Source organism: Pseudomonas lurida, from assembly GCF_013522705.1.
Classification (GTDB): domain Bacteria; phylum Pseudomonadota; class Gammaproteobacteria; order Pseudomonadales; family Pseudomonadaceae; genus Aquipseudomonas; species Aquipseudomonas quebecensis.
On sequence record NZ_JAAMRE010000004.1, the window covers coordinates 54,488 to 112,158 of the forward strand.

Below are 57,671 nucleotides of genomic sequence, written 5' to 3' on the forward strand. Positions count from 1 at the left end.
AGCGCCTTGATGAATAGGATCTTGCCGAACAGGCAGTTGTCTTCAAGGCTGGCCTCGATAGAGCCGATGTAGCCTTTGTGTTTGAGTTGGTTGTTCACTGAATCAGTTCTCCTGATTTCAATTGTTCGATGATCTGGCGTCGAATGTACTGCTTCAGTTCGTTGCCAGGGTGAGGCTTGTGCAGCGTGATCATTGCAGTGGGGTCGCCACTGTCGAACTTGACGCGGCTTCCAGCCCCTTCGATCTGTGTGTAGCCCAGGCGACGCAGCAGCGTGACGAGTTCGGGCCATGTAAATGCCATTTGCTCATTGAGCAGTTTGGCCAGCAGCTTTTCATTTTTGGACACGGCGTTCCTTGCGTGTAACTAAATGTAGTTGCATAAGGTGGTTTCCGTCAATGCTAGCTCGGTTACGTGCATCTTTCCCGTCACAGGTGTAACCCTTGATGACGCTCGGTTTCGCGCCTGCATCCCCTCGCTAATTTTTCCTTTCGCGATTCGTTTTATAGGGACGACGTGCCTTTGTGCTTCCTGCCTATTGCTCCGGATCCCAAGAAATGAATGCTGAAGACTCCTTGAAACTTGCTCGCCGGTTTATCGGGTTGCCCCTGGAAAAACGCCAGAGGTTCCTGCAGGCCTTACAGACAGAAGGCGTGGAGTTTTCGCGGTTTCCGATTCCGGCCGGGGTGCAGGCGGAAGATCGCCAGGCGTTGTCCTACGCGCAGCAGCGCATGTGGTTTCTTTGGCAATTGGACCCGACCAGTGGCGCGTACAACCTGCCGGGCGCGGTGCGGCTCACGGGGGCCCTGAGCCTGCGGGCCATGGAACAGGCGTTCGCCAGTCTGGTCGAGCGCCACGAAACCCTGCGCACGGTGTTTCAGCGCCAGGCTGATGAACGCTTGTCGCAGGTGGGCATCGAGCCCTCGGTGGCGGTGGAGCAGCTCGACCTGAGCGACCTGCCGCTGGCCGAGCGGGAGCAGGCGGTGAGCGACGCGGCGGTGCGCCAGTCGCTGTTACCGTTCGATCTGGAACACGGTCCGCTGCTGCGCGTGCAACTGCTGAAGCTCGCCGAGCGGGAGCATGTGCTGCTGCTGACCCTGCACCATATCGTCTCCGACGGTTGGTCGATGAACGTGCTGATCGACGAATTCATCCGCAGCTACGACGCCTACGAACGCAACGAACCCCCCCGACTGCCGCCGCTGCCGATCCAATACAGCGACTACGCCCTGTGGCAGCGCCGCTGGCTGGAAGCGGGGGAGCAGGCGCGGCAACTGGATTACTGGCAGGCGCGCCTGGGGGATGAGCACCCGGTGCTGGAACTGCCCACCGACCGTCCGCGCCCGGCCATGCCCAGCTATCAGGGCACTCGCCATCACTTCGCGATTGATGCGGACCTTGCCGCGCAATTGCGTCGCTGCGCTCAACAGCACAACGTGACCCTGTTCATGCTGCTGCTCGGTGCGTTCAACGTGCTGTTGCATCGCTACAGCGGCCAGGGCGATATCCGCGTCGGCGTGCCGATCGCCAACCGCAACCGCACGGAAGTCGAAGGGCTGATCGGCTTCTTCGTCAACACCCAGGTACTGCGCACCGAATTGACCGGGCAAACCCGCGTCGCCGAACTGCTGCAAGCCATCAAGGAACATGCCCTCGGCGCCCAGGCCCACCAGGAATTGCCCTTCGAACGCCTGGTGGAAGCGCTGCACGTCGAACGCAGCCTGAGCCATACGCCGCTGTTCCAGGTGATGTACAACCACCAACCGGTGGTGGCCGACATCGCTTCGGTCAGCACTGCCTCGGGCCTGGAGCTGGCCCTGGTGGAATGGCAAGGCCGTACCACCCAGTTCGACCTGACCCTGGACACCTACGAAAAGTCCGGCACCCTGCACGCCGCGCTGACCTACGCCAACGACCTGTTCGACGCGCCGTCCATCGAGCGTATGGCCCGCCACTGGATCAGCCTGCTGCACGCCATGGTGGGCGATGGCGAGCAGCGTATCGGCGAGTTGCCGATGCTGGACGCCGACGAACTCCAACGCGTGACCCGCACCTGGAACCAGACCGCGCAAACCTATCCCACCGAGCGCGGCATCCACCACCTGATCGAAGATCAAGTACGCGCCACCCCTGATGCCCCGGCCTTGCAGTTCGGCGATACCACCCTGAGCTATGCCCAGCTCGATGGCCGCGCCAACCAGTTGGCCCACGCGCTGGTCGAGCAGGGCGTCGGTCCCGATGTGCTGGTGGGGATCTGCGTCGAGCGCTCGATGGAAATGGTCATCGGCCTGCTGGCGATTCTCAAGGCGGGCGGCGCCTACGTGCCGCTCGACCCCGAATACCCCCAGGAGCGCCTGGCCTACATGCTTGAAGACAGCGGCGTCCAACTGCTGCTTACCCAGCAGAGCCTGCTGCCGTCGTTGCCCACTGCGGGTATCCGAGCGATTGCCCTCGATCAGCCTACCGAGTGGCTGGAGGGCTACAGCAGCGCATCGCTCGAAGTGAGCGTGCACGCGCTGAACCTGGCCTACGTGATCTACACCTCCGGCTCCACCGGCAAACCCAAGGGGGCCGGTAACAGCCATCGCGCGCTGGTCAACCGTCTGTGCTGGATGCAGCAAGCCTACGGGCTGGATGGGAGTGACGCGGTCCTGCAGAAAACCCCGTTCAGCTTTGACGTGTCGGTGTGGGAGTTCTTCTGGCCGCTGATGACCGGCGCGCGCCTGGTGGTCGCGGCTCCTGGCGAGCACCGCGAACCGGCGCGCTTGATCGAAACCATCGGCCGTCACGCCATCACCACGGTGCACTTCGTGCCGTCGATGCTGCAGGCGTTTATCCACGAGCCGGGCGTGCAGGCCTGCGCGAGCCTCAAGCGCATCGTGTGCAGCGGCGAAGCCTTGCCGCTGGAGGCGCAGCAACAGGTGTTCGCCAAGCTGCCGGCGGCCAATCTGTACAACCTCTACGGCCCGACCGAAGCCGCCATCGACGTGACCCATTGGACCTGCGTCGATGAAGGCGCCGACTGCGTGCCCATCGGCCGTCCCATCGCCAATCTCGGCACCTATGTGCTCGACGCCCAACTCAACCCGGTGCCCGCCGGCGTGTCCGGCGAGCTGTACCTGGGCGGCACCGGCCTGGCCCGCAGTTACCATCGCCGTGCGGCGCTGACCGCCGAGCGCTTTGTGCCCAGCCCGTTCGGCGACGGCACGCGTCTTTACCGCACCGGCGACCGCGTGCGCCAGCGTGCCACCGGGGTGATCGAATACCTGGGGCGTCTCGACCATCAGGTCAAGCTGCGCGGCCTGCGGATCGAACTGGGGGAAATCGAAACGCGCCTGTTGCAGCACCCATCGGTGCGTGAAGCCGTGGTGCTGGTGCAGGGCGGCAAGCAATTGGTGGCCTATCTGGTTCTCCAAGGTGACGCGCCGGACGATCTTAAGGACTGGTTGCTCAACAGCCTGCCGGAGTACATGGTGCCGACCCACTGGGTACACCTGGACAAGCTGCCGGTGACCGCGAACGGCAAGCTCGACCGCAAAGCCTTGCCGCAGCCGGATGCTGCGCCGCAGCAGGTCTACAGCGCGCCGGAAAACCCTCTGCAACAGGCGCTGGCGGCAATCTGGAGCGACGTGCTCGGCGTGCCCCAGGTCGGCCTGGACGATAACTTTTTCGAACTGGGCGGCGATTCGATCATCTCCATTCAGGTGGTCAGCCGCGCCCGTCAGGCCGGCATCCGCCTCAGCCCGCGCGACCTGTTCCAATACCAGAGCGTGCGCAGTCTCGCGCGCGTGGCGGGCTTTGAGCAATTGGCGCTGATCGACCAAGGGCCTGTCAGCGGCGACGTGATCGTTACCCCAGTGCAGGCCGGCTTCTTCGAGCAGGCGATCCCGGCGCGTCATCACTGGAACCAATCGCTGCTGCTGACCCCACGGGAAGCCTTGGCACCGGCACGCCTGGAAGCGGCCCTGACCCAGTTGATCAATCACCACGATGCCTTGCGCCTGCGCTTCGTCGAGCGGGACGGCCAGTGGCTGCAATGGCATGCCGCGCCGGTCACTGATGCGGCGCTATGGCAAACCCAGGTCGCCGACGACAGCGAACTGGCCGCCGTGTGCGATGAAGCCCAGCGCAGCCTGGAGCTGGAACACGGCCCTTTGCTGCGCGCCACCTTGGCGACGCTGGCCGATGGTACGCAGCGGCTGTTGCTGGTGGTCCATCACCTGGTGGTCGATGGCGTGTCCTGGCGCGTGCTGCTGGAGGATCTGCAACAGGCTTATCGCCACGCCGCACTGCCGGCCAAGACCAGCGCCTACCAACGCTGGGCGCAGCAATTGCAGGCCCATGCACTGACCCTCGACGCGCAACTGCCGTACTGGCAGGCGCAGACCATGGCGGCGGATCTGCCCTGCGACAACCCTCATGGCGGCCTGCAGAACCGCCTGGGCCGCACCCTCGAAATCCGTCTCGACGCCGAGCACACCCGGCGACTCCTGCAGGATGCCCCGGCGGCCTATCGCACCCAGGTCAACGACCTGTTGCTGACCGCCCTGGCGCGGGTCATCAGCCGCTGGAGCCAGCAGCCTGCGGCGCTGATCCAATTGGAAGGTCATGGCCGCGAAGACCTGTTCGACGATCTCGACCTGAGCCGCACCGTCGGTTGGTTCACCAGTCTGTTCCCAATGCTCCTGCAGGCCGGCGGCGAGTTGTCGAGCGCCATCAAGGCAGTCAAGGAGCAACTGCGCGCCGTGCCGCACAAAGGCATCGGCTACGGCCTGCTGCGCTACCTCGGCACCCCGGCCGCGCGCCAAAGCCTGGCGAGCCAGGTCGCGCCGCGCATCACGTTCAACTACCTGGGCCAATTCGACCGCCAGTTCGATGCGTCGGCGCTGTTCGTCCCTTCGACGCAGGGCGGCGGTCAGGCCCAGGACCCCGAGGCCCCGCTGGCCAACTGGCTGACCGTGGAAGGGCAGGTGTACGGCGGTGAGTTGGCGTTGCGCTGGGGCTTCAGCAGCGACATGTACGACGTGGCGACCATCCAGCGTCTGGCGAACGAGTATGCCGTCGAACTCAAGGCCGTGATCGAACAATGCTGTGCCACGCCGGCCGGGCAGGTCACGCCGTCCGACTTCCCACTGGCGCGCCTGAGCCAGGCGCAACTGGAGGCGTTGCCCGTGGCGGGGCCGCAGATTGCCGATCTCTACCCGCTGTCGCCGATGCAGCAGGGCATGCTGTTCCATACCTTGTACGAGCCCCAGGCCCAGGCCTACATCAACCAATTGCGCCTGGATATCCAAGGCCTGGACCTGCTGGCCTTCGGGCGCGCCTGGCAGGCCGCTCTGGACCGCCATGACATCCTGCGCAGCAGCTTTCACTGGCTGGGCCTGGACAGTGCCCATCAACTGATCCAGCGTCAGGTCGACCTGCAGTTGCAGGTGATCGAAGACACGGGCGCCGACCTGGATGCATTGGCCGATGCTGAACGCGACAGGGGCTTTGCCCTCGACGCGGCGCCGCTGTTTCGCCTGATGCTGGTGCGCGGCGCCGGCAATGCATGGCACCTGATTTTCACCAGTCACCACATCCTGATGGATGGCTGGAGTAACGCCCAATTGCTCGCCGAAGTGATCGCTCACTATGCCGGCCACGCAGTGCCTGCGCCGACGGGGCAGTTCCGCGATTACCTCGGCTGGCTGCAGCAACAACCCAGCGGCGAAGCGTTCTGGAAAGCGGCCTTGGCACCTCTTGAGGCGCCGACTCTGCTGGCCGATGCGCTGCGTGTGCCCGTCAACGGCAGCGGCATGGCCGATTACCCCATCGTGCTGGACGCCGACTTCACCCGCGCCCTCGGCGAGTTCGCCCGCACTCATAAAATCACCCTCAATACCCTGCTGCAGGGGGCTTGGGCCTTGCTGTTGCAGCGCTATACCGGCCAGGCCTGCGTCGCCTTCGGCGCCACGGTCGCCGGGCGCTCGGCGCCGTTGCCGGGGATCGAGCAGCAGTTGGGCCTGTTTATCAATACGTTGCCGATGGTCAGCGCGGCGTCGCCGGCACAGTCGGCCGCCGATTGGCTCAGCGAGTTGCAAACCCTCAACTTGAGCCTGCGCGATCACGAACACGTACCGCTCTATGACATTCAAGGCTGGGCCGGCCAGCAGGGCGCGCTGTTCGACACGCTGCTGGTGTTCGAAAACTTCCCGGTAGCCGACGCCCTCAAGCAGGGTGCGCCCGCCGGGCTGACTTTCGGCCCGTTGCATAACCACGAGCGGACCCATTACCCGCTGACCCTTGGCATCGAGCTGGGCGCGAGCCTGCGTCTGGAGTTCAGCTACGACCGCGCGCGTTTCAGTGCCGAGCAAGTCAGCCGACTCGGCGCCAACCTGCGGCACCTGCTGGTGCAACTGCTCGCCGATGCCCGGGCACCGTTGGGCAGCCTGCACCTGCTGGCGCCCGACACCCGGCGCGAACTGCTCGCCTGCAGCCGATCGCCTGCCGCCGCGCAGTGCAGCGCGCGCGTGCACGAACGCATCGCCGTCCAGGCCGCCAGTACCCCTGACGCACTGGCCGTGCAGGCGGGCGATGTGCGGTTGAGCTACGCACAACTCAACGCGCGGGCCAACCGCCTGGCCCATCGTCTGCTGGCGCTTGGCGTCGGCCCTGGCCAGCGCGTGGGCCTGGCGTGCCGCCGGGGTCCGCAGCTGATCGTCAGCCTGCTGGCTGTGCTCAAGAGCGGCGCGGCCTACGTGCCGCTGGACCCCAAATACCCCGCCGAACGCCTGGCCTATATGCTGGCCGACAGTCGCTTGAACCTGCTGCTCAGCGAAACCGGGCTGCTGGCCGACCTGCCGCTGCCCCAGGGCCTGACCCGCCTGGACTTCAGCGCCGAAGGGGCGGAGCTGGCGGGTTACCCGGCGGTCAATCCGCCCAACCATGCCGCTGCCGCCGACCTGGCCTATGTGATCTACACCTCCGGTTCCACCGGCCAACCCAAGGGCGTGGCCATCGATCATGCCGCCCTCGGCCAGTTCTGCGACAGCGCCTCGGTCTACAGCCAGTTGCGTCGCGATGATCGTGTGCTGCAGTTCGCCACGTTCAGCTTCGACGGGTTTGTCGAGCAGTGCTACCCGCCGCTGTGCAGGGGCGCGGCGCTGATCATGCGTGGTGATGAGTTGTGGGATGCCGGACAACTGGCGCGGGAAATCGTCGAGCAGGACGTGACCCTGGCCGACCTGCCCGCAGCGTACTGGTACTTGTTGGCCAAGGAGTGCGCCATGGATGGCCGCACGCTGGGCAAGCTGCGCCAGGTGCATGTGGGCGGCGAGGCGATGTCGGTGGAAGGGCTGCGCGCCTGGCACGCCGCCGGGCTGGGGCAGGTGCGCCTGGTTAATACCTACGGGCCGACCGAGGCCACGGTGGTGTCCAGCGTGCACACCTGCCACCTTGCGGATGCCAACGAAGCGTACGGCGTGCCGATTGGCCGCGCCACCGAAGGGCGCGCACTGTATGTGCTCGACAGTGCCTTCGACCTGCTCGGCGGCGAAGGCGTCGGCGAGCTGTGCATCGGCGCCGAAGCCGGCCTGGCCCAGGGCTACTTCGACCGCCCGGCGCTGACCGCCGAGCGCTTCCTTCCGGACCCGTTTTCCAGCACGCCGGGCGCGCGGCTCTACCGCAGCGCAGACCTGGCCCGCCGCAACGCAGCGGGTGACCTGGAGTATGTGGGGCGTATCGACCATCAAGTCAAAGTGCGCGGTTTCCGGATCGAAATGGGCGAGATCGAAGCTCACCTGCAAGCCCTGCCGCAGGTGCGCGAGGCCGCCGTGATCGCCCGGCCGAGCGCGACCGGTGCGCAGTTGGTCGCTTATGTGGTGCCCGCCCTGGCGCAGGCGCTGGATACCCAGGCCCTGGCGACGATCCTGCAACGGTCGCTGCCGGACTACATGGTGCCGGCGCATTGGGTAGTGCTCGACGCGCTGCCCCTGAACCCCAGCGGCAAACTCGATCGCCGCGCGTTGCCGGCCCCGGACCTGAGCCCATCGCGCCAGGCCTATCGCGCCGCGCAGACCGCGCTGCAGATGCAACTGGCCGCGATCTGGCAGGCAGTGCTGCAGGTCGAGGCGGTGGGGTTGGATGACCATTTCTTCGAGCGCGGCGGGCACTCCTTGCTGGCCACCCAGGTGATTTCCCGGGTGCGCCATGACCTTAAGCTGGAAGTACCGCTGCGCGTGCTGTTCGAACAGCCGACGCTGGAAGCGTTTGCCGTGGCGTGCGCGGGCGTGCAGGCCGATACCGCGCCGCCGATGGTTGCGGTGTCGCGTGAGCGGCCGCTGGCGCTGTCCTATGCCCAGGAGCGGCAATGGTTCCTGTGGCAACTGGACCCGACCAGCGCGGCCTACCATGTGCCGATGGCCCTGCACCTGCGTGGCCAGCTGGATACTCCGGCGCTGGAGCGCGCGTGCCTGGCCCTGGTGCAGCGGCATGAACCGTTGCGCACGACGTTTCGGGAGGCGGGCGAGCAGGTGTGGCAAGTCATCCACCCGCAGGCTGGGGTTGCAGTCGAACACCAGCGCGTTGCGCCGGCGTCGCTCGCACACAGCGTCGCGCAGGAAATTCAACGGCCCTTTGACCTGGTCGATGGTCCGTTGATGCGCGTCAAACTGCTGCAAGTCGACCTCGATCACCACGTGCTGGTAATCACCCAACACCACATCATTTCCGATGGCTGGTCGATGCAGGTGATGGTCGACGAACTGCTCGCGTTGTATCAGGGCCAGGCCCTATTACCGGCGCTGCCGCTTCAGTATGCCGACTACGCCGCGTGGCAACGCGACTGGATGGCGGCCGGCGAAAAGCAACGTCAACTCGATTACTGGTGCCGCCGCCTGGGCGGCGAACACGCGCTGCTGGAACTGCCGCTGGACCATCCGCGCCCGGCGGTGCAGAGCCATCGCGGCGCTCGGCGACAGGTGCCGCTCGACCGCGCGCTGGTGGCCGATCTCAAGGCCCTCGCACAGCGTCAGGACGTTACTCTGTTTGTGCTGTTGCTGGCCGCGTTCCAGGCGTTGATGCACCGCTACAGCGGCCAATCCGAGATTCGCGTGGGCGTGCCGATCGCCAACCGCAATCGCCTGGAAACCGAGCGTCTGATCGGCTTCTTCGTCAACACCCAGGTGTTGCAGGCCCAGGTGCAGGGGCAGATGGGGTTCGACCGGTTGCTGGCCCAGGTCAAGCAGCGCGCGCTGGAAGCCCAGGCCCATCAGGATCTGCCGTTCGAGCAACTGGTGGAGGCCCTGCAACCGCAGCGCAGCCTGAGCCACAACCCGCTGTTCCAGGTGATGTTCAATCATCAGGACAGCCTGCGCGCCGGCCCGCCGCAGTTGCCCGGCCTGGAACTGCAGCCGTTGGACTGGGCCGGTCACACGACCCAGTTCGACCTGAACCTGGAAACCGAGGAGTCGGCTGCCGGGCTCTGGGCGTCGCTGACGTACGCCACCGATCTGTTCGACGCGGCCACCATCGAGCGCCTGGCTGAACATTGGCAGAACCTGCTGCGCGCGGTCGTGCGCGATGTCTCCCAGGCCGTGGACGACCTGGCGATACTCAGCGCGCCTCAATGGCAGCAGAGCATCGAGGACTGGAATCACAGCGCGGTCGACTACCCACGGACGCAGTGTGTGCATCAGTTGTTCGAAGCCAAGGCCCAGGCACAGCCGGCGGCCATCGCGCTGCAGTTCAATGACGAGACGCTGAGCTACGGTGAGCTCAATCGTCGCGCCAACCGCCTGGCCCATCGCCTGATCGCCGCCGGCGTCGGCCCGGACGTGCTGGTGGCGGTGCATGTGGAGCGCTGCGCGGAGATGGTGGTCAGCCTGCTGGCGACCCTCAAGGCCGGTGGCGCCTATGTGCCGCTGGACCCGCAATTCCCGGCGCAACGCCTGGCCTTTATGCTGCAAGACAGCCACGCCCGGGTGTTGTTGACCCAGGCACACTTGCACGATCGCCTGGCGCAATCCCAGGGCCTGCAGGTGCTGCTGGTCGACGACGCCGGCGGTGCCGAACACAACCCGACGGTCCACGTCACACCGCAACACCTGGCCTACGTGATCTACACCTCGGGCTCCACCGGCAAGCCCAAGGGCGTGATGGTGCGACACGAGGCCCTGTGCAGTTTTACCTGCGGCATGGCCGGCACGCTGGAGATTGCGGCCGACGCGCGAATGCTGTCGCTGACCACGTTCTCGTTCGACATTTTTGCCCTGGAGCTGTACGTGCCGTTGAGCGTCGGCGCCACGCTGCTGTTGGGCGAACAGGCCCTGGCGCTCGATCCCGAGGCGATCCTCGACCTGGCGCACACCCAGCGCGCCAACGTGCTGCAAGCCACGCCATCGACGTGGCGCATGTTGCTGGAAAGCCCGCGCGCGCCTCTGCTGCGCGGCATCAAGAGTCTGTGCGGCGGTGAAGCGTTGTCGGCCGATCTGGCCCAGCGCCTGCTCGACCTGCAGGGCCCGGTGTGGAACCTGTATGGCCCCACCGAAACCACCATCTGGTCGGCGGCGCATCGCCTGCTGCAGGCGCAGCCGTTTATTGGACGGCCCATCGCCAACACCCAGCTGTTCATCCTCAATGCCGGGCTGTCGCCCAACCCGGTCGGTGCCCCTGGCGAACTGCTGATCGGCGGGGCGGGCCTGGCACGCGGTTACCATGCGCGGCCGGCGCTGACGGCCGAACGCTTTGTGCCCAACCCCTATGGTGCGCCGGGCGAACGCCTGTATCGCACCGGCGATCTGGCGCGCTATCGCGCCGACGGCGTGGTGGCGTATATCGGCCGGGTCGATCATCAGGTCAAGGTGCGGGGCTTCCGTATCGAACTCGGTGAAATCGAAGCGTGCCTGCGCGATCTCGAGGCCGTGCGCGAGGCCGTGGTGCTGGCCGATAACGACCGTCTGATCGCTTATCTGGTGACGGCGACGCCCCAGCCGGCCGAGGTTTATAAGGCAGCGTTGCGCACGCGTTTGCCGGACTACATGGTGCCCGCGCACCTGGTCCTCCTCGACAGCCTGCCTCTGACCCCCAACGGCAAGCTCGACCGCAAAGCGCTGCCCAAGGCTGACGCCGGTCTGTCGGGCGGTGCCTACGTCGCACCGGTGACCGCACGCCAGCAGACAATCGCGGCGATCTGGGCTGAGGTGCTGGAACTGCCTCGGGTGAGCCTGGACGATCACTTCTTCGAATCGGGCGGGCACTCATTACTGGCCACTCGCGTGGTCTCGCGGGTGCGTCAGGCGCTGGGGGTGGAAGTGGCGCTCAAGCGGCTGTTCGAACACCCCGTGCTGAGTGACTTTGTGAATGCACTGGGCGAGGAGGGCGTACGCGCTCCGGCGTTGCTGCCCGTCGACCGCCAGCAGCCATTACCGCTGTCCTACGCCCAGGAACGCCAGTGGTTCCTTTGGCAACTGGATCCGCAAAGCGCGGCGTACCACATCCCCAGTGCCTTGCGTTTGAAAGGCGCGCTGGACCTGGCTGCGCTGCAACGCAGTTTCGACGCCTTGCTGGCGCGGCATGAAAGCCTGCGCACCCATATACACCAGGACGCCGCCGGCACTGTGCAAGTAATCGAGGCGCGGGTGCGGATTGAAATCGAGCGGGTCGATATCGATGAAGCCGCGCTCACGGCACGGGTCGCCGAGACCGTCGCACGGCCGTTCGACCTGCTGCGTGGGCCGCTGCTGCGCGTGCAATTGCTGCGCCTGGCGGCGCAGGAGCATGTGCTGGTGCTGGTGCAGCACCATATCGTCTCCGATGGCTGGTCGATGCAACTGCTGGTCGAGGAGCTCGTTCAGCTGTATGCCGCCTTCAGCCAGGGCCATACCGCGCAGTTGCCGGCATTGCCGATCCAGTACGCCGATTACGCCGTGTGGCAGCGCGGCTGGATGGACGCAGGCGAGAAAGACCGCCAACTGGCGTACTGGCGCGAGCAGTTGGGCGGCGTGCAGCCGGTGCTGGAGTTGCCGTTTGACTATCAGCGCCCGGCGCTGCCAAGCCATCGCGGCGCGCGCCTGAGCGTTGCGCTGTCGGGCCCGCTGCTGGCGGGCCTGAGCAACCTCGCGCAACGCAGTGCAGCGACCTTGCCGATGGTGTTGCTGGCGTCCTACCAAGCCTTGCTGCACCGTTACAGTGGCCAGGAAGATGTGCGCATCGGCGTGCCGATTGCCAACCGCAATCGCCTGGAAACCGAAGGGCTGATCGGCTTTTTCGTCAATACCCAGGTGCTCAAGGCCGATGTCCATGGGCAAATGAGCGTGGCGCAGCTGTTGCAACAGACTCGTCAGCGTTCCCTGGAAGCTCAGGCCCATCAGGACCTGCCGTTCGAGCAACTGGTGGAAGCCTTGCAGCCTGAACGCAGCATGAGCCTCAGCCCGCTGTTCCAAGTGATGTTCAACCACCGCATGAGCGCTGCCGAGCGCCATCTGCAGCGCCTCACCGAATTGGAGGTCGACGTACTGAGCTGGGACGAACACGTGGCCCAGTTCGACCTGGCGCTGGACGTGGAAGAAAGTTCGACCCTGCTGCGTGCTTCCCTGAGCTACGCGACTGACCTGTTTGCCCCTGCAACCATTGAGCGCATGGCCAGCCACTGGCTGAATCTGTTGCAAGCGATGGTGGCCGACCCGCAGCAAAGCCTGAGCCAATTGAACCTGCTGGACGCCAGCGAGCGGCAGCAGATCCTGGCGTTGTGGGACCGCACCGATTCCGGTTTCTCGTCCCGGCGCCTGGTGCATGAGTTGTTCGCCGATCGTGCGCGGGAAAATCCCGGCGCCGTGGCGGTGAAATTCGCTACGCAGACCCTCACCTATGGCGAGCTGGACAGCCAGGCCAATCGCCTGGCCCACGCCCTGATCGCTCGTGGCGTCGGCGCGGAAGTGCGCGTAGCCATCGCCATGCCGCGCAGTGCCGAGAGCATGGTGGCGTTCCTGGCAGTCATGAAAGCCGGTGGTGTGTATGTGCCGCTGGATATCGAATACCCGCGCGACCGTCTGCTGTACATGCTGCAGGATAGCCATGCGCAGTTGCTGCTGACTCATTCGTCTGTGCAACAACGCTTGCCGATCCCGGACGGCTTGCATGTTCTTGCAATCGATCAGACACAGGTCTGGTCCGACAACCGCGCCACCGCGCCAGACATCGCACTGGACGGCGACAACCTGGCCTACGTGATCTACACCTCCGGCTCCACCGGCCTGCCCAAAGGCGTGGCGGTGGCGCACGGCCCGTTGGTGGCGCATATCATCGCCACCGGCGAGCGCTACGAAACCGGCCCCGACGACTGCGAGCTGCACTTTATGTCGTTCGCCTTCGACGGCTCCCACGAAGGCTGGATGCACCCGCTGATCAACGGCGCGAGCGTGCTGATCCGCGACGACAGCCTTTGGTTGCCGGAGTACACCTACGAGCAGATGCACCGCCACCACGTGACCATGGCGGTGTTCCCGCCGGTGTACCTGCAACAGCTGGCCGAGCATGCCGAGCGCGACGGCAACCCGCCGAATGTGCGCGTGTACTGCTTTGGCGGCGATGCGGTGGCCCAGGCCAGCTATGACCTGGCCTGGCGCGCGCTCAAACCGACCTACCTGTTCAACGGCTACGGCCCGACCGAAACCGTGGTCACGCCGTTGCTATGGAAGGCTCGCCGAGGCGACCCCTGCGGCGCGGTGTATGCGCCGATCGGCACGTTGCTGGGCAACCGCAGCGGCTACGTCCTGGACGCGCAACTCAACCTGCAACCGATCGGCGTGGCCGGCGAGCTGTACCTGGGCGGCGAGGGCGTGGCGCGCGGTTATCTGGACCGCCCGGCGCTGACCGCCGAACGCTTTGTGCCGGACCCGTTCGGCAAGCCCGGCAGCCGCGTATACCGCAGCGGCGACCTGACCCGTGGCCGCCCGGATGGGGTGGTGGATTATCTGGGCCGCGTTGACCATCAGGTGAAAATCCGAGGCTTCCGTATCGAGCTGGGCGAGATCGAAGCGCGCCTGCGCGAACAGGACAGCGTCGGCGAAACCGTGGTGGTGGCCCACGACGGCCCGTCCGGTAAACAACTGGTGGCCTATGTGGTGCCGACCCGTGCCACCGACGACAGCGCATTGCGCGACACCCTGCGCCGCGCCCTGAAAGCGCGCCTGCCGGATTACATGGTGCCCACGCACTTTATGTTCCTGGAGCACATGCCCCTGACCCCCAACGGCAAGCTCGACCGCAAGGGCCTGCCGGAGCCGGACGTGAGCCTGATGCAACAGGCCTACGTAGCCCCCGAAACCGAACTGGAGCAGCAGATCGCCGCGATCTGGGCCCAGGTGCTGCACCTGCCCCAGGTGGGACTCAACGACAACTTCTTCGAGGTGGGCGGGCATTCGCTGCTGGCAATCCAGATCACCTCGCGGGTGCAGGCCGAGCTGGGTCTGGACGTGCCGCTGGTGGAAGTGTTCCAGACCGAAACCCTGTGTGCCTATGTCCAGGCCGCAGCCACCTTCCGTGCCGGCAGCGCGGAAGATTTTGACGACCTTCGTGACTTCTTGAGCGAACTAGAGGCGATTTGACCCATGCTTTCCAACCCTAATATCGATCTGGTCTCGCGCTTTCTTCGCCTGCCGCTGGAACAGCGCCAGCAGTTTTATCAGCGCCTGCAAAGTCGCGGCATGAGCTTTGCCCAACTGCCGATAGCCGCGGTTCGCGAGGCCGGCCAATACCTGCCGCTGTCTTATGCCCAGGAACGTCAGTGGTTCCTGTGGCAACTGGACCCGCACAACAGCACTTATCACATCCCAGGTGCCCTGCGCTTGCAGGGGCACCTGGACCTGCCAGCCCTGCAACGCAGTTTCGATACGCTGCTGGCCCGACATGAAAGCCTGCGCACGCATCTGGTTCAGGACGGCGAGCACCTGCTGCAGACCGCAGCGCCCGAGGCGCGCATTCACATCCAGTGCGACAGTGTCAGCGAACAAACCCTGATGGCAAGGGTTGCCGAGGACGTCGCGCGGCCCTTCGATCTGCAGCAGGGGCCGCTGCTACGCGTCAACCTGCTGCAACTGGCGGCGGATGAGCATGTGCTGGTGCTGGTGCAGCACCATATCGTTTCCGACGGCTGGTCGATGCAGGTGATGGTCGAGGAACTGGTGCAGCTATATGCCGCTTACAGCCAGGGCCAGGACCTGGCATTGCCTGAGCTGCCGATCCAGTACGCCGATTACGCACTGTGGCAGCGGCGGTGGATGGAGGCGGGTGAAAAAGCCCGGCAACTGGCGTACTGGCAGGCGCTGCTGGGGGGCGAGCAACCCGTACTGGAACTGCCTCTGGATCATCCTCGTCCGGCACGGCAAAGCCATCGAGGCGCGAGCCTGCAGGTCCACCTCGGTGCGCAGCGGGTGACAGCGCTCAAGCGCCTGGCGCAGCAAGAAGGCGTGACGTTGTTCATGCTGTTGCTGGCGTCCTTCCAGACCCTGCTGTTTCGCTACAGCGGCCAGGCGGATATTCGCATCGGCGTGCCGACCGCCAACCGCAATCGGGTCGAAACCGAGCGATTGATCGGCTTTTTCGTCAATACCCAGGTGCTCAAGGCCGACCTCGACGGGCAGATGACGTTTACGCAACTGCTGCAGCAGACCAAGCAACGCGCCCTGCAAGCCCAGGCGCACCAGGATCTGCCGTTCGAACAGTTGGTGGTGGCGTTGCAGCCTGAGCGCAGCTTGAGTCACAACCCGCTGTTCCAAGTGATGTTCAACCACCAGACCGATGCCCAGGGCGGGCGCGGCGGCCAACAGTTACCCGGCCTGCGTGTGACTGAGCTGGAGTGGGACAGCCCCACCACCCATTTCGACTTGAGCCTGGACACCCATGAGTCCGCCGAAGGCATCTGGGCCGCGCTGACCTATGCCACTGACCTGTTCGACGCAACCACTATCGAGCGCCTGGCGCAGCACTGGCAACACCTGCTCGAGGCACTGGTGAACGAGCCCGGCAACCGTCTGAGTGCGTTGCCGATGCTGGGCACAGCCGAGCACCAGGTGCTGCTGCGGGACTGGAACGCCCCGGCCACCGTCGGCAGCTTGCAGGCCGTGCATCATCTGTTCGAGGCCCAGGCCTTCCGGCAGCCTGAACGCCAGGCTCTGGTCCTCGACGAGCAGGCTCTCAGCTATGGCGAGCTGAACCGCCAGGCCAACCGATTGGCGCACTATCTGATCGCCCAGGGCGTGGGCCCGGAAGTGTTGGTGGGGATCGCGGTCGAGCGCTCGTTGGCCATGGTGGTCAGCCTGTTGGCGGTGCTCAAGGCCGGCGGCGCCTACGTGCCGCTCGACCCCGATTATCCCCGCGAGCGCCTGGTGCATATGCTCCAGGACAGTGGCGTACAGAGGGTGCTGACTCACTCGCACCTGCGTCAGCGTCTGCCGCTGCCGCACGGGGTGACGGCCCTGGATATCGACCAGGCCGAGGCGCAATTGGCGCACTTTGGCGAGCACAACCCCGCAGTTACGTTCGAACCCCACAGCCTCGCGTACGTGATCTACACCTCGGGCTCCACCGGCAAGCCCAAGGGCGTGGCCATCAGTCATGCGGCACTCAGTGAGTTCGCCGGTATCGCGGCCGAGTATTCGCGCCTGGTGCCGCAGGACCGAGTGTTGCAGTTCGCCACCCTGAACTTCGACGGTTTTGTCGAGCAGCTTTACCCGGCCCTGACCCTTGGCGCCACCGTGGTGCTGCGCGGCCCGCAACTGTGGGACGGTGCGCAGCTGTATCGCCAGATCATCGACCAGGGCATTACCCTGGCCGACTTGCCGACAGCTTATTGGAAGTTATTCCTGCACGACTGCCTGGCGGCCGGGCCACGTTCTTACGGTGCCTTGCGCCAGGTCCATATCGGCGGCGAAGCCATGCCGCTGGACGGCCCGGCCCTGTGGCGCCAGGCCGGGCTGGGGGCTGTACGCCTGCTCAATACCTATGGGCCGACCGAAGCCACGGTGGTCTCAAGCACCCTCGACTGCAGCGCCGACAACGTTGTGATTGGCAACAGCGCCAGCCCTATCGGCCGGGCGTTGCGCGGTCGTGGCCTGTATGTGCTCGACGGCAACCTCAATCTGTTGCCGATCGGCGCGGTAGGCGAGTTGTATATCGCCAGTGCCAGCGGCTTGGCCCGCGCTTACCTGCAACGGCCGGACCTGACCGCCGAGCGCTTTGTCGCCGACCCGTTCAGCCGCCTGGGCGAGCGTCTGTACCGCACCGGCGACCTGGCGCGTTACCGCGCCGATGGCGTGATCGAGTATGTCGGGCGGGCCGACCATCAAGTCAAAATTCGCGGCTTCCGCATCGAGCTGGGTGAAATCGAAGCGTTGCTGCTGGCGCAGGACCCGGTGCGCGAAGCGTTGCTGCTGGCGGCCGATAACCAACTGGTGGCGTACCTGGTGCCGACGCAGCCCTTGTCTGCCGCGCAGCAGGTTGAAGTCGCCGAGCAGCTCAAGGCCAGCCTGCGCGATCAGTTGCCGGATTACATGGTGCCGGCCCATCTGATCTTCCTCGAACGCATGCCGTTGAGCCCCAACGGCAAGCTCGACCGCCAGGCGCTGCCCAAGGCCGATGCGACGGCCATGCAGCCGGCGTGGCAGGCGCCGGTGACGCCCCTGCAGCAGCAGGTAGCAGCCATCTGGGCGTCTATCCTGGGCATGGAGCGCGTTGGCCTGAACCAGCACTTCTTCGAATCCGGTGGGCATTCGTTGCTGGCGATGCAGGTGGTCTCGCGCGTTCGCAGCGAGCTGAACCTGGAGGTGCCGCTCAAGACGCTGTTCGAGCAGCCGCGCCTGGAGGGGTTTGTCGCCGCGCTCGACGCGCAGGCCCCTGCTGTATCAACAGCACCGCCGCTGGTCGCGGCCCCACGCGACCAACCGTTGCCGCTGTCCTATGCTCAGGAGCGCCAGTGGTTTCTCTGGCAGTTGGAGCCGCAGAGTGCGGCGTACCACATCCCCAGCGCCCTGCGTTTGAAAGGCACGTTGGATGTGCCGGCGCTGCAACGCAGCTTCGACGCCCTGCTGGCGCGCCATGAAAGCCTGCGCACCCATTTGCGCCAGGAGCACGCGCGTACGGTTCAAGTGATTGAACCGCGCAGGGCGCTGCAGATTGCCCGTGCCGATGTCGATGAGGACGCGCTCAAGGCCTGGATCGAGGCCGAGATCGCGCAGCCCTTCGATCTGCAACAAGGGCCGTTGATGCGCGTGTCGTTGCTGCGCTTGGCCGAGGATGAGCATGTGCTGGTGCTGGTGCAGCACCATATCGTTTCCGATGGCTGGTCAATGCAAGTGCTGGTCGAGGAACTGGTGCAATTGTATGCCGCCTGCAGCCAGGGCCAGGCCCCGCAACTGCCGGCGTTGCCGATCCAGTACGCCGACTACGCCGTGTGGCAGCGTCACTGGATGGACGCGGGCGAGAAAGACCGCCAACTGGCGTACTGGCGCGACAGGCTCGGCGGCGAGCAGAGCGTGCTGGAGTTGCCGTTCGACCACCCACGCCCGGCGGTGCAGAGCCACCGTGGTGCGCGCCTGGCCTTCGAACTGGCGCCGACGCTGACCCGCGACCTCAAGGCCCTGGCCCAGCAGCAAGGCGTGACCGTGTTCATGCTGTTGCTGGCATCGTTCCAGACCTTGCTGCACCGCTACAGCGGCCAGGCGCAAATCCGCGTCGGCGTGCCGATTGCCAACCGCAATCGCAGCGAGACCGAGCGACTGATCGGCTTCTTCGTCAACACCCAGGTGCTCGCGGCGGACATTGATGGCCAGATGAGCGTCACACAATTGCTGCAGCAGACCCGGCAACGGGCACTTGAAGCCCAGGCCCATCAGGACTTGCCCTTTGAACAACTGGTAGAAGCACTGCAGCCCGAGCGCAGCCTGAGCCATAACCCGCTGTTCCAGGTCATGTTCAACCACCAGACCGATGTGGGTCAGGCTCAAGCGCAGCACCAGTTGCCGCACCTGCGCGTCGAAGGGCTTGAATGGGCAAGCAAGACTGCGCATTTCGACCTGGACCTGGATATTCAGGAGTCCACCGAAGGCATTTGGGCCACCTTGGGGTATGCCCTGGACCTGTTTGAAGCCGGCACCGTGCAACGCATGGCGCGTCACTGGCAGCATCTGTTGCAAGCGATGGTGGCCGACCCGCAGCAAAGCCTGAGCCAATTGAACCTGCTGGACGCCCACGAGCGGCAGCAGATCCTGGCGTTGTGGGACCGCACCGATTCCGGCTTCTCGTCCCGGCGCCTGGTGCATGAGTTGTTCGCCGATCGTGCGCGGGAAAATCCCGGCGCCGTGGCGGTGAAATTCGCTACGCAGACCCTCACCTATGGCGAGCTGGACAGCCAGGCCAATCGCCTGGCCCACGCCCTGATCGCTCGTGGCGTCGGCGCGGAAGTGCGCGTAGCCATCGCCATGCCGCGCAGTGCCGAGAGCATGGTGGCGTTCCTGGCAGTCATGAAAGCCGGTGGTGTGTATGTGCCGCTGGATATCGAATACCCGCGCGACCGTCTGCTGTACATGCTGCAGGATAGCCATGCGCAGTTGCTGCTGACTCATTCGTCTGTGCAACAACGCTTGCCGATCCCGGACGGCTTGCATGTTCTTGCAATCGATCAGACACAGGTCTGGTCCGACAACCGCGCCACCGCGCCAGACATCGCACTGGACGGCGACAACCTGGCCTACGTGATCTACACCTCCGGCTCCACCGGCCTGCCCAAAGGCGTGGCGGTGGCGCACGGCCCGTTGGTGGCGCATATCATCGCCACCGGCGAGCGCTACGAAACCGGCCCCGACGACTGCGAGCTGCACTTTATGTCGTTCGCCTTCGACGGCTCCCACGAAGGCTGGATGCACCCGCTGATCAACGGCGCGAGCGTGCTGATCCGCGACGACAGCCTTTGGTTGCCGGAGTACACCTACGAGCAGATGCACCGCCACCACGTGACCATGGCGGTGTTCCCGCCGGTGTACCTGCAACAGCTGGCCGAGCATGCCGAGCGCGACGGCAACCCGCCGAATGTGCGCGTGTACTGCTTTGGCGGCGATGCGGTGGCCCAGGCCAGCTATGACCTGGCCTGGCGCGCGCTCAAACCGACCTACCTGTTCAACGGCTACGGCCCGACCGAAACCGTGGTCACGCCGTTGCTATGGAAGGCTCGCCGAGGCGACCCCTGCGGCGCGGTGTATGCGCCGATCGGCACGTTGCTGGGCAACCGCAGCGGCTACGTCCTGGACGCGCAACTCAACCTGCAACCGATCGGCGTGGCCGGCGAGCTGTACCTGGGCGGCGAGGGCGTGGCGCGGGGTTATCTGGACCGCCCGGCGCTGACCGCCGAACGCTTTGTGCCGGACCCGTTCGGCAAGCCCGGCAGCCGCGTATACCGTAGCGGCGACCTGACCCGTGGCCGCCCGGATGGCGTGGTGGATTATCTGGGCCGCGTTGATCATCAAGTGAAAATCCGAGGCTTCCGTATCGAACTGGGCGAGATCGAAGCGCGCCTGCGCGAACAGGACAGTGTCGGCGAAACCGTGGTGGTGGCCCAGGAAGGACCGCACGGCAAGCAGCTGGTCGCCTATGTGGTGCCGCTGGATGCGCATTTGCTGAGCGACGCCGTGGCCCAAGCCACCTGCCGCGAGAACCTGCGCCGGGCCCTGAAAGCGCGCCTGCCGGACTACATGGTGCCCACGCACCTGATGTTTCTGGAGCACATGCCGCTGACCCCCAACGGCAAGCTCGACCGCAAGGGCCTGCCGGAGCCGGACGTGAGCCAGATGCAGCAGGTGTATGTGGCGCCGCAGAGTGAGTTGGAGCAGCAGATTGCAGCGATCTGGGCGGACGTGCTGCGCCTGCCCCAGGTTGGGTTGCACGATAACTTCTTCGAACTGGGTGGGGATTCGATCATTTCGATCCAGGTGGTCAGTCGCGCGCGCCAGGCCGGCGTGCGGTTTACGCCTAAAGACCTGTTTCAGCACCAGACCGTGCAAAGCCTGGCTTCGGTAGCCCGGCAAGGCGAAGGCGTGACCCTGCTGGACCAGTCGCCACTGAGCGGCGAGTTGTTGCTGTTACCGGTGCAACAGGCGTTTTTTGCCGATGATATTCCTGAGCGCCAGCACTGGAACCAGTCGGTGGTGCTGCACGCGCATCAGCCGTTACAGGCTCCGCTGCTGGTGGCTGCGCTGCAGGCGTTGATCGTGCACCACGATGCATTGCGCTGCAGCTTTACCCAGGGACCGGTCGGCTGGACCGCTGCCTATCGCGAACCGCAGCAGCACCAGGCTGAACAGGTGCTGTGGCAGACCGCGTTGGACAGCGCCGATGAGCTGGATGCATTGGGCGAAGAAGCCCAGCGCAGCCTGGACCTGAGCAACGGCCCGCTGCTGCGTGCGGTGCTGGTTGATCTGGCCGATGGCACCCAGCGTTTATTGCTGGTGATCCACCATCTGGTGGTCGATGGCGTGTCCTGGCGCATCCTGCTGGAAGATTTGCAGACGGCGTATCGCCAGATCGCCGAAGGGCGCACGCCGGTACTGCCGGCCAAGACCAGCGCTACAAGGGCTTGGGCCGAACGCCTGCAAACTTACGCAGCCAGCGCCGCACTGGCGCAACAGCTGGCCTGGTGGCAGGCACAGTTGGACGGCAGCCCGGTCGGCTTACCGGGTGCCGATCCGCAGGCCAGCTTGAGCAATCGTCATGCACTGAGCGTGACCACGCACCTGGATCAGGCATTCACCCGCCGCTTGCTGCAGGACGCGCCCAGTGCTTACCGCACCCAGATCAACGACCTGCTGCTGACCGCCCTGGCGCGCGTCATCGTGCGGTGGAGTGGTGAGTCGTCAATGTTATTACGCCTGGAAGGGCATGGCCGCGAAGACTTGTTCGACGACATCGACCTGACCCGCACCGTCGGTTGGTTCACCAGCCTCTATCCGCTGCAACTGGTGCCGAGTGATTCGTTGGCGGATTCGCTCAAGCACATCAAGGAGCAACTGCGCGCGGTGCCCGACAAAGGCTTGGGCTTCGGTGCGCTGCGTTATCTGGGCACGCCCCAGGCTCGCCAAACACTGAGCGAACTGCCGCAACCACGCATCACCTTCAATTACCTGGGGCAGTTCGACGGCAATTTTGATGCGGGCCAAGAGACCGGTTTATTCGCGCCGTGCGCAGACGCCAGCGGTGCGGAGCAAAGCGCCGACGCGCCGCTGGGCAACTGGCTGGAAATCAATGGCCAGGTGTACGGCGGTGAACTGAAGCTGAATTGGAGTTTCAGTCGGCAAATGTTTGCTGAGGCGACCGTGCAACGCTTGGCGGATGACTACACCGAGGAACTCAAGGCGGTAATAGCGCACTGCTGCGAACCGGCCAACCGCGGCGTAACACCGTCGGATTTCCCATTGGCACAGTTGTCCCAGGCGCAGTTGGACGCGTTGCCGCTGGCTGCGTCCGAAGTCGAAGACCTTTACCCACTGTCGCCGATGCAACAGGGCATGCTGTTCCAATCGCTTTACATACAAGGCGGCGGTGACTACATCAACCAGATGCGGATCGATGTTCAAGGGCTGGACGTAGCGCGCTTCCGCCAGGCCTGGCAGGCGGCGGTGGACAACCACGAGATCCTGCGCAGCGGTTTCCTCTGGCAGACCGAGCTGGAGCAGCCGTTGCAAGTGGTCTACAAGCAGGTACGCCTGCCGTTCGCCGAGCTGGATTGGCAAGGCCGCAGCGACTGTGGCGATGCCCTCGATCATCTCGCCGAATCGGCCAGAGCGCGGGGTTTCGTATTGGAGCAGGCGCCGCTGTTGAACCTGACGGTGGTGCGAACCGGCACGTCTGACTACCACCTGATCTACACCAATCATCACATCCTGATGGACGGCTGGAGCGGTTCGCAGCTGTTCGGTGAGGTGTTGCAGCATTATGCGGGTGAGCCGCTGCGTGCACCGCTGGGACGTTATCGCGATTACATTGCCTGGCTGCAGGCGCAGGACAAGTCGGTCAGCGAGGCCTTCTGGAAGGCGCAACTGCAAGACCTGCAAGAGCCCACACGCCTGGCCCGCGCGGTCCTGGCCAGCGACCCGGCCTTGACGGTGAACGGTGAGCATCGGCTGCAGCTCGATGCCGCGCGCACCGCGCATCTCAAGGCGTTCGCCCAAAGCAACAAGGTGACCCTCAATACCTTGGTGCAAGCGGCCTGGCTGTTGCTGTTGCGGCATCACACCGGGCAGGCCACCGTGGCGTTCGGCGCCACGGTGGCCGGCCGCCCGGCGGAGCTGCGAGGGATCGAGCAACAGGTCGGGTTGTTCATCAACACGCTACCGGTGGTGGCGACGCCCGATGCACGCATGACGGTGAGCCAATGGTTGCACCACATCCAGGCCCAGAATGTGCGCTTGCGCGAGCAGGAACACACCCCCCTGTTCGAGATCCAGCGTTGGGCCGGGCTGGGCGGCGAGGCGCTGTTTGACAGCATCCTGGTGTTTGAAAACTATCCGGTGTCCGAAGCGCTGGAACAGGGTGCGCCGTCGGGGTTGCGCTTTGGTGCGGTGCACAGCCTGGAGCAGACCCATTACCCGTTGACCGTGCTGCTGGGCATCGGTGACACCTTGGGGCTTGAGTTCAATTACAGTCGGCACTCTTTTCATGCGGCGCAGATCCAGCGTCTGGCCGAGCACTTTGAGCAATTACTGCAAGCACTGGCGCAAGACGCGTCCCGGTGTCTGGGCGCGCTGCCGTCGCTGGCCCAGGATGAACGCCAGCGCGTGGTGCAGGCCTGGAACGCCACGCACGAGACATATCCGTTGCACCACAGTGTGCATCGGCTTATCGAAGCACAAGTTGAACGTACACCCGATGCCCAGGCCCTGGTGTTCGCCGAGCAGTCTCTGACTTATACCCAGCTCAACCAGCGGGCAAACCGCCTGGCCCATCGTTTGATAGCTGCCGGGGTAGGGCCGGACGTCCTGGTCGGGCTGGCGGTGGAACGTTCCGTCGAGATGGTCGTTGGCCTGCTGGCGGTGCTCAAGGCCGGCGGCGCTTACGTGCCGCTGGACCCGGAATATCCGCGCGAGCGGCTGGCGTACATGCTGCAGGACAGTGGCGTCAAGCTATTGCTGACCCAGGCGCACCTGCTTGAGGACCTGCCGATTCCCCACGGCGTGCAGTACTGGGTGCTGGAGCCAGGCGATGCCTGGTTGCAAGACAGCCAGGCGCACAACCCGCAGGTCGTGGTCGACGGCGAAAACCTTGCCTATGTGATCTACACCTCGGGCTCCACCGGCCAGCCCAAGGGCGCCGGCAATCGGCATTCGGCGCTCACCAACCGGCTGTGCTGGATGCAGCAGGCCTATGGCCTGAACGCCGGCGACAGTGTGTTGCAGAAAACTCCGTTCAGCTTCGACGTGTCGGTATGGGAGTTCTTCTGGCCGTTGCTGACCGGTGCGCGCCTGGTCGTGGCGGCGCCTGGGGATCATCGCGATCCGGCCAGGCTGGTCAACCTGATCAATGCCCGGGGCATCACCACGCTGCACTTCGTGCCGTCCATGCTGCAAGCATTTCTGCAGGACCCCACGGCGGTGACGTGCCACAGCCTGCAACGCATCGTGTGCAGCGGTGAGGCACTGCCGGCAGACACACAACAGCAGGTGTTCGCCAAGCTGCCCCAGGCCGGGTTGTTCAACCTGTATGGACCGACCGAAGCCGCTATCGACGTGACCCACTGGACCTGTGTTGATGACGGCGCCGATGCGGTGCCGATTGGCCGGCCGATTGCCAACCTGACGTGCTACGTGCTGGACGACAATCTGGAACCGACCCCGATAGGCGTACTGGGTGAGCTGTACCTGGGCGGTGCCGGCTTGGCGCGGGGGTATCAGCGTCGTGCCGGGTTGACGGCCGAACGTTTCGTGACCGACCCGTTCGGCAGCGGCGAACGCCTCTACCGGACCGGCGATCTGGCGCGTTATCGCGACAACGGCGTCATCGAGTACGCCGGGCGCATTGATCATCAAGTCAAGCTGCGTGGGCTGCGTATCGAATTGGGCGAAATCGAGGCACGCCTGCTGGAGCACGACAGGGTGCGCGAAGCCGCCGTGCTGGCGGTGGACGGCACGCACCTGGTGGGTTACCTGGTGCTGCATCAGCCGCCGCAAGACTGGAAAGCCTTGATCGGCGCGCATCTGGCGGCGCACTTGCCGGACTACATGGTTCCCACGCAGTGGGTGCTGCTGACACACATGCCGTTGAGCCCCAACGGCAAGTTGGATCGCAAGGCGTTGCCCAAGCCTGAGGTCCACGCGGCACAGGCGTTCGAGGCCCCCCACAGTGAGATCGAATGCCAGGTGGCGGCGATCTGGCGTGACGTGCTGGGGGTTGAGCAAGTAGGGCTTAACGACAACTTCTTCGAGCTGGGTGGCCATTCGCTGCTGGTGCTGATGCTTAAGGAGCGCCTGCGCAAGATCAGCGGCGTCGGTTTGTCGGTCAGCCAGTTGATGCTTAACCCGACCGTGCGTGGACAGGTCAATTGCCTGCACGGTGAGGCGCGGCGCTCCTCGATCGTCAAACTCAACAGCCAGGCCCAAGGCACGCCGCTGTTTATGTTCCACCCCAGCTTCGGCGCGGTGCACTGCTACACCGCGATTGCCCTGGCCCTGCGTGAGCAGCGTCCGGTGTACGGCGTGATGTGCCGTGCCCTGGCCGAAGAGGGCACTGCGGTGCCCGAGTGGCAAGCAATGGTCGAGGACTACACCGCGCAGCTGTTGATAGCTCAGCCCCAAGGGCCGTTCCGCCTGGCAGGCTGGTCCCTGGGCGGTAATCTGGCGATGGAAGTGGCTTATGGGCTGGAGCAGGCGGGGCGCGCGGTCGAGTTTATCGGCTGGATCGACGCCGCGCCGCCGCAATGGCTCAAGGCCTACTGGGAGGCTGTAGTAGCCGAGGAGGAACGCCCGGTATCGACCCATGAACGCCGCGCCGCCCTGCTCGGTGTGATGTTCCCGGCGTTTGCCGAGCAGATCCACGATGCCTGGCTGCGATGCCAGCGGCTTACCGACGATGAACACGCGCAATTGCACGCGTTCGTGAGCTGGGCCGAGCAGACTTTGGGCGAGGCCTTTACTGCGATCAAGCAAGAGCTGTTACGCGGCAATGAGGCGCAGATTTCCTGGGAGGTGGACCGCGCCCTGAGTGAACGCATGCTGGCCGCCGACTTCAAGCCGATCAACGCGCCGCTCAGTTGCTGGTGGGCCTCGTTAAGCCGGGCCGGTCGTTGCAAGGACTTGATCGAGCAACATATGGCGAGCATCCACGGCCAGGGGCGCGTCGAGCGTTCAGTGATGATCGAGACCGATCATGACGGGATCGTCGACAGCGCTGAGTTCATCGCCAGCCTGGTGGCCGCCATGACGTAACGTGGCGACTGAGCCAGACACCCGGGTCCTTGGATCCGGGTTTTTTTCGTCTGGTTTGGACGAGCGCAAGGCATGAAAAAGCCCGATGAAAGCAAGGCGCTCATCGGGCTTGGTTTGACCACTGGGGGCGATCAAGGCATTACATCAGAAGTCCCAACGGGTGCTGAACATCACGTTGCGTGGCTCGCCGTAGGCGGCCGAATTATAGAAACCCACGTTGGTGTAGTAGGACTTGTCGAAAATGTTGTTGACGTTGACGGTCGCCGACAGGCTCTTGGTTACCTGGTAACGGGTCATCAGGTCCACCAGCCAGTAGGCTTTCTGGGTGATGTCCTGGTTTCGGTCCAGCGGCGAGTTGTAGATCTCGTACCAGCCCTTGCTCTGCCAGCGCAGGCCACCGCCGATGGTGAATTTGTCCAGGTCGCCCTTGAGCTTGTAGGTGGTGTTCAGGTTGACCTGATGTTCCGGCTCGAATGTGGAGATTTTCTTGTCGTCTTCATCGCGCACGATCTTGTGGGTGTAGCCCCCCTGGACCTGCCAGCCAGGGGCCAGCTCACCGGAGATCTCCGCCTCATAACCCTTGGTGACGGCCTTGGAGCTTTTGAATGCGTAATTCTGCGGTGACGGCGTCTGGTTGTTATAGGCGTCGTCCGGGATGGCGCGGTTGTCTTCATGCACCTCGAAGTAGGCGATGCTGGTGTTCAAGCGGCCGTCGAAGAAATCGCCCTTGAGGCCCAGCTCGTAGTTTTGCCCTTCGTCAGGTTCCAGCAGCCTCTGGTTGCGATCCTTGTAGGTGCTTTCCTGTGGCTGGAAGATATCGGTATAGCTGGTGTACACCGAGAAATTGTCATTGAGGTCGTAGATAACCCCGGCGTAAGGCACGAAACGGCCGCTTTCCTTGTAGGAAGGGTTGTTGCCGGTCACATGGTAGTTGGCCACGCGCCCACCGAGAATCACGTTCAGGTCGTCCATCACGTTGAAGCGGGCGGTCATATAGGTGCCGGACTGGCGGATAGTGTCATCGATGTACTGTTGCACCGGGCCGTAGATCGGCTTGGCGATATGGCCATTCCAGTTATAGAAATCGACTTTGTTGCCTTGTGGCCACTCCGGCGACCAGTACCCCTTGCCTTGCCAGCGCGAGGTGCCGATCGAGCCGCCCACGACCAGTTCATGTTCGCGGCCAAACAGGCTGAAGGGGCCGGTGGCGTAGAGGTCGGCGGAGGTGCTCTTGGTCTCGCCGGTGTATTTCTGTCCATTGATCTCGGCGGTGCCGTCGGCTGCCGGCTGCACGAACTGAATGGAGGCGAGGTCGGCATGGTAACTGTTGATCTTGTGGTCCAGCTGGAATTTGGTTACCCAGCCGTCTCCCAGATCATGTTCGAGCATGGCGAAAGCTGTACGGGTGTTCTGTTCCCACGAACTCCAGGTGGTGCCGTTGTTGTAGGAACGGGGCATCTTGTTGATGCTGCCGTTGGAGTTGACCAACGGGAACGAACCGGACCAGCTGGAGCCTTTGGGCGTATTGTCCTGGTAGTCGAAACCGACGGTCAGCATGGTGTCGGGAGACAGGTCGAATTCAGTGATGCCGTAGTAGGTCTCGGTCTTGCGCGAGTAGTGGTCCATGAACGAGTTCTTGTCCTGGTACGCCGCGACCGCCCGGCCCCGCACGTTGCCGCTGTCGGTCAGCGGGCCGCTCACGTCCACTTCGCTGCGGTAGTTGTCCCAGGAACCGGCGCCCAGTTGCAGGTGCCCCTTGAACTCCGAGGTCGGTTTCTTGCGGATCAGGTTGATGGTCGCGCCGAGGGAGCCGGCGCCGTTGAGCAGCCCGGTAGCGCCCTTGAGAACCTCGACACGGTCGTAGATCGCCATGTCGCTCAGGGTATTGCCCGCCGAATAACCGACGTTGCGCACCGTGGAGGGAATACCGTCGTACTGGAAGCTGTTGACCGAAAAACCGCGGGAATAGTAGTTGGTTCGGTCCGAGTCATAGGCCGACACGGTGATGCCGGGTGTGTGCCGCATCACGTCATCGACGTTATTGAGACCGAAGTCCTCAATGTGCTGACGGGTGATCACCGTGATCGACTGCGGCGTTTCCCGCGGCGTCAGGGTCAGCCGGGTGGCGGTGGCGATGGTGCCGGGCGTGTAGGAGCCGGACTCTTCGGTGATGTTACCCAGCACGTTACCGGTCACCTGGGTCGGGCTCAGCTCCAGCCCGGTGGTGGCGCCGGCGGCGGTCACGGTCAGGGAGTTGCCGTTGAGGCTGTGGGTGGTCGAGGTGCCGGCGAGCAGGGTATTGATCGCTTGTTGCGGGTCCAGCTTGCCCTTGACTGGCGTACTGGTCTTGCCTTGCACATCGCCCGGGCTATAGAGCACCTGCACGTTGGCCTGGCGACCGAAGGTCTGCAGCGCGCTCCCCAGCGACTGCGCGGGAATATCCAACTCGATCTCTTGTGCCTGCACATAGCCGGCGACCGGCAGCGACACTGCCAGGGCCAGGGCGCTCGGCAGGAGGTTGATGTTCAGGGCCCGACGCATGGAGAGCGCTTTGCTCAGTGGGCTGAGACCGAGTCGTGCTGGCATGGATGTCTTCTCTTCTGGAATGTTAAGTGGGCAAATTATAAGTATTTATTGAGGCTGGTTCTCATTACCACTAGTGAGACGTTCCTACCCGCGGAAACCGGAAAAACAAAATTCACGCCGGCGCCATCTCGTGCACCACCTGGCCGGCGCGCAGGCGCACCAATTGGTCGGCGATGTCGAAATAGCGGTCGTCGTGGCTGATCACGATGATCGTCTTGCCCAAGCGTTTGAGGTCCGGCAGCAGTTCGGTATAGAAGATGCGGCGGAAGGCCGGGTCCTGGTCGGCGGCCCATTCGTCGAACACCAGCACCGGGCGTTCTTCCAGCCAGGCGTTGACCAGCGCCAGCCGCTTGCGTTGCCCGGTGGAAAGGTCGGTGGTGCTGAATACGCCGTCCTTGACGCTGACCTTGTGCGCGATTTCCAGGCGTTCCAGGTACTTGGCGGCGCTGTCCAGCGATTGCGCGGCGCTGCCCTGCACCAAATCATCGAACAGGTAGTAATCGGCGAAGACCGTAGTAAACAGCTGGCGGTAGTCGTCGCGCTCGGGGTCGGTCACGGTCTTGCCGTTGAGCAGGATTTCCCCTGACTGGGGCGGGTAGAGGCCCAGCAGCAGTTTGATCAGGGTGGTCTTGCCGCTGCCGTTTTCGCCGACGATGAACACGATATCGCCCTGGGCAATGCTCAGGTCGATTGGCCCCAGGTGGAACGGCTCGCTGCCTTCCACCGCCGGTGGGCTGTAGGTTACGCCGCGCAGTTCGAGGCGGTTGACCAGCGGTTGCGGCGCTTCGCTGTCATCCATCAGCAGGTGAGGTTCGGGCGAGGAGAAACGCTCTGACAATTCGCTGATTCGGCCAAAGGCAATCTTGGCCTTGCCGACCACCGGCAGATAGCCCAGCAGATGTTCCAGCGGGCCTTTCATATACAACAGCACAAGGACGAAACCGGTGATTACGGTCGGGTCCGGGTTCGGATGGTAGGCCTGCATCGTCAGCGCCAGGCCGATGACCACAAAGAACAGCATCGAGCCGAAGGTCTTGGCGAGGATGTAGATGTTCACCGAGCGCACCTGGATATCACTGATAAGGTCTGCGGTTTCCTTGATTCGGTGGGTGTTCATGCGAAACCGCCGTGGACGGTGCATGCGCAGTTCCTTGGCGCCGGAGGCAATGGCGTTGTAGTAACGCTGCAGGTCGTCTTCGTGGCTACGGGCCAGGTCGAAGCCCTGGATGCCCTTGCCGCCGGCGATGAACTGCACCGCGCTGCCAATCACCACCGCGACTACCATCATCAGGAACATCGGCACCGACAGGTAGGCCAGATAGCCCAGGCAGCCCAGGGTAACGGTGGCGGCAATGGCCAGCGGGGTGAAGGCGAAGGAAAAATCGCTGATGGTGTCGACATCGTGGGTCAGCACCGGGATCAGCCGATGGGAGCGGTAGCGCTCGATCTGACCGATTGGCGCCGACAGCACTTTCTCGCCCAGGTCCTTGCGCAGTGCGGCGATGATGCGTTGGCCGACGTAATTGGTGCCGATGTCGGAAATGATCGAACTGACCAGCGCCAGCACGCACAGCGCCGCAAACGTCAGGATCACCCCTTGGGTCATGCCTTGGGGCGAGTGCAGGGCGTTATTGATCGTTGCCAGCAGCAACGTGATAGCCAGGCCGCCGGCCATGCCCAGGGCCACGGAGATCGTGACGAGGGTGCGAAAGGGCCTGAGCAATGCGAGCAGACCGTTGAAGGCGCCGCGCTTGGGGTCGGTCATAAGTACTTCCCGGAAAGTGAAAAGAGGGCTGGGCACACAGACCCTTACCCATGACAAACGAAGCACCGGCGCGACGATTTAGCTCGTCGCGCCCGGCGGTGACGACGGCGGATAAATTGCCCGGAAGCTGGTTCGTTCTTGTTCTGTAGGCGCACGCGTAGCCGCGCCGTGCGTGAACCCTTCAGCGAGAGCGAAACAATGACGAAGAAGAACCTGGTGTATGTGTGGTCCCTGAGAAATGCCGCCGCCGACAAGGCCGGGCAGCCGGTGGCCTACAAGGACCACGAGCGCTATATGAAATCGGTGCTGGAGTTTCTGGTGGGTTCGCTCAACGACACGCCGCTGGGCGCGGCCTACAACCTGGTGGGCGTGGTGTATGACGATGACGAGCACAACCCGCGCGACCAGCAATTGATGGCCGACTATGGCTTTGCCTGCCAACCCGGTCGCCAGTGGCTGTACCCGACCGACCTGCGGGTGCAGGGCAATCGGGTCAACGACCTGCTGCTGAGCGTGCCGTCCACCTATCGCCGCCTGCCAAGGGGCAGTGCCGAGCACATCGCCGGTAAGCAGGACTTCGAACGTCGCCTGCATGACACCCTGGTGGAATTGAAGGCGGATATCGTGGTGCTTGACGGCCTGTTGGTGATTCTCGATGAACTGGTGCGGCCGGGCGCGCCGTTTGCGCGGCGGATCATGAACATTCACCCCGGTATTACCCGTATCGAATCGCCCTATGAGCGCCGGGGTGCCTACGCCACCTGGAATGCCTTGTACGGTGCCCGTGGACAAGCCGTGGTGGATTGGGCAACCCGGGAGACGCAGCCGTGTGAACCGCTGTATCTGACCGGCGCGTCGTTCCACTACGTGGACAACGGCATCGACTCCGGCGAAGTGTTCCACGACGTACTCAAGACCGAGATCTCACCGGACGACACCATCCTTGAGCTGCGCTGGAACAACTTCAACAACAGCCTGTTCCCGGCCTTGCATGAAGGCCTGGAGCGCCTGGCCAAGCAAAGCTAGACCATGATGTTTATTGGTAGTGAGCAGGCTTGCCCTGCTCACCACAACACAATCAGAGGTCGCGCACGACCCTGAAGCCAATCCAGTCCCCGCGCGTCTGCGGGTAGATGTTGTTGCGGTTGCCCGAGCGCGAGAACACCGGCGCTTCGCCCCAGTCATTGCCACGGATCTGGTAAGCCTCGCAGTTCGGCTCCATCCACGCGCTGCCGTCGGTAGGTGCGCCGACGTAATTGGAGTGTTCGCAATCGGCCACGCGCTCGTAGACGTTGCCGTGCATGTCGTACAGGCCAAACGCGTTCGGCGGGTAGCTGCCCACCGGCGAGGAGTAGCTGTAACCGTCCGCCGGACCGTAGGTGTTGGCGTGTTCGGCGATGCTGTAGCCCTTGCCCGCATCGAACGGGAAGGGGAAGGGCCCGGTGGTGCCGGCGCGGGCCGCGTACTCGCGCTGGGCCTCGCTGACCATGTGGTACTGCTGGCCGGTCTTTTTCGACAGCCAGGCCACGTAGTTTTTTATATCGTCCATGTCCATGCACACCGCCGGCTGACGTGGGCCCTGGGGGTAGCGCGGTTTACTGGCGATGCATTCGCGGCCGGGGCGGGTGTCGCCGTCGGCGATTTTGACGCCGGTCTGGCGGATATAGCTGTCCCATTCGCCGGCGGTGATCTGGAAGCGGCTCATGGCGAACGGCTTGGCGAAGGTCACTTCATGCATCGGCCCTTCGTCCGGCTCGCGGCCGACTTCATCCTCCGGCGTGCCCATGGTGAAAGTGCCGGCGGGCAGCACCACCATTTGCGGGCAATCCTTGCAGTCCTTGAACACTTTGCCGGCGGGTGGTGCGGCGGCGTGGGCCAGGCCCGGCAGGCAGGCGCCGCACGCGGCGGCCAGGGCCAGGGCGGTCAAGGGGTTGAATCGGGATGCACGCATAGGGGGCCTCGGGTTCAAAAAGTAAAAATAGGCATCACGCCCGTGCGGTGAGCAGGGTCATGAAACGTTGGATCTCTTCGCTGGAATTGAGCAGGCCGGGGGCGGTACGGATCACCGGGCCGACATCGCGGTCCACCGCATCGATGACCACGCGCTGGCGCATCATGTGTGCCGCCACGGCCTCGCAGTCCTGGCCCCGGAGCCGGAAAAACGTGAAGCCCGCCGACAGCTCCTCGCGGCGCGGCGTGACCAGTTCGATGCGCGGATGAGCCTGCAACTGCTCCTTGAGTTCGCTGTTGAGCGCATGGATGCGCGCCTGCACCGGCGCCTTGCCCAGTTGCAGGTGCAGCTTGAACGCCTCGTCCGCCGCCCAGCGATGTTCGAAGGCGTGGAAGCCGCCAGGGGTCATGATGGTGGCGAAGTCTTTGTCTTCGGAAAACGTCGGCACCATGGGCGTGACGTATTTGTTCTCGGGGTCGCGGGCGCACACCAGGCCGGTGCCGCGCGGGCCGAACATCCATTTATGGGTGCCGGCGATGAGAAAGTCGCAGTGCATGTCCGGGAAGTCGAGGTTTTCCACGCCCAGACCGTGCACGCCGTCCACTACATACAGGATGCGGTCACGCTCGTCGCGGTGGCGGTTGACGTCGGCCACCAGCGTGCCGATCTCGCCGATCGGCAGCTTCACGCCGCTGCCGGACTGCACCCAGGTCATGCCCAGCACGCGGGTCTGGGGGCGGATGGCTCGCTGGATATTGCCCAGAATTTCGTCGACTGAGACCTGGCTGGGGTTCTCGAACAGGCTGATCCGCCGCACCTGGGTGCCTTGCTGGCGCGCGCGAAAATCCAGCACGTTCTGGGTTGCGTAGTGCTCGTGGACCGTGGTCAGGATCTCCTGGTCGGCGCGCACCTGGAGGCCGCCGTAAATCATCGCCAGGCCTTCGGAGGTGCTGCCGGTCAGGGCGATCTGCGGCGGCGTGGCCTTGAGGTAGCGCCCGGCCCATTCGCGCACCTGGCCTTCGCGTTTCCAGGTTTCCTGCAGGTCCCAGTCCATGGCAAGGCCCGGGTTGCGGTCGATCTGGGCACGGTAGCGTTCGATGGCCTCGCGCACCGGCCTTGGGTGCGACGCCACCAGAAAATTGGAAAAGTGCAGGTAGTCCGGGTCCTGGTTGAACAGTTGCTTGAAACCCGTCCATGGGTTGTCCGCCGGGGGGCTGGCCACGGCCTGGGGCAGAAGGGCGGCACCCAGCGGCAGGCTGGCGGCAAACACCCCAGCCTGTTTGAGAAACGTACGACGGTCGGTCATGGACTTACTTCGTGGCTGATTAACGTTGGGCCATTGGCTTGGCGGCTTGTTGTACCTGGTCCCACACCCGCAGGAAGTTGCCGCCCCACAGCTTGGCGATATCCGCCTCGGAGTAGCCGCGCTGGATCAACTCGGCGGTGACGTTGCGGATCTCGCCGACGTTGTTCCAGCCATCGATGCCGCCACCGTCATTGAAGTCCGACGACAGCCCGACGTGGTCGATACCGATCTTGCGCACGGTGTAGTCGATGGCATCGCCCAGGTCCTTGAGGCTGGCCTTCGGCTCTTCATCGAGGATGGCGTACAGCGCGCTGGCGTATTCGCCGAACTTCTGTTCGGGCCAGGCGGCAATGATCGCGTCGCCCGGCATCAGCGCCATGGCCAGGTTGGGCAGGGGCGGCAGGTCGAAGCGCGCGCGCAGTTGGTTGAGCTTGTCCTGGGTCGGCTGGCTGAGTGGGCGCAGGTAAGCCGAGAAGCCGACGATCTGCACCACGCCGCCGCTCTGCTTGATCAGTTGCAGTTCCTTGTCGCTGAGGTTGCGCGGAATATCGACCGCCGCTCGCGGAGCCGAGTGCGAGGCCACCATCGGTGTGCGGCTCAGCTGTGCCACTTGCTCCAGGGCCTTGGTCGACATCTGCGACACATCGATGATCACCCCCAGGTCATTGAGGCGCCGCACGGCTTGCTTGCCGATGTCCGAGAGGCCGTCCAGCGCGTCCACCGAGTCATTGAAAAACGGCAGCGGGCGCGACGAATCCGACCAGGCGTTATTGCCCACGTAACTGAAACCGAACATGCGCATGCCGCGCGCTGCCCACAGGTCCAGCTGGTTCAGGTCGTTGCCCAGGGGGTAGGCGTTGAGCATGCTGATGAAAATCGCGAACTTGCCCTCGCCGTGCAGGCGCCGAAAGTCAGCCGGGGTGTAGGCGATCGCGACCTGGTTGGGGAAGTCGCGCACCATGCCGCTGATGATCTTGTAGCGCACTTCCTGTTCGTGTCGGGCGGCCTCGATAAACCCCTCGGTTGGCTTGTGCGGCGCGTTGGGACCGTTCCAGATTTCCGGCCAGCCGAAGATCGTCAGCGCCGCGCCGGACAAGCGGCCGCGCGCCGCCTTGGCCAGGTCGAACTGGCCGCCGCCATCCTTGTCCGCCTCGTTGCCGGCGGTGCCGAAATCGATGGGCACGGTGATATGGCTGTCGAACGACAGCACGCGGTCCTGCAGCTCGTTGGCCTGCTTGATCACCGCCAGCGGGTAACCGGCGTTGCCCTTGAACCAATGATCCCAGGCCAGCCAGCCAGCCCCGGCACCGATGGCCAGCGCCAGGGGCAGGCCGATGTACAGCGCCTTGTTCGAACGTGGTTTTGTCATTGCCATCTCAGTCAGTTGAGGCCTTCGCTATCAGGGAGGAACGAGCCGTGGGCGGTGAAATTTAGGCCGGGGCCGCGTGCGTTAAATTTCCTTGGGCTGCGTACGTTCTAGCTCTGATAAAGGCGTTTCCTAAGGTAGACAATGACCCTCTCTCGACGTGGCTTCATCGCCGGCCTGGCGCTCACGGGCGCCGTGGTGCCGGCGGCTTACTATGCCCATCGCGAGTTGACGCGCGAAGATCCAGTGCCCATCACCCCCGGCGAAGCCACGGTGACCCTGGCCGACACCGCCGGGCAGCAGTTGGCCAATACCCTGCGCGGGGTGTGGGACCTGCGCCTGGACGGTCGCGATGCCGGGCTCAAGGGCCTGCCGCGGGAGGGCCTGCAACTGTTGCTGGACATCGCCCCGCGTGGCCGAGGCCTGCGCGGCTACCTGGACACCGCCGCCAACCTGCGCGCCGAGGGCGAGCCGCGCTACCGCGTGCTCGGCGACCTGGTGACGGGTGAGGGTGCCTTGCTCTACTGGCGCCTGATCGATCGCGACGCTGCCGACGGCGTGCCCGCCTACGAATTCAAAATGACCCTCGATGAAGTCTGGGCCGACTTCGCCAACGCCGGCAGCAGCACCCTCAGCGGGCAGATCCTCGACCTGGATCGCCCATTGGCGATGACCGAACGCGACAACCGTTTTATCGCCCACAAGCACACATTTCCCGAAGCCCGCCAGCGCATTGGCCTGAATCCGACCCTCCTGGCCTGGCTGATCGCCCCCGAACATCGCCTGTTCCACCAGTTATGGCACGCCACCCGTGACCAATGGCACAAACTCCCCGAAGACAAACGCGACGCCCTGCGCGGCATCGGCTGGCAACCCGGCCCGCGCGGTCAGGAGCGCGACGCGCGCGGTGACCACAAAGACCGCAACGGCTCGGGTATCGACTTCTTTTTTATGCACCGACACATGCTGGCCAAGGCGCGCTCCCTGCAGGACTTGCCTTCATGGCCGCAATTCCCCGCACCGCAACCGCCTCTGGAACGCGACCGCCTGGGCTTTGTGCGTTATTTCGACAACCATGACGGTTTCGCACTGCCACCGACCTGGTCGGCTCCGGATGACGGCGACTACACCCAGTGGGTCAGCGACATCAAGGCCGCCGAGACCTACCACAGCAATTTCCAGGTGTGGGAATCCCAATACCGCGACCCGCGCTACCTGGCCAGACTGACCCTGGGGCAACTGGGTTCCGAAATGGAGTTGGGCCTGCACGACTGGCTGCACATGCGCTGGGCTTCGGTACCACGCGACCCGTCCAACGGCGCGCCGGTACCGTTCGCCCGCGACCCGGCGGACTTCGCGCCACGCTGGTACGCCGCGGAAAATGACTTCCTCGGCGACCCGTTTTCTTCCCACGTCAATCCCGTGTTCTGGCACTTCCATGGCTGGATCGACGACCGCATCGAAGACTGGTACCGCGCCCACGAGCGCTTCCACCCCGGCGAAGTCAGCCGATTGGACGTCAACGGCATCGCCTGGTTCGCCCAGGGGCGCTGGGTCGAGGTCGGCGACCCCTGGCTCGGCCCGGACACCCATGGTTGCAGCACCACGCCGGGGCTGCAGATGGGCAAGTCGATGGAGATGGACCCGGAAACCATGAAACTGGCGCTGCGCATCACGTTCGGCGCGGATGAAGAGGTGTTGAAAGGCTTGTTCAAACGGGTGCCGAGGCGCCCCTGGTATGCGCGGCATTTGAAGGTCCGCACGCGCGAAGTGTGACCGGCTGCAACGGCTCGCTGCCCATTAAGAACCGGCTGTCCCCTGTGTCGAGTACATCCACCGCAACAGTGAATGCCGCCCGCTGATGCCCAGTTTCGTCGATGCGCGTTTGAGGTAGCTTTCGATGGTATTGACCTTCAACGCCAGTTGTTCGGCCAGTTCCGGTGCGGTGCGCCCGGCCAACAGGCCTACGCATACTTCCAGCTCGCGCCGGGACAAGGTCAGGCCCGATTCCACCAGGCGTTCTTCGATGCACCGGCGCAGGGTTTCGATGCCTTGATGCGCCGGCACCCTCGGCTCGTTATCGGGGCGGCAGGGGTGGAGCGCGGTGATGTGCTTTTCCACCATCGGCAGCAGCAGGCTGGAAAAGTCCTGCAGCATGCTCAGTTCCTGTGCCGAGAAAGTGTCCCGCGGATGCGCGCGATACATTGACAGCACGTAGCGCACATCATCCTTGCGCCGGGTAAGGTGCAGTTGGGCGGCGGGTTGTTCCGGGCCCAGGGCGCTGACCGAGTCGGTGTACACCGGGCTGATCCTGCGGCGCGTGTGGCCTTGGGCGCTCAAGCGCAATTGAGTGATGTGCGTGGCGTCCACGGCCAGTTGGGTCAGGATCAGGTCATGCAACATGCGTGGGAAATGGCGACTGCCGGTGCTGGCAATGACTTTGCCTATCTGTGGGAACAGCTGTGAGTTCATCATTTCGTCCATGAAGAATGCAGATAATGGCCTGTAGCGACGGGATGCAGCATGCATAGCCGTTCCTGTCGTGGCCTATGCTAGTACAGCCCGGCGGCGCGATGGGGATCCAATCCGCAAAAAGCCGACCGGGCCGGTGCCGCGACAGGGTTGCGGGCGGCCCCGGCGTTATCTCATTGCAGGCATTGCCATCGCTTTGGAACGCGATGCCAGGCGGGTGCATTTGGCCAGCGCCTGCTGCACATCCGCCAGCAGGTCGGCGACGTCCTCAAGGCCGACCGACAACCGCACCAGCCCTTCGCTGATACCGTGCTGCGCGCGTTCCTGCGGCGTGTAGGTGGAATGGGTCATGCTCGCCGGGTGCTGGGCCAGCGACTCGGTATCGCCCAGGCTGACCGCGCGGGTGAACAGTTGCAGTGCGTTCATGAAGCGGCGGCCACTGTCGATGCCGCCCTTGAGTTCGAAGGCGATCATGCCGCCGGCCTGGCTCATCTGCCGTGCGGCCAACGCGTGTTGTGGGAAAGAGGCCAGCCCTGGGTAAACCACCTGCGCCACGGCCGGGTGCGCCTGCAGGGCTTCGGCCACTGCCTGGGCGTTACTGCAATGGCGGTCCATGCGCAGGGCCAGGGTCTTGAGGCCGCGCATCAGCAACGCCGCGTCCTGGGGCGACATCACGGCGCCGGTCAGGTCCTTGAGGCCTTGCAGGCGAATGCGCCGGGCCAGGGCCTGGTTGCTCACGGCGATGCCGGCGGTGATATCGCCGTGGCCGCTGAGGTACTTGGTGGCCGAATGCACCACCACATCGGCACCGAGCTCGAGGGGGCGTTGCAGGTAAGGGGTGCAGTAGGTGTTGTCGACCACCACGGTCACATTCGGTTGCTGGTGGGCGAGGGCGGCCACGGCGGCAATGTCCACCAGTTGCAGGGTGGGGTTGGCCGGGGTTTCGCAATAGATCATGCGCGTGGCGGGGCTGATCGCGGCCTGCAGCGCGGCCAGATCGGTGAGGTCGACATGGCGCACCTTGACGCCGAACTCGCCGATGCCGTGGTGCAACAGAGCGAAGGTGCAGCCGTAGAGGGCGTGGCTGACGATCACCTCATCGCCGGGCCGCAACAGGGTCCAGAACGTCGCGGCAATCGCGCCCATGCCCGAGCTGAACGCCACTGCTGCTTCACCGTTTTCCAGGCTGGCCATGCGTGATTCGAGTAACGCCAGGGTGGGGTTGGAAATGCGCGTATAGAAATGCCCGTCGGCGTCGCCGGCAAAACAGGCCGCGCCGTATTCGGCGGTGGGAAAGGCAAAGGTCGCCGACAGATAGATCGGTGGCACCAGTGCCCCATGGTGGTCCTTGGGGTCATAACCGTGATGGATGGAACGGGTGGAAAAGCCGAATGTCTTGTGTTTATTGTGCATGTCGGGCGCTCCTTGTTTCCTACAATGCTATGCTCAAAACCACGGCCGAACTTTGCAAAGTTTGCTGCCAAATCCCGTCTATGGGGATGAAATGCCGATAAAAATAACGTTCAGAGGCAAGTTATGCCCATTCCACTCGATCGTGCCGATAAAGCCCTGTTAAACGCTTTGCAAAGCAACGCCCGGCTCACCGTGGCCGAACTGGCCGAGCGCGTGTCCCTGACCACTTCGCCGTGCTGGCGCCGGGTGCGAAACCTGGAGGAGAGCGGGGTGATCAGTGGTTATCAGGCGATCCTGTCGCCCAAGGCGCTGGGGTATGGAGTCACGGCGTTCGTCAGCATCATGATGGAAAGTCACACCCAGGAAATTGCCCGCGCTTTCGAACAGCGGTTGCTCGAAATTCCCGAGATCGTGGCGTGCCATAACGTGTCGGGGCGCTATGACTTTTTGCTGGAAGTGGTGGCCAGGGACTTGGAGTCGTTTGGCGAATTTGCCCGCGAGGTGCTGCAGACGTTGCCGTGTGTCAAAGAGATCTACTCGAGTTTTTCCTACAAGTCTGTGCGACCACTACGGGTAATTCCCTTACCGGACTGATCGACTTTTCGTCAGGTGAATGCGCCCGACTGACGGCTATTGTCAGAAATTTCCCACAGGAGTACAAATGTACTCCATGACAGACCTGACCCCCCGCCGTACCGCCATCCTGACCTTTATCCGCGACCGTATCGCGCAGCAAGGCCAGCCCCCCAGCCTCGCCGAGATCGCCGAGGCGTTCGGTTTTGCCTCGCGCAGCGTGGCGCGCAAGCATGTGCTGGCGCTGACCGACGCCGGCTTTATCGAGGTCAACCCCAACCAGGCTCGTGGCATTCGCCTGCTCAATCAGCCGGCGCGGCCCGAATGGCTGGATGTGCCCGTGCTTGGGCGTGTCGCCGCCGGCCTGCCGATCGGCGCCGACGCCGAGGTGCACAGCCGCCTGCAGCTGGACCCGGCCACTTTCGCGAAGATCCCGGATTACCTGCTGCGGGTGCAGGGCGACTCGATGATTGAAGACGGCATTCTCGACGGCGACCTGGTGGGCGTGCGGCGCAGTGCCGAGGCCTTGAACGGGCAGATCGTGGTGGCGCGCCTGGACGGCGAAGTCACCATCAAGCGGTTCGAACGCAACGCTGACAGCGTGCGTCTGTTGCCGCGCAACCCCGCATACCAACCCATCGTGGTGGGGCCCGACCAGGACCTGGCCATCGAAGGCGTATTCTGCGGCCTGGTGAGGCAAGGCTGATGGGCGCCGTGGTTGCCCTGGACGCGCTGTTCAATGGCGGCCGCGTCTGGAAAGGCCGGCCCGCCGCGCCGCCGGCCAGCCTGCACCCCACTGGGCTGGCGGCGCTGGATGCGGTGCTGCCCAGCGGCGGCTGGCCGGCGTCGGCCTTGAGTGAAATCCTGATGGCCAAGGACGGCGTGGGCGAACTGCAACTGGTGCTGCCGACCCTGGCGCGCTTATCGGCGGCAGGCGAGCGCATTGTGCTGGTGGCACCGCCCTATACGCCGTATCCCCATGCCTGGCAGAACGCCGGGGTGGATGTGCGTCAGCTCTCAGTGGTGCAGGCCGAGGAACGCGACGTGCTGTGGGCCGTGGAACAGTGCCTGCGTTCCGGCAGTTGCGGCGCCGTGTTGTGCTGGCCGCATCAGGCCGATGACCGTGCCTTGCGCCGTTTGCAGGTGGCGGCCGAAACCGGGCAGACCCTGGCCTTTGCCTGGCGCGCCCTGGGCGAAGCCATCAACCCATCGCCTGCCGCGTTACGCCTGGCCGTCGAGGCCCGGCCCGCCCAGGTGCGCGTGCTCAAGTGCCGCGGCGGGCTGGCCCATCCGGCGCCGATTGCGTTGGCCGGGCACTGAGCTTGCCATGCGCTGGGTGTGTATTGTCTTCCCGCAATTGGCGCTGGACGGGGTGCAGCGCCTGCACCCCGAGCCGGATGCGCCCCTGGCCTTGCTCGCCGGTACGCCGCAGCGGCGCGTGCTGCAAACCGTCAATGCCGCCGCGCGTGCGTTGGGCTTGCGGCCCGGTCAGTCCCTGACGGCGGCCCATGCGTTGGTCAAAGCCTTTGCCAGCGCCGAATACGACCCCGTACAGATTGAGCGTTGGCAGCAATTTCTGGCGGCCTGGGCCTACCGTTTCAGTTCCCAGGTCAGCGTGTATTACCCCCGCGCCTTGCTGTTTGAAATCGAATCGAGCCTGGGGCTGTTCGGGCCCTGGCCGCTGTTCGAAGCGCGCCTGCGCAAGGAGTTGACCGAGCTGGGCTTTCGCCACCGCATCGTCGCCGCGCCCAATCCGGCGGCGGCGCGGGTGCTGGCCAATCTCTACGATGGCCTGGCCGTGGCCGATGACGCCGCCTTGCTGCAGGCCCTGGCCCCGGTGCCCATCGACCGCGCGGGCCTGGAGCCACAGGCAGCCACCGCATTGTCGCGCATGGGCCTGCGCACCCTGGCCCACGTGCAGGCGTTGCCTCGGCACACCCTGGCGCGTCGGTTTGAGGCAGGGCTGCTTCAGCACCTGGATGCCTTGAGCGGCAGGCGCCCGTTGGCACTGGACTTTTACCAGCCGCCGGACCAGTTCGATGTGCGCATCGAACTGAATTTCGACGTGCATTCCCACCAGGCGCTGCTGTTCCCGCTGCGACGCTTGACCGCCGACTTGTCCGCCTTCCTCTGTGGTCGCGACAGTGGCGTGCAACGTTTCGACCTGCACCTGGAGCACGCCCAGGCCGCCGACAGCGTGATCAAGGTCGGCCTGCTCAGCGCCGAGCGCGAACCGGGCATGTTGTTCGAATTGGCCCGTGGGCGCCTGGAGCAAGTGCAGGTCAGTGCACCGGTGCGCGGCCTTCGCCTGCTGGCCGAAGACCTGCCGGTATTTGTGCCGCAACGCCAGGACCTGTTCGACGAGCGCCCGCAACAAACCCTGCCCTGGGAGCAATTGCGTGAACGCCTGCGCGCGCGCCTGGGGGATGACGCCGTGCAGGGCCTGCGCTTTCATGCCGACCATCGTCCGGAGTGTGCCTGGCAAGCGGCGGCCGACCCGCGTGCCTGCCAGGGCTTGAACAAGGTGCAGCGCCCCGGCTGGCTGCTGCCGCAACCGAGCCCGCTGGCCGAGCAGGGCGTGCATATCCTGATGGGCCCGGAGCGCATCGAGTCCGGTTGGTGGGACGGCGCCGACATCCGCCGCGATTATTACCTGGTGCAGACCCGCACCGGCCAGCGCGGCTGGGCTTTTCGCAACGTGGGGCAGAGCGATGGCTTATGGCTGCAAGGCTGGTTCGCATGAGCTACGCCGAGCTGCATTGCCTGTCCAATTTCAGTTTCCAGCGCGGTGCATCCAGCGCGCTGGAATTGTTCGAGCGGGCCAAGGCCCAAGGCTACAGTGCGCTGGCAATCACCGATGAGTGCAGCCTGGCGGGCATCGTGCGCGCCTGGCAGGCGGCCAAGGCGGTGGACTTGCCGCTGATTATCGGCAGCGAGGTACGCCTGGAAAACGGCCCGAAACTGGTGCTGCTGGTGCAAGACCTCAGCGGCTACCAGCACCTGTGCCGGCTGATCACCGTGGCGCGCCGCCGCGTGGAAAAAGGCAGTTATCGCCTGCTGCAAGAGGATTTCGATCAACCGATGCCCGGCCTGCTGGCGTTGTGGGTGGCGGCTGACGACGACACCCAGGCGTCGATCCAATGGCTGCGCCGCACGTTCGCCGAGCGCCTGTGGCTGGCGGTGCATCTGCATTGCGGCCAGGACGATACGCGCCACTTGCAGCAACGCCTGAACCTGGCCGCCAGCCTGCAAATACCGGCGGTGGCCTGTGGCGATGTGCATATGCATGTGCGTGGGCGCCGCGCGCTGCAAGACACCATGACTGCCATCCGCCATCACGTCAGCGTGGCCGAGGCCGGCACGCGCCTGCACCCCAATGGCGAGCGGCACCTGCGCAGCCTGGATGCCCTCGGCGCGCTGTACCCGCAGGCGCTGCTCGACGAAAGCCTGGCTATCGCGCGCCGCTGCACCTTCGACCTTGGCCAGTTGCGCTACCACTACCCGCGTGAATTGGTGCCCGAGGGGTATACCGCTAAAACCTGGCTGCGGGCCGTCACCGAAGAAGGCATGGCGCGGCGCTGGCCCCACGGCGTCGAGGCCAAGACGTTAAAGCAGATCGACCACGAACTGGAGCTGATCAGCGATCTGGGCTACGAAAGCTATTTCCTCACGGTACATGACATCGTGCGCTTCGCCCGCAGCCGTTCGATCCTGTGCCAGGGGCGCGGTTCGGCGGCCAATTCGGCGGTGTGTTTTGCCCTGGGCATCACCGAGATCGACCCGAGCCTGACCAGCCTGCTGTTCGAGCGCTTTCTGTCCAAGGAACGCAATGAACCGCCGGATATCGACGTGGACTTCGAACACGAACGCCGCGAAGAAGTGCTGCAGTACGTGTTCCAGCGCTACGGCCGCCACCGCGCGGCATTGACGGCGGTGGTCAGCACGTATCACGCCGCCGGCGCGGTACGTGACGTGGCCAAGGCCCTGGGTCTGCCGCCGGACCAGATCAACGCCCTGGCCGATTGCTGCGGGCGCTGGAGTGACGATGCGCCGCCCCTGGAGCGCCTGCGTGAAGCAGGCTTCGACCCGCACACGCCGATCCTGCATCGCGTGTTGACCCTCACCCAGCAACTGATCGGCTTCCCTCGGCACCTGTCCCAGCATCCCGGCGGTTTCGTGATTTCCGAATACCCGCTGGACACCCTGGTGCCGGTGGAAAACGCCGCCATGGCCGAGCGCACCATCATCCAGTGGGACAAGGACGACCTCGACGCGGTGGGCCTGCTCAAGGTCGATATTCTTGCCCTGGGTATGCTCAGCGCGATCCGTCGCTGCTTCGATTTGCTGCGCCAGCATCGCGGTCGCGACCTGTCGCTGGCTGGCATCCCCAAGGATGACCCGGCCACCTACGCCATGATCAGCAAGGCCGACACCATTGGCGTGTTCCAGATCGAATCGCGGGCGCAGATGGCCATGCTGCCACGGCTCCGGCCCAAGGCCTTTTATGACCTGGTGATCGAGGTCGCCATTGTGCGGCCCGGGCCGATTCAGGGCGGCATGGTGCATCCGTACCTGCGGCGGCGTAACAATGAAGAACCGACGACTTATCCATCCCCGCAATTGAAAACCGTGTTGGAACGCACCCTGGGCATCCCGCTGTTCCAGGAGCAGGTGATGCAGATCGCCATGGTGGCCGCCGACTACAGCCCCGGCGAGGCTGACCAGCTGCGCCGCTCCATGGCCGCCTGGAAACGCCACGGTGGTCTTGAACCGCACCGCGAGCGGTTGCGCGATGGGATGCTCAAAAACGGCTACACCGAGGCCTTCGCCGCGCAGATTTTCGAGCAGATCAAGGGCTTCGGCAGCTACGGTTTCCCGGAATCCCACGCGGCCAGTTTCGCCTTGCTGACCTATGCCAGTTGCTGGCTCAAATGCCATGAACCGGCGGCGTTTGCCTGCGCGCTGATCAACAGTTGGCCCATGGGGTTCTACAGCCCGGACCAGATCCTGCAGGATGCGCGGCGTCACCGCTTGCAGGTCCGCCCGGTGGATGTGCAGGCCAGCGACTGGGATTGCAGCCTGGAGCCCATCGACGGTGCGCAACCGGCGATTCGCATGGGCCTGCGCTTGATCTCGGGGTTTCGCGAAGAGGATGCCCGACGCATCGTAGCGGCGCGCCGGCAGCAGCCATTCAGCGATATCGCCGACCTGGACCGGCGTGCCGAGCTGGACTCGCGTGCCCAGGCGTTGCTCGCCGATGCCGGTGCCCTGCGCGCCCTGGCCGGCAATCGCCACCGCGCACGCTGGGAGGTGGCGGGGGTGCATAAACAACTGGGGCTGTTTGCCGGCCTGCCCAGTCCTGACGAAGCCGCGGTGGCATTGCCGGCGCCCACGGTCAGCGAAGACCTGCACGCCGACTACGCCACCCTCGGCACCACCCTCGGCCCGCATCCGCTGGCGTTGCTGCGCGCCGAGCTGCGCCAGCGTCGCTGCCGCAGCTCCCGCGAGCTGATGGCCGTGGAGCATGGGCGCAACGTCAGCGTCGCCGGGCTGGTCACCGGGCGGCAACGGCCCGGCACCGCCAGCGGGGTGACATTCGTGACCCTGGAGGATGAATTCGGCAACCTGAACGTGGTGGTCTGGCGCGACCTCGCCGAACGCCAGCGCCTGGCCCTGGTGGGATCGCGCCTGCTCAAGGTCGATGGGCGCTGGGAAGCGGTGGGCGAGGTGCGGCATCTGATCGCCGGGCGGCTGACCGATCTGTCCGCCCTGCTCGATGGCATGGATGTACGCAGCCGGGATTTTCACTGAGCCAAGTAGCGTGTGCGGCGAATTGCCCCTAACGTATGCAAATGAAACGATCCGCCCCTGGCGCGCTCCAACCGTTGCGACCGTCCTTTCTCTGCGCAGAGCCGAACGATGCAATTTTTATCCAACCCACACGGCTGTGAAGGTTGGGCCGGTGAAATGGCCCAGCGTATTCGCGCATTTGACTGGTCAACCACCGACCTTGGGCCGATCGATCGATGGTCCACCAGCCTGGCCTGCACCGTGCAAATGATGCTGGCGTCCCCCGTGCCGATGGTGATGCTGTGGGGGCGGGCGGGGTACATGATTTACAACGACAGTTACTCGGCCTTTGCCGGTGGCCGTCACCCTTATCTGTTGGGCACGCCGGTTGAGCTGGGCTGGCCGGAAGTGGCGGATTTCAACCGCCATGTGGTGGATACCTGCCTGGCCGGCGGCACCTTGTCGTTCAACAACAAAGACCTGGTGCTGTTGCGCAACGGCCAGCCGGAGACCGTGTGGCTGGACTTGTATTACAGCCCCGTGGCCGGCGATAACCAGCAACCGGCCGGGGTGTTGGCGATCGTGGTGGAAACCACTGAGCTGGTCAAATCCGAACAGGTGCGCCAGGAGCTCACGCACAACCTGGAGCAACGGGTGGCCGCTGAAGTGCAGGCGCGATCCGCCGCCGAGGACCAGTTGCGTCAATCGCAGAAACTGGAGGCCATTGGCGGCCTCACCGGCGGCGTGGCCCACGACTTCAATAACCTGCTGCAAGTGATCTCCGGCAACCTGCATTTGCTGGCCCGCCATGAACCGGACAATGTACATGTGCAACGCCGTGTCAGCGCCGCGATTGCCGCAGTGGACCGTGGTGCCAAGCTGTCGGCGCAATTGCTCGCGTTTGCCCGGCGCCAGCCGCTGTCGCCGGCGGTGTACAACCCGCTGCGCATCTACGAAACCCTGGGCGAGTTGCTGCAGCGCGCCCTCGGTGAAACCATTCATATCGACGTACAACTGCCCCGCGACCCCTGGTGCATCCATGTCGACCGCCATCAACTGGAAAACGCCTTGCTCAACCTGGCGATCAACGCCCGGGATGCGATGAAAGGCGAGGGCGTGATTCGCATCAGCGGCGAAAACATCATCCTCAATCCCGACGATTGCGTGGGCAAAAGCGTGAATCCCGGTGAATACGTGCGTCTGTCCGTAGCCGATACCGGGGTAGGTATGTCGCCGGCAATTCAGGCCAAAGTGTTCGAGCCTTTCTTCACCACCAAGCGCGACGGTCACGGCACGGGCCTGGGCTTGAGCATGGTGTTCGGCTTTGTGCGCCAGAGCGGCGGTCACGTGGACGTGTGCAGCGAAGAGGGCAAGGGCACCGTGGTGCAGTTGTATTTTCCGCGCAGCCTGGGCGAGGAATGCGCCGAAGTGCCGGCCGAGCCGCTCGTCACCGAATATGGGCAGGAAACCATTCTGGTCGTCGAGGACAACGAAGGCGTGCGCTTGACCGTGGTGGAAGTGCTCGAACAATCGGGCTACACCGTGCTCACCGCCGAAGACGGCGACCAGGCCATGCGCAAGCTACAAGCGGGCCTGCAGCCGGAGCTGATTTTTACCGATGTGGTGATGCCGGGCCGGGTCAAAAGCACCGACCTGGCCGAGTGGGCCCGCGAACAGAGCCCGCCGGTGCCGGTGTTGTTCACCTCCGGCCACACCCGCGACATTCTCTCCAGCAACCATCTGCTGACTCCCGACATTCATCTACTGAGCAAGCCCTACAGCCCCGAAGCCCTGACGCAACGGGTGCGCAGCGTGCTCACCGCTCGATAAGGTTGACTATGACCTCACAACGCAACCTCCCGCCGACCACGTCCCCGCGCGCCGGCTTTGTGCGCGTGCGCGGCGCCCGTGAACACAACCTGCGCAACGTCGATGTGGACATTCCGCGCGATGCCCTGGTGGTGTTCACCGGCGTGTCCGGCTCGGGCAAGTCGTCCCTGGCGTTTTCCACCGTGTATGCCGAGGCTCAGCGTCGCTATTTCGAATCGGTGGCGCCGTATGCGCGGCGCCTGATCGATCAGGTCGGCGTGCCGGATGTGGACAGCATCGAAGGCCTGCCGCCGGCCGTGGCCCTGCAACAGCAACGCGGCACGCCAAGTGCGCGCTCGTCGGTGGGCAGTGTGACCACCCTGTCGAGCCTGATTCGCATGCTGTACTCCCGCGCCGGTCAGTACCCGGCGGGGCAGGCCATGCTGTATGCCGAGGATTTCTCGCCGAACCTGCCCCAGGGCGCATGCCCGCAATGCCATGGCCTGGGTCGCGTGTATGAGGTGACCGAGGCGCTGATGGTGCCCGATCCGTCGTTGAGCATCCGGCAGCGCGCGGTGGCGTCCTGGCCGCTGGCATGGCAGGGCCAGAACCTGCGCGACATCCTGGTGACCCTGGGGTACGACGTGGATATTCCTTGGCGCGACCTGCCGAAAAAGCAGCGCGACTGGATTCTCTTCACCGAGGAAACGCCCACCGTGCCGGTGTACGCCGGCTTCACCCCTGAGCAGACTCGCGAGGCGCTCAAGCGCAAGCTGGAGCCCAGCTACCAAGGTACGTTCAGCGGCGCGCGGCGCTATATCCTGCACACCTTCAGCCACACTCAGAGCGCGCTGATGAAAAAGCGTGTCTCGCAGTTTATGCAGGGCAGCCCTTGCCCGCTGTGCGAGGGCAAACGCCTGAACCGCGCGGCGTTGTCGGTGAAGTTCGCCGGGGTGGACATCGGTGAGTTGTCGCAGCTGTCGTTGAGCCAATTGGCCGACTTGCTGCGGCCGGTGGCGGCGGGGCAGGACCGTATGAAATTGTCGGTGGAAAAACGCCTGGCGGCCCAGCGTATCGCTGAGGATTTGCTTGAGCGCGTCGGCACGCTGATCGAACTGGGCCTGGGCTACCTGTCCCTGGAGCGCAGCACGCCGAGCTTGTCGTCCGGCGAATTGCAGCGTTTGCGCCTGGCCACTCAACTGGGCTCGCAATTGTTCGGCGTGATCTATGTGCTGGACGAGCCTTCGGCCGGGCTGCATCCGGCGGATGGAGAAGCGCTGTTTACCGCATTGGAGCGTTTGAAGGCGGCGGGCAATTCATTGTTTGTGGTCGAGCATGACCTGGAAACCATGCGCCGCGCCGACTGGCTGATCGATGTCGGCCCGGCTGCCGGCGAGCAGGGCGGGCAAGTGCTGTACAGCGGCCCGCCCGCCGGCCTGGCCGAGGTGCAGGCGTCGCAGACCCGTGAGTACCTGTTTGCCGCTCCGCGCCCGGCCGCCGCCGCGCGTCGTGAGCCCAGCGCCTGGCTGGCGCTGGAGGGCGTAACGCGCAATAACCTCAAGGACCTGAACGTCGATTTCCCGTTGGGCTGTTTTACCGCCGTTACCGGCGTGTCCGGTTCGGGCAAGTCCAGCCTGGTCAGCCAGGCATTGCTGGAACTGGTGGGTAGCGGTCTGGGGCGCGTGGTGGAAGCCGATGAAGAACCGAGCCTGGAAGACGACGCGCCGCAAACCAGCGGCGGGCGTATCGGCGCCGGGCTGGAACATATCCGGCGCCTGGTGCAGGTGGATCAGAAGCCCATCGGCCGCACGCCGCGCTCCAACCTGGCGACCTACACCGGGCTGTTCGACAACGTGCGCAAACTGTTTGCCGCCACGCCGGCGGCGAAGAAGCGCGGTTACGATGCCGGGCAGTTCTCCTTCAACGTCGCCAAGGGCCGCTGCCCGAACTGCGAGGGCGAAGGCTTTGTCAGCGTCGAATTGCTTTTTATGCCGAGCGTTTACGCACCGTGCCCGACCTGCCATGGCGCGCGCTACAACCCCCAGACCCTGGCGGTCAAGTGGCAAGGCCTGAACATCGCTCAGGTACTGGGGCTGACGGTGGACCAGGCGGTGGAGGTGTTTGCCGACCAACCGGGTGTGCTGCGCTCGTTGCAGGTGCTGCGGGATATCGGTCTGGGTTACCTGCGCCTGGGCCAACCGGCCACCGAACTGTCCGGTGGCGAAGCGCAGCGCATCAAACTGGCCACCGAACTGCAACGCAATGCTCGCGGTGCCACGTTGTATGTGCTGGATGAGCCCACCACCGGATTGCATCCACGGGATGTCGATCGCCTGCTCAGCCAGCTCAACCAACTGGTGGATGCCGGGCATACGGTGATCGTGGTGGAGCACGAAATGCGCGTAGTGGCGCAGAGTGACTGGGTGATCGATATCGGGCCGGGCGCAGGGGACCTGGGTGGGCAGGTGGTGGCCAGTGGCACACCGCACACGGTGGCCAAGAACAAGAAGAGTCGGACGGCACCGTTTTTGCGGCGCGAGCTGGTTTAGCCGGTAGCCTCGCGGGAAGGGCTGGCCCTTGATGGCTTCGGTGCACGGCCATTGGCCTCCCGTTCTTCCCCGGAATTGGCTATTCCACGGCTCACACGTCCTGACTAACCTGAGCGCCAACCCATTCTCGGAAGAACCCCATGCAAACCCGTACCGATTTCTACACCGCGTCCCCCGATGCCATGAAGGCCATGCTCGCCCTGGAGACCGCCGTCGGCAGACTCTCCATCGAACTGCCGCTGCTGGAACTGATTCGCCTGCGGGTCTCGCAGATCAACGGCTGTGCTTTCTGCCTGGACATGCACACCGCCGACGCCCGCAAGGGCGGTGAGACCGAGCGGCGTCTGTACACGCTGTCGGCCTGGCGCGAGACGCCGTTCTTCACGCCGCGTGAGCGCGCCGCACTGGCCTGGGCCGAAAGCCTGACCCTGCTCAGCCAGACGCACGCGCCGGATGCGGACTACACCGCGCTGGCGGCCGAATTCAGCGCTCAGGAACAGGTCGATTTGAGCCTGGCCATTGCTGCCATCAACAGTTGGAACCGCCTTGCCGTGGGTTTTCGCAAAATGCCCAAGTAATGCCTTAGAAATTGACCGTTGCGCTCAGGCGCGCCGTCAGTGGTGCGCCCTGGAACAGGTAGTCGTCGCCCAGGTACTCGCCGGCATCGCGCCAGTAACGTTTGTCGAACAGGTTGTCGACGCTCAGGCGCAATACGGTTTCGTAACCGTCGAGGTGGGTGGTGTAGCGGCTGCCGACGTTGACCACCGCGTAATCGCCCACCTGCACATTGCCGCTGCGGTTGGCGTACTTCTTGGCGCTGTATTGCACGCCACCCAGCACCGCCAGGCCATTGACCCACGGCAGCGCATAGTCGGCGTATAGGCTGGCGCGCAGCTTGGGCACGTTGATCGCCTGGTGCCCTTCATAGGCCGCCGTGCCGCTGCCGCTCACCCGTGCACGAATCGCCGCCACGCTGGTGGCGATCTGCAAACGGTCGGTGGCCCAGCCATTGGCCGACACTTCCAGCCCGGTGTTTTTCTGCTCGCCCTGCTGCACATAGGTGAAGCTGCCGGCGCCGTCGGGTCGGGCGTATTGGTAGCCCTGTCGGGTCTGGAACAGCGCGGCGGCGAAGCTGATGCGGCGCCAGTCGTATTTGACGCCGGCCTCGATCTGTCGCGAGGTGGTCGGTGCCAGGGTCTCACTGGCATTGGTCGCGAACCATGGCGCGGTGCCTCCCAGAGACAAGCCTTTGCCGTAGCGGGTGTATAGCGAAACGCTGTCCACCGGCTTATAGATCAGCGCCGCCTGGGGTAGAAACACGTATTGCTGCGTGTGGCGGGACGGGTTGCCGTCGCTGTCGAACGCCTGTTCATCGAGGCGCACTTCACGCCCGCCGAGGACCGTTTGCCACTGCTCGTTGAAGCGCAGGCGATCCGTGACGAACAGGCCGTACTGGCGGCTGTCGAGGGTGCGATGGCTGTCGTTGAGCGGCACGTCGGTCGGCGCGAAGGTGGCGGCGTCCTGGTGGATGTTGCCGCTGCCGATCCACTCGTTGACGGGTTTGCGCTGGTCGATCACTCGACGAAACGCGCTGGTGCCGAAGGTCAATTCGTGGCCCAGGCCCGCGGTGTCGAACCGGCCGGTCATGGCGACCTGCACCTCGTCGTCGCGGCGCGTGTCGTCGGGGCTGCGGTAGTCGTAGATGTCGTAGTCGCCTTCGGGGCTGAAGGTGTTGGCATTGCAGCTGCCGATGTAATAGCAACCCCAGGCAAATGAGCTGTAGTCATCGATCACCACTTTGCTGCGCGCGGCGCTGATCTGGGCTGTCCATTGATCGTTGAAGCGATAGTCGAACGTGCCGTTGAGGTTCAGCGAATCGATGTCCACCGGTTTGGCGCCGCTCTGGTGCCCCAGCAGTTTCTTCGGCGAGGCCCCATGGGGCACTGCGCTGCCGCCCAGCAACTGATAACCCGGCACCGAGCGCTGTTGTTTGTTCTGGTATTCGGCGTCCAGTTGCAGCACGGCGTCGGGGCTGATGTTCCAGTCGAACGCCAGGGCCAGGAAATCGCGCTGGCCGTTGGCGTGTTCCACGTAGGAATGCAGGTCTTCATGAGCGACGTTGGCCCTCAGGCCGAACTGCTGCTCGCTGCCGAACCAGCCACCGACATCGGTGACCAGGTAACCGCTGCCGCGATCGTCGGTGGACACGGTCACCGAGCGCACCTCTTCCGGGCGCTTGGTGACATAGTTGATCGCGCCGCTGGGTTCGGAAATGCCGCTCTGCAAGCCCGCCAGGCCCTTGAGCACTTCCACCTGCTGCTTGTTTTCCAGGGCGACGTTCTGTTCGCCGGTGATGGTGCGCCCATTGATCTTGTAGCTGCTGGCCGCGTTCAGCGAAAAACCGCGCACCACGAAGTTTTCGTAGTAGCCGATGGGCGCATAGCTGTCGCCCACCGACGCATCGTTGCGCAGCACTTCACTGAGCAGGCGCGCTTGCTGGTCCTTGATCAGCGCGGCGTTGAACACGCTGACCGAGGCTGCGGTGTCGAGCAGCGGTGTTTCATGGAAGCCGCCGACCGAGGCGGTTTCGGCGCGATAGCCGGACGTATCTTCGCCCTGTACCTGCAGCGCCGGCAGTTCCAGCGCGGCCGCCAGGCTGTTGCCGATGCCGCCGCTGAGCAGCAGGCCGAGGGCAACACGTGAAGTGACGACGGGGCGAAAACGCAAAACCATGGGCTGGGCCTTAGAGCGCGGGGCAGGGGGCGCATAAGCTAGGCATTACGGCGCGGTTTTACAAGCGAGACGTCCCGTCTCAGCTCCCACGCCGAAGCCTTGCCGGCTCGACAGCCCGCGCCTGCACCTGCGATAGACACGGCTTCTTTCATCATTGCAGGAGATCGTCATGGGTATCGCTGGAAAAGTTGCGCTGGTCACCGGCGCCGGGCAGGGCATCGGCCGGGCCATTGCCTTGCGCCTGGCTCAGGAGGGCGCCGATATCGCCCTGGTGGACATCAATGGTGCCAAACTCGCCGCCGTGGCCACCGAAATCACGGCCAGCGGACGCAAGGCGTCGGTGTTTATCGCCGATGTGTCCAAGCGCGAACAGGTTGTGGCGGCGGTGGAGCATGCGCACCAGACCCTGGGCGGCTTCGACATCATCGTCAACAACGCCGGGGTGGCGCAGATCGATGCACTGCTGGAGGTGACCCCGGAACAGGTCGAACGCACCTTGGGTATCAATGTGCAGGGCGTGTTGTGGGGCATCCAGGCCGCCGGCAAGAAATTCAAGGCGCTGGGGTGCAAGGGCAAGATTATCAACGCCTGCTCCATCGCCGGCCATGAAGGGTTTGCGCTGCTGGGCGTGTACTCGGCCACCAAGTTCGCCGTGCGTGCGCTGACCCAGGCGGCGGCCAAGGAGCTGGCCAGCGCGGGGATCACCGTCAATGCCTACTGCCCGGGCGTCGTGGGCACCGATATGTGGGTGGAGATCGACAAGCGCATGGCTGAGATCACTGGGGCCGAGGTGGGCGCGACCTACAAGCAATACGTGGACGGCATCGCCCTGGGCCGCGCCGAAACCCCGGAGGATGTGGCGGGGCTGGTGGCGTTCCTGGCGGGGCCGGATGCGGACTACATGACGGGGCAGTCGCCCTTGATCGATGGTGGGTTGGTCTACCGCTGATCTCGCAAAGCGTGCGTTGGTGGTGGTTCAGTTAGTATTTTTTTCGCTGACCCACCGCCATCGGGGGCAAGCCCCCTCCCACATTACCTGCGACAGCGAGGTCCCACTGTGGGAGGGGGCTTGCCCCCGATAGCTTTCGCTCAGGCAACATGTGTGTCACTGACACGCCGCTATGAGCGACCTCACTGTGTCAGGGAAGCCTTGCCGGGCATATCGATGCCCAGTTGGTTGACTCGGCGGTACAGGGTGGCTCTGGAAATGCCCAGCGCCTGGGCGGTCGGTGTTGGTTTCCAGCGATGCCGGATCAGCGCATCCAGTACCACTTGCCGTTCCGGGCTGGCGCTCTGTTCGGTCGGCGCCGCGACCTGTTCGCCGCGCACTTCCACCGGCAGATCCGCCAGTTGCAGGGTTTGGCCGTCGCACACCGCGCAGGCATACGCCAGCACATGCCGCAGTTGCCTCACATTGCCGGGCCAGCCATGGCTCAACAACACTTCAAGCGCCGCCTGGCTGATGCCCAGTGCGACCGTGCCGCGCTGTGATTCCTGCTCCAGCAGGCGGTGGATCAGGGCCAGTTTGTCGGTGCGATCGCGCAACGGCGGCAGGCTGACCCGGGCGCAGCCGAGGCGAAAGTACAAGTCTTCGCGAAAGCGCCCCTCGCTTACCAGCGCCGCCAGATCGCGGTGGCTGGCGCAGATCACCTGGATATCCACCGTGCGGGTTCTGGCCGCGCCCAGGGGCGCCACTTCACCCTCGGCCATGACCCGCAACAGGCGGGTCTGCAACGCCAGCGGCATGTCGCCGATCTCATCGAGGAACAGCGTGCCGCCGTCGGCCTGCACCAACAGGCCGGGCATGCCTTTGCTGGAGGCACCGGTAAACGCCCCTGCCACATAGCCGAACAGCTCGCTTTCAATCAGGTTTTCCGGGATCGCCGCGCAGTTCACCGCCACGAATGGGCCCTGGCGGCGCGCACTGCGTTCATGCAACTGGCGCGCGAAGACTTCCTTGCCGGCACCGGTTTCGCCTTGCACCAGCACCGGCAGGTTGCGGTCCTTGACCCGTACGGCCAGGCGCAGGTGTTCTTCCACACGGGGGTCGACCTGATGGCTCGGCGCCGCGCGCGTGCGCGAACAACGTTGGGGCGTGTTGACCCGCACATGCAGCGCGCCGGGTTCGCCCAGCCAGTGCAACTGTTGGGCACGCTGGTCGGTCACCGCACGCAAGGCATCCAAGTCGAATACTTCACCGATATGCGTCGGCACCTGGCCGAAGCGTCGACGCAGGGCCTGGCGTGCCTTGCTGTTGAGGGCCTGCAGGCACCCGTCCTGGTCCCAGGCCAGCAGCAGGTCGGGCTGGCTGTCCACATAGCCCGGTGTGCTGTGCGCCTGCAGCACCCAATGCTGGCGGGCGCTGTGCATGAAGAACGCATTCTCGATGGCCTGGGCGCTCTGGGCCACCATCTGGCGCACCAGGTGCTGGCTACGCCGGTCATCCGGCGACTTGAGCGCCGAGGCGTCCATCACCCCCAGCAGATTGCCCTGCGGATCGAAGATCGGCGCGGCGGAGCAGGTCAGGCCGATGAACGCCGCGCGAAAGTGATCGCGTTTGTGCACGGTCACCGCTGCCTTGCTGGTCAATACCGTGGCCACGCCGCAGGTGCCTTCTTCGGCTTCCGACCAGCAGGTGCCCAGGTACAGACCGGCCTTGCGACAGTCGCTGCGAATGCTGCTGTCTACGCGGTGGTCGAGGGTCTGGCCCTGGGCGTCGGTAAGCATCACGCAGTAGTCGGCATGACGCACGCGATGGTGCAGTTGCCCGACTTCTTCGCTGGCGATGCGCATGAACAGCTCGGCGCGTTCGCGGCATTCCTTGAGCAAGGGTTCGCTGAGGATACGGGGGCCCTGCAGGGAGCCTGGGTCCAGGTGGTGTTGTTCCATGGAGCGGCGCCAGGAATCGAAAATCAATGCGGGCACCGGTGCCTGGGGCAGGCGATCGGCATTGCGGACCACGCGACTGACGCAGTCGACGTGCTCCCTGGAGTTCGCGGCGAGCATAGGGCCTCCGGTTCTCGAGCTTTGTTGTTATGCCCGCCATTAAGCGCCTGCGCGCGCGGGTGGACAAGGGCGGGCTGACCAACTGCCGACGCTGAGACGCAGCGTCTCATTTGCCTTGAGACGCCATCGGCAAGCTGCGCTGCAACGTCTCATTCCGAGTGTATTGAGTGCGCACGTACAAGGGGGCGGCACTGCTCTGGATCAACGCTTTGCCAGGTTCCTGGCGGTTATGGCACAGGCTGTGCTGAGTGGCCTGTAGCTGGTCGACGCCAGCCTTTTGTGTGTCGAGACAACCTGGAGAACAACAAGATGTCCACCCACCTGTCCACCGATCAATTGCTGCATGCCTACACTGTGATGCGCACCATCCGTGATTTCGAAGAACGCCTGCATGTGGAATTCGCCACCGGCGAGATTCCCGGCTTCGTGCATTTGTATGCCGGCCAGGAAGCCAGTGCCGCCGGGGTCATGGCCCATCTTAACGATGACGATTGCATCGCCTCCAACCACCGTGGCCACGGTCATTGCATCGCCAAGGGGGTGGATGTGTTCGGCATGATGGCCGAGATCTACGGCAAGAAAACCGGCGTCTGCGGCGGTAAGGGCGGCTCCATGCACATCGCCGATCAGGAGAAAGGCATGCTCGGCGCCAATGGCATCGTCGGTGCCGGCGCACCGTTGGCGGCCGGTGCGGCGTTGGCCGCCAGGCTCAAGGGCAGCCAGGGCGTGGCCGTGGCATTTTTTGGCGATGGCGGCTCCAACGAGGGCGCGGTGTTCGAGGCGATGAACCTGGCCTCGATCATGAAATTGCCCTGTCTGTTCGTCGCCGAAAACAACGGCTATGCCGAAGCCACCGGTTCCGGCTGGTCGGTGGCGTGCAAGGACATCGCCGAGCGCGCCGTGGGATTTGGCATGCCGGGGGTGATCGTCGATGGCAACGATTTCTTCGCCGTGCACGCGGCGCTGGGCGTGGCCGTAGAGCGTGCACGCAACGGCGAAGGGCCGACGCTGGTGGAGGTCAAGTTGAGCCGTTTCTACGGCCACTTCGAAGGCGATGCCCAAACCTATCGCGGTGTGGATGAAGTGAAGAACCTGCGCGAAACCCAGGATTGCCTGGTGCTGTTCCGCCAGCGTTGCCAGGTCGAAGGCTGGTTGGACGCCGCGCAATTCGAGCGTATCGACGGCGAGGTCGCACAGTTGATCGAAGATGCCGTGCGCCTGGCCAAGTCCGATCCCAAGCCCCAGGCGGCCGATCTGCTCAGCGATGTCTACGTCGCCTACCGCTAATAACAACAAGACCCGGAGAGAATTTCATGGCTCGCAAAATCAGCTATCAGCAGGCAATCAACGAAGCCCTGGCCCAGGAGATGCGCCGCGACCAGAGCGTGTTCATCATCGGCCAGGATGTGTCCGGCGGCACCGGGTCGCCCGGCGAACAGGACGCCTGGGGCGGCGTGCTCGGCGTCACCAAAGGCCTGTACCCGGAGTTCCCCGAGCGCGTGCTGGATGCGCCGTTGTCCGAGGTCGGCTACGTGGGCATGGCCGTGGGCGCCGCCACCCGGGGCATGCGCCCGGTGTGCGAACTGATGTTCGTCGACTTTATCGGCTGTTGCCTTGACCAGTTGCTCAACCAGGCTGCCAAGTTTCGCTATATGTTCGGTGGCAAGACCACCACACCGCTGGTGATCCGCGCCATGTACGGCGCCGGCCTGCGCGCCGCCGCCCAGCACTCGCAGATGCTCACCTCGATGTGGACCCACATTCCCGGCCTGAAAGTGGTGTGCCCGGCCACGCCCTATGATGCCAAGGGCATGCTGATCCAGGCGATCCGCGATAACGACCCGGTGATCTTCCTCGAACACAAAATGCTCTACAGCCTGCAAGGCGACGTGCCCGAAGAGCTGTATACCGTG

Annotated in this window: 26 protein-coding genes (2 of these 26 running past the window's edge); 15 read left to right on the forward strand and 11 right to left on the reverse strand. The window is 64.4% G+C overall.

The window, feature by feature from the left end:
• On the reverse strand, positions 1-98 hold the beginning of the coding sequence (locus G7025_RS05035; RefSeq protein ID WP_181077070.1) for a type II toxin-antitoxin system HicB family antitoxin. Its footprint begins 265 nt before the window's first position; 98 of the gene's 363 nt are visible here — the first part of the coding sequence; its start codon is at positions 96-98; the stop codon falls past the left edge of the window.
• Positions 95-346 carry a type II toxin-antitoxin system HicA family toxin gene (locus G7025_RS05040; protein ID WP_181077071.1) on the reverse strand — a complete coding sequence of 84 codons (252 nt, stop codon included), beginning with the start codon at positions 344-346 and terminating at the stop codon, positions 95-97. Before G7025_RS05040 ends, G7025_RS05035 begins: the two co-directional genes overlap by 4 nt.
• Before the next feature lie 209 nt (positions 347-555).
• Between G7025_RS05040 and G7025_RS05045 the strand changes: the two genes are divergently transcribed.
• Positions 556-14,583, forward strand: a complete 14,028-nt coding sequence (locus tag G7025_RS05045; protein WP_181077073.1) for a non-ribosomal peptide synthase/polyketide synthase — start codon at positions 556-558, stop codon at positions 14,581-14,583.
• A 3-nt stretch (positions 14,584-14,586) separates the two neighbouring features.
• Positions 14,587-26,439 carry a non-ribosomal peptide synthase/polyketide synthase gene (locus G7025_RS05050; protein WP_181077075.1) on the forward strand — a complete coding sequence of 3,951 codons (11,853 nt, stop codon included), beginning with the start codon at positions 14,587-14,589 and terminating at the stop codon, positions 26,437-26,439.
• A 144-nt stretch (positions 26,440-26,583) separates the two neighbouring features.
• Here G7025_RS05050 and G7025_RS05055 read toward each other — a convergent pair whose 3' ends face one another.
• The gene (locus G7025_RS05055; RefSeq protein ID WP_181077077.1) at positions 26,584-29,025 is read right to left on the reverse strand and encodes a TonB-dependent siderophore receptor; all 2,442 of its coding nucleotides are present in this window, start codon (positions 29,023-29,025) and stop codon (positions 26,584-26,586) included.
• Between the two features lie 112 nt (positions 29,026-29,137).
• Positions 29,138-30,790: a cyclic peptide export ABC transporter gene (locus G7025_RS05060; protein WP_181077079.1), complete on the reverse strand. Its 1,653-nt coding sequence runs from the start codon at positions 30,788-30,790 to the stop codon at positions 29,138-29,140.
• A gap of 198 nt (positions 30,791-30,988) precedes the next feature.
• Here G7025_RS05060 and G7025_RS05065 point away from each other — a divergent pair, with 198 nt between their 5' ends.
• Entirely contained in the window at positions 30,989-31,816 is an 828-nt protein-coding gene (locus G7025_RS05065) for a formyltransferase family protein (RefSeq protein ID WP_181077081.1), read from the forward strand.
• A 52-nt stretch (positions 31,817-31,868) separates the two neighbouring features.
• On the opposite strand, the gene pvdO is transcribed toward G7025_RS05065, so the two are convergent.
• From pvdO to pvdM, 3 genes are read right to left on the reverse strand one after another with little or no spacing between them, the layout of a single operon-like run.
• On the reverse strand, positions 31,869-32,741 hold the full coding sequence (pvdO, locus tag G7025_RS05070; RefSeq protein WP_181077083.1) for a dihydropyoverdine dehydrogenase: 873 nt from the start codon (positions 32,739-32,741) through the stop codon (positions 31,869-31,871).
• A gap of 34 nt (positions 32,742-32,775) precedes the next feature.
• Positions 32,776-34,047, reverse strand: coding sequence for a pyoverdine-tailoring periplasmic protein PvdN (gene pvdN / locus G7025_RS05075; RefSeq protein ID WP_181077084.1), 1,272 nt, complete (start codon positions 34,045-34,047; stop codon positions 32,776-32,778).
• 19 nt (positions 34,048-34,066) lie between these two features.
• Positions 34,067-35,416 (reverse strand): pyoverdine-tailoring dipeptidase-like protein PvdM, encoded by a 1,350-nt coding sequence (gene pvdM, locus G7025_RS05080; protein ID WP_181077086.1) that lies wholly within the window; start codon positions 35,414-35,416, stop codon positions 34,067-34,069.
• Positions 35,417-35,557: 141 nt separating this feature from the next.
• On the opposite strand from pvdM, the gene pvdP reads away from it, so the two are divergent.
• The gene (pvdP, locus tag G7025_RS05085; RefSeq protein ID WP_181077088.1) at positions 35,558-37,189 is read left to right on the forward strand and encodes a pyoverdine maturation tyrosinase PvdP; all 1,632 of its coding nucleotides are present in this window, start codon (positions 35,558-35,560) and stop codon (positions 37,187-37,189) included.
• A gap of 24 nt (positions 37,190-37,213) precedes the next feature.
• On the opposite strand, the gene G7025_RS05090 is transcribed toward pvdP, so the two are convergent.
• Positions 37,214-37,885, reverse strand: a complete 672-nt coding sequence (locus tag G7025_RS05090; RefSeq protein ID WP_181077090.1) for a response regulator transcription factor — start codon at positions 37,883-37,885, stop codon at positions 37,214-37,216.
• 168 nt (positions 37,886-38,053) lie between these two features.
• Positions 38,054-39,298 carry a methionine gamma-lyase gene (locus G7025_RS05095; RefSeq protein ID WP_181077091.1) on the reverse strand — a complete coding sequence of 415 codons (1,245 nt, stop codon included), beginning with the start codon at positions 39,296-39,298 and terminating at the stop codon, positions 38,054-38,056.
• Between the two features lie 123 nt (positions 39,299-39,421).
• Here G7025_RS05095 and G7025_RS05100 point away from each other — a divergent pair, with 123 nt between their 5' ends.
• From G7025_RS05100 to G7025_RS05135, 8 genes are all read left to right on the forward strand, one after another.
• Entirely contained in the window at positions 39,422-39,892 is a 471-nt protein-coding gene (locus tag G7025_RS05100; RefSeq protein WP_181077093.1) for an Lrp/AsnC family transcriptional regulator, read from the forward strand.
• Between the two features lie 67 nt (positions 39,893-39,959).
• Positions 39,960-40,577, forward strand: a complete 618-nt coding sequence (lexA, locus tag G7025_RS05105) for a transcriptional repressor LexA (RefSeq protein ID WP_181077095.1) — start codon at positions 39,960-39,962, stop codon at positions 40,575-40,577.
• Positions 40,577-41,191 carry a translesion DNA synthesis-associated protein ImuA gene (gene imuA / locus G7025_RS05110; protein ID WP_181077096.1) on the forward strand — a complete coding sequence of 205 codons (615 nt, stop codon included), beginning with the start codon at positions 40,577-40,579 and terminating at the stop codon, positions 41,189-41,191. The genes lexA and imuA overlap by 1 nt, the downstream gene beginning before the upstream one ends.
• 7 nt (positions 41,192-41,198) lie before the next feature.
• Positions 41,199-42,614: a Y-family DNA polymerase gene (locus G7025_RS05115; protein ID WP_181077098.1), complete on the forward strand. Its 1,416-nt coding sequence runs from the start codon at positions 41,199-41,201 to the stop codon at positions 42,612-42,614.
• The gene (locus tag G7025_RS05120) at positions 42,590-45,682 is read left to right on the forward strand and encodes an error-prone DNA polymerase (protein WP_219855177.1); all 3,093 of its coding nucleotides are present in this window, start codon (positions 42,590-42,592) and stop codon (positions 45,680-45,682) included. Before G7025_RS05115 ends, G7025_RS05120 begins: the two co-directional genes overlap by 25 nt.
• Before the next feature lie 108 nt (positions 45,683-45,790).
• Entirely contained in the window at positions 45,791-47,491 is a 1,701-nt protein-coding gene (locus G7025_RS05125; protein ID WP_181077102.1) for an ATP-binding protein, read from the forward strand.
• A gap of 8 nt (positions 47,492-47,499) precedes the next feature.
• Positions 47,500-50,019 carry an excinuclease ABC subunit UvrA gene (uvrA, locus tag G7025_RS05130; RefSeq protein WP_181077104.1) on the forward strand — a complete coding sequence of 840 codons (2,520 nt, stop codon included), beginning with the start codon at positions 47,500-47,502 and terminating at the stop codon, positions 50,017-50,019.
• A gap of 140 nt (positions 50,020-50,159) precedes the next feature.
• On the forward strand, positions 50,160-50,597 hold the full coding sequence (locus tag G7025_RS05135) for a carboxymuconolactone decarboxylase family protein (protein ID WP_181077106.1): 438 nt from the start codon (positions 50,160-50,162) through the stop codon (positions 50,595-50,597).
• 4 nt (positions 50,598-50,601) lie between these two features.
• Here the strand turns inward: G7025_RS05135 and G7025_RS05140 are convergent, their stop codons facing one another.
• Positions 50,602-52,752, reverse strand: coding sequence for a TonB-dependent siderophore receptor (locus G7025_RS05140; protein ID WP_181077108.1), 2,151 nt, complete (start codon positions 52,750-52,752; stop codon positions 50,602-50,604).
• Between the two features lie 169 nt (positions 52,753-52,921).
• Here G7025_RS05140 and G7025_RS05145 point away from each other — a divergent pair, with 169 nt between their 5' ends.
• Positions 52,922-53,701, forward strand: a complete 780-nt coding sequence (locus G7025_RS05145) for an acetoin reductase (RefSeq protein ID WP_181077110.1) — start codon at positions 52,922-52,924, stop codon at positions 53,699-53,701.
• A gap of 182 nt (positions 53,702-53,883) precedes the next feature.
• On the opposite strand, the gene G7025_RS05150 is transcribed toward G7025_RS05145, so the two are convergent.
• Positions 53,884-55,758 (reverse strand): sigma-54-dependent Fis family transcriptional regulator, encoded by a 1,875-nt coding sequence (locus G7025_RS05150; RefSeq protein ID WP_181077112.1) that lies wholly within the window; start codon positions 55,756-55,758, stop codon positions 53,884-53,886.
• 309 nt (positions 55,759-56,067) lie between these two features.
• Here G7025_RS05150 and G7025_RS05155 point away from each other — a divergent pair, with 309 nt between their 5' ends.
• A complete protein-coding gene (locus G7025_RS05155; RefSeq protein WP_181077114.1) occupies positions 56,068-57,045 on the forward strand; it encodes a thiamine pyrophosphate-dependent dehydrogenase E1 component subunit alpha in 978 nt (325 codons plus the stop codon).
• Positions 57,046-57,071: 26 nt separating this feature from the next.
• On the forward strand, positions 57,072-57,671 hold the 5' portion of the coding sequence (locus tag G7025_RS05160; RefSeq protein WP_181077116.1) for an alpha-ketoacid dehydrogenase subunit beta. 420 nt of this gene lie beyond the right edge of the window; 600 of the gene's 1,020 nt are visible here — the first part of the coding sequence; it begins with the start codon at positions 57,072-57,074; the stop codon falls past the right edge of the window.

What these genes read in the sequence shown, in the direction of transcription:
- G7025_RS05045 (WP_181077073.1), top strand. Translation starts at nt 556, where the DNA reads ATGAATGCTGAAGACTCCTTGAAACTTGCTCGCCGGTTTATCGGGTTG.
- G7025_RS05050 (WP_181077075.1), top strand. Translation starts at nt 14,587, where the DNA reads ATGCTTTCCAACCCTAATATCGATCTGGTCTCGCGCTTTCTTCGCCTG.
- G7025_RS05055 (WP_181077077.1), bottom strand. Translation starts at nt 29,025, where the DNA reads ATGCCAGCACGACTCGGTCTCAGCCCACTGAGCAAAGCGCTCTCCATG.
- G7025_RS05060 (WP_181077079.1), bottom strand. Translation starts at nt 30,790, where the DNA reads ATGACCGACCCCAAGCGCGGCGCCTTCAACGGTCTGCTCGCATTGCTC.
- G7025_RS05065 (WP_181077081.1), top strand. Translation starts at nt 30,989, where the DNA reads ATGACGAAGAAGAACCTGGTGTATGTGTGGTCCCTGAGAAATGCCGCC.
- pvdO (WP_181077083.1), bottom strand. Translation starts at nt 32,741, where the DNA reads ATGCGTGCATCCCGATTCAACCCCTTGACCGCCCTGGCCCTGGCCGCC.
- pvdN (WP_181077084.1), bottom strand. Translation starts at nt 34,047, where the DNA reads ATGACCGACCGTCGTACGTTTCTCAAACAGGCTGGGGTGTTTGCCGCC.
- pvdM (WP_181077086.1), bottom strand. Translation starts at nt 35,416, where the DNA reads ATGACAAAACCACGTTCGAACAAGGCGCTGTACATCGGCCTGCCCCTG.
- pvdP (WP_181077088.1), top strand. Translation starts at nt 35,558, where the DNA reads ATGACCCTCTCTCGACGTGGCTTCATCGCCGGCCTGGCGCTCACGGGC.
- G7025_RS05090 (WP_181077090.1), bottom strand. Translation starts at nt 37,885, where the DNA reads ATGAACTCACAGCTGTTCCCACAGATAGGCAAAGTCATTGCCAGCACC.
- G7025_RS05095 (WP_181077091.1), bottom strand. Translation starts at nt 39,298, where the DNA reads ATGCACAATAAACACAAGACATTCGGCTTTTCCACCCGTTCCATCCAT.
- G7025_RS05100 (WP_181077093.1), top strand. Translation starts at nt 39,422, where the DNA reads ATGCCCATTCCACTCGATCGTGCCGATAAAGCCCTGTTAAACGCTTTG.
- lexA (WP_181077095.1), top strand. Translation starts at nt 39,960, where the DNA reads ATGTACTCCATGACAGACCTGACCCCCCGCCGTACCGCCATCCTGACC.
- imuA (WP_181077096.1), top strand. Translation starts at nt 40,577, where the DNA reads ATGGGCGCCGTGGTTGCCCTGGACGCGCTGTTCAATGGCGGCCGCGTC.
- G7025_RS05115 (WP_181077098.1), top strand. Translation starts at nt 41,199, where the DNA reads ATGCGCTGGGTGTGTATTGTCTTCCCGCAATTGGCGCTGGACGGGGTG.
- G7025_RS05120 (WP_219855177.1), top strand. Translation starts at nt 42,590, where the DNA reads ATGGCTGCAAGGCTGGTTCGCATGAGCTACGCCGAGCTGCATTGCCTG.
- G7025_RS05125 (WP_181077102.1), top strand. Translation starts at nt 45,791, where the DNA reads ATGCAATTTTTATCCAACCCACACGGCTGTGAAGGTTGGGCCGGTGAA.
- uvrA (WP_181077104.1), top strand. Translation starts at nt 47,500, where the DNA reads ATGACCTCACAACGCAACCTCCCGCCGACCACGTCCCCGCGCGCCGGC.
- G7025_RS05135 (WP_181077106.1), top strand. Translation starts at nt 50,160, where the DNA reads ATGCAAACCCGTACCGATTTCTACACCGCGTCCCCCGATGCCATGAAG.
- G7025_RS05140 (WP_181077108.1), bottom strand. Translation starts at nt 52,752, where the DNA reads ATGGTTTTGCGTTTTCGCCCCGTCGTCACTTCACGTGTTGCCCTCGGC.
- G7025_RS05145 (WP_181077110.1), top strand. Translation starts at nt 52,922, where the DNA reads ATGGGTATCGCTGGAAAAGTTGCGCTGGTCACCGGCGCCGGGCAGGGC.
- G7025_RS05150 (WP_181077112.1), bottom strand. Translation starts at nt 55,758, where the DNA reads ATGCTCGCCGCGAACTCCAGGGAGCACGTCGACTGCGTCAGTCGCGTG.
- G7025_RS05155 (WP_181077114.1), top strand. Translation starts at nt 56,068, where the DNA reads ATGTCCACCCACCTGTCCACCGATCAATTGCTGCATGCCTACACTGTG.